The sequence below is a fragment of the Flintibacter sp. P01028 genome, from assembly GCF_041925235.1.
GTDB lineage: Bacteria > Bacillota > Clostridia > Oscillospirales > Oscillospiraceae > Lawsonibacter > Lawsonibacter aceti.
This window is the reverse complement of record NZ_JBHEVC010000003.1, coordinates 55,547-113,217: the sequence shown is the minus strand read 5'-3', so window position 1 is coordinate 113,217 and position 57,671 is coordinate 55,547. Positions and strand designations below refer to the sequence as shown.

At 56.4% G+C, this 57,671-nt stretch carries 52 protein-coding genes and 1 tRNA gene (1 of these 53 cut by a window edge); 34 read left to right on the top strand and 19 right to left on the bottom strand.

Translation table 11 applies throughout. The features are described from left to right. The 9 genes from ACEVJK_RS07350 to ftsZ form a co-directional block, all read left to right on the top strand. Positions 1–251, top strand: the final stretch of a protein-coding gene (locus ACEVJK_RS07350; protein WP_374740295.1) for a hypothetical protein. The gene continues 313 nt to the left of window position 1, outside the view; 251 of the gene's 564 nt are visible here — the last part of the coding sequence; its start codon lies beyond the left edge, outside the window; it ends in the stop codon at positions 249–251. A gap of 91 nt (positions 252–342) precedes the next feature. Next, a complete protein-coding gene (locus ACEVJK_RS07345) occupies positions 343–2,778 on the top strand; it encodes a penicillin-binding transpeptidase domain-containing protein (RefSeq protein WP_374740294.1) in 2,436 nt (811 codons plus the stop codon). An 83-nt stretch (positions 2,779–2,861) separates the two neighbouring features. Beyond that, complete coding sequence (locus ACEVJK_RS07340; RefSeq protein WP_374740293.1) at positions 2,862–4,376, top strand: UDP-N-acetylmuramoyl-L-alanyl-D-glutamate--2,6-diaminopimelate ligase; 1,515 nt, start codon at positions 2,862–2,864, stop codon at positions 4,374–4,376. 172 nt (positions 4,377–4,548) lie between these two features. Continuing rightward, positions 4,549–5,535, top strand: coding sequence for a phospho-N-acetylmuramoyl-pentapeptide-transferase (mraY, locus tag ACEVJK_RS07335; protein ID WP_147571541.1), 987 nt, complete (start codon positions 4,549–4,551; stop codon positions 5,533–5,535). Positions 5,536–5,604: 69 nt separating this feature from the next. Continuing rightward, complete coding sequence (locus ACEVJK_RS07330; RefSeq protein WP_374740292.1) at positions 5,605–6,837, top strand: FtsW/RodA/SpoVE family cell cycle protein; 1,233 nt, start codon at positions 5,605–5,607, stop codon at positions 6,835–6,837. 61 nt (positions 6,838–6,898) lie between these two features. After that, on the top strand, positions 6,899–8,026 hold the full coding sequence (locus ACEVJK_RS07325; RefSeq protein ID WP_147571539.1) for a glycosyltransferase: 1,128 nt from the start codon (positions 6,899–6,901) through the stop codon (positions 8,024–8,026). An 82-nt stretch (positions 8,027–8,108) separates the two neighbouring features. Continuing rightward, positions 8,109–9,368, top strand: coding sequence for a UDP-N-acetylglucosamine 1-carboxyvinyltransferase (gene murA / locus ACEVJK_RS07320; protein WP_147571537.1), 1,260 nt, complete (start codon positions 8,109–8,111; stop codon positions 9,366–9,368). 99 nt (positions 9,369–9,467) lie between these two features. Next, entirely contained in the window at positions 9,468–10,334 is an 867-nt protein-coding gene (locus ACEVJK_RS07315; protein WP_262669690.1) for a cell division protein FtsQ/DivIB, read from the top strand. A gap of 169 nt (positions 10,335–10,503) precedes the next feature. Then, a complete protein-coding gene (gene ftsZ, locus ACEVJK_RS07310; protein ID WP_147571533.1) occupies positions 10,504–11,649 on the top strand; it encodes a cell division protein FtsZ in 1,146 nt (381 codons plus the stop codon). 56 nt (positions 11,650–11,705) lie between these two features. On the opposite strand, the gene ACEVJK_RS07305 is transcribed toward ftsZ, so the two are convergent. From ACEVJK_RS07305 to ACEVJK_RS07295, 3 genes are read right to left on the bottom strand one after another with little or no spacing between them, the layout of a single operon-like run. Beyond that, positions 11,706–12,386, bottom strand: a complete 681-nt coding sequence (locus ACEVJK_RS07305; RefSeq protein WP_186851930.1) for an LrgB family protein — start codon at positions 12,384–12,386, stop codon at positions 11,706–11,708. Then, entirely contained in the window at positions 12,383–12,733 is a 351-nt protein-coding gene (locus tag ACEVJK_RS07300) for a CidA/LrgA family protein (RefSeq protein ID WP_240288919.1), read from the bottom strand. Before ACEVJK_RS07300 ends, ACEVJK_RS07305 begins: the two co-directional genes overlap by 4 nt. 13 nt (positions 12,734–12,746) lie before the next feature. Then, complete coding sequence (locus ACEVJK_RS07295) at positions 12,747–12,959, bottom strand: helix-turn-helix domain-containing protein (RefSeq protein ID WP_186851932.1); 213 nt, start codon at positions 12,957–12,959, stop codon at positions 12,747–12,749. Between the two features lie 85 nt (positions 12,960–13,044). Between ACEVJK_RS07295 and ACEVJK_RS07290 the strand changes: the two genes are divergently transcribed. Continuing rightward, a complete protein-coding gene (locus ACEVJK_RS07290) occupies positions 13,045–13,341 on the top strand; it encodes a DUF6809 family protein (protein ID WP_186851933.1) in 297 nt (98 codons plus the stop codon). Here the strand turns inward: ACEVJK_RS07290 and ACEVJK_RS07285 are convergent. Then, positions 13,314–14,573, bottom strand: coding sequence for a diaminopimelate decarboxylase (locus tag ACEVJK_RS07285; protein ID WP_374740290.1), 1,260 nt, complete (start codon positions 14,571–14,573; stop codon positions 13,314–13,316). The genes ACEVJK_RS07290 and ACEVJK_RS07285 overlap by 28 nt on opposite strands. Here ACEVJK_RS07285 and ACEVJK_RS07280 point away from each other — a divergent pair. The 8 genes from ACEVJK_RS07280 (at position 14,572) to ACEVJK_RS07245 (ending at position 20,381) form a co-directional block, all read left to right on the top strand. Next, on the top strand, positions 14,572–14,772 hold the full coding sequence (locus ACEVJK_RS07280; protein ID WP_147571512.1) for a hypothetical protein: 201 nt from the start codon (positions 14,572–14,574) through the stop codon (positions 14,770–14,772). The genes ACEVJK_RS07285 and ACEVJK_RS07280 overlap by 2 nt on opposite strands. 188 nt (positions 14,773–14,960) lie before the next feature. Beyond that, positions 14,961–16,307 (top strand): uracil-xanthine permease family protein, encoded by a 1,347-nt coding sequence (locus tag ACEVJK_RS07275; RefSeq protein ID WP_147571510.1) that lies wholly within the window; start codon positions 14,961–14,963, stop codon positions 16,305–16,307. Between the two features lie 195 nt (positions 16,308–16,502). After that, entirely contained in the window at positions 16,503–16,901 is a 399-nt protein-coding gene (locus ACEVJK_RS07270) for a serine proteinase (RefSeq protein ID WP_147571508.1), read from the top strand. A gap of 98 nt (positions 16,902–16,999) precedes the next feature. Then, a complete protein-coding gene (locus tag ACEVJK_RS07265) occupies positions 17,000–17,194 on the top strand; it encodes a hypothetical protein (RefSeq protein ID WP_147571506.1) in 195 nt (64 codons plus the stop codon). A gap of 118 nt (positions 17,195–17,312) precedes the next feature. Beyond that, a complete protein-coding gene (locus ACEVJK_RS07260; protein WP_147571504.1) occupies positions 17,313–17,660 on the top strand; it encodes an arsenate reductase family protein in 348 nt (115 codons plus the stop codon). A 274-nt stretch (positions 17,661–17,934) separates the two neighbouring features. After that, positions 17,935–19,071, top strand: a complete 1,137-nt coding sequence (gene spoIVB / locus ACEVJK_RS07255; RefSeq protein WP_240288252.1) for a SpoIVB peptidase — start codon at positions 17,935–17,937, stop codon at positions 19,069–19,071. Between the two features lie 232 nt (positions 19,072–19,303). Further along, positions 19,304–20,065, top strand: coding sequence for a sporulation transcription factor Spo0A (spo0A, locus tag ACEVJK_RS07250; RefSeq protein ID WP_147571502.1), 762 nt, complete (start codon positions 19,304–19,306; stop codon positions 20,063–20,065). Positions 20,066–20,138: 73 nt separating this feature from the next. Then, positions 20,139–20,381 carry a TIGR03905 family TSCPD domain-containing protein gene (locus tag ACEVJK_RS07245; RefSeq protein WP_147571500.1) on the top strand — a complete coding sequence of 81 codons (243 nt, stop codon included), beginning with the start codon at positions 20,139–20,141 and terminating at the stop codon, positions 20,379–20,381. A gap of 200 nt (positions 20,382–20,581) precedes the next feature. On the opposite strand, the gene ACEVJK_RS07240 is transcribed toward ACEVJK_RS07245, so the two are convergent. Beyond that, entirely contained in the window at positions 20,582–21,949 is a 1,368-nt protein-coding gene (locus tag ACEVJK_RS07240) for a D-alanyl-D-alanine carboxypeptidase family protein (protein ID WP_374740289.1), read from the bottom strand. 114 nt (positions 21,950–22,063) lie between these two features. Between ACEVJK_RS07240 and ACEVJK_RS07235 the strand changes: the two genes are divergently transcribed. The 8 genes from ACEVJK_RS07235 to ACEVJK_RS07200 all read left to right on the top strand — a co-directional run bounded on the left by ACEVJK_RS07235 (position 22,064) and on the right by ACEVJK_RS07200 (position 28,537). Continuing rightward, the gene (locus tag ACEVJK_RS07235) at positions 22,064–22,462 is read left to right on the top strand and encodes a ComEA family DNA-binding protein (RefSeq protein ID WP_186851935.1); all 399 of its coding nucleotides are present in this window, start codon (positions 22,064–22,066) and stop codon (positions 22,460–22,462) included. Between the two features lie 25 nt (positions 22,463–22,487). Next, positions 22,488–23,192, top strand: coding sequence for a response regulator transcription factor (locus ACEVJK_RS07230; protein WP_147571494.1), 705 nt, complete (start codon positions 22,488–22,490; stop codon positions 23,190–23,192). Positions 23,193–23,245: 53 nt separating this feature from the next. Further along, positions 23,246–24,745, top strand: coding sequence for a cell wall metabolism sensor histidine kinase WalK (locus ACEVJK_RS07225; RefSeq protein ID WP_147571492.1), 1,500 nt, complete (start codon positions 23,246–23,248; stop codon positions 24,743–24,745). Continuing rightward, a complete protein-coding gene (locus ACEVJK_RS07220) occupies positions 24,742–25,257 on the top strand; it encodes a GerMN domain-containing protein (protein ID WP_374740288.1) in 516 nt (171 codons plus the stop codon). Before ACEVJK_RS07225 ends, ACEVJK_RS07220 begins: the two co-directional genes overlap by 4 nt. Positions 25,258–25,346: 89 nt before the next feature. Continuing rightward, positions 25,347–26,630 carry an O-acetylhomoserine aminocarboxypropyltransferase/cysteine synthase family protein gene (locus ACEVJK_RS07215; RefSeq protein WP_147571487.1) on the top strand — a complete coding sequence of 428 codons (1,284 nt, stop codon included), beginning with the start codon at positions 25,347–25,349 and terminating at the stop codon, positions 26,628–26,630. 55 nt (positions 26,631–26,685) lie between these two features. After that, positions 26,686–27,078 carry a DUF3783 domain-containing protein gene (locus tag ACEVJK_RS07210; protein WP_186851937.1) on the top strand — a complete coding sequence of 131 codons (393 nt, stop codon included), beginning with the start codon at positions 26,686–26,688 and terminating at the stop codon, positions 27,076–27,078. 72 nt (positions 27,079–27,150) lie between these two features. Next, positions 27,151–27,237 (top strand) — tRNA-Leu (locus tag ACEVJK_RS07205). A gap of 502 nt (positions 27,238–27,739) precedes the next feature. Further along, entirely contained in the window at positions 27,740–28,537 is a 798-nt protein-coding gene (locus tag ACEVJK_RS07200) for a PepSY domain-containing protein (protein WP_240288243.1), read from the top strand. A gap of 99 nt (positions 28,538–28,636) precedes the next feature. Here ACEVJK_RS07200 and ACEVJK_RS07195 read toward each other — a convergent pair whose 3' ends face one another. Further along, positions 28,637–29,278: a TetR/AcrR family transcriptional regulator gene (locus ACEVJK_RS07195; protein ID WP_147571480.1), complete on the bottom strand. Its 642-nt coding sequence runs from the start codon at positions 29,276–29,278 to the stop codon at positions 28,637–28,639. Positions 29,279–29,460: 182 nt separating this feature from the next. Between ACEVJK_RS07195 and ACEVJK_RS07190 the strand changes: the two genes are divergently transcribed. From ACEVJK_RS07190 to ACEVJK_RS07165, 6 genes are all read left to right on the top strand, one after another. Further along, complete coding sequence (locus ACEVJK_RS07190; RefSeq protein ID WP_374740287.1) at positions 29,461–31,908, top strand: MMPL family transporter; 2,448 nt, start codon at positions 29,461–29,463, stop codon at positions 31,906–31,908. Then, positions 31,889–36,703, top strand: coding sequence for a hypothetical protein (locus ACEVJK_RS07185; RefSeq protein ID WP_374740286.1), 4,815 nt, complete (start codon positions 31,889–31,891; stop codon positions 36,701–36,703). The genes ACEVJK_RS07190 and ACEVJK_RS07185 overlap by 20 nt, the downstream gene beginning before the upstream one ends. Before the next feature lie 2 nt (positions 36,704–36,705). Continuing rightward, complete coding sequence (locus tag ACEVJK_RS07180; protein WP_186851941.1) at positions 36,706–37,302, top strand: AAA family ATPase; 597 nt, start codon at positions 36,706–36,708, stop codon at positions 37,300–37,302. 133 nt (positions 37,303–37,435) lie between these two features. Next, a complete protein-coding gene (locus tag ACEVJK_RS07175) occupies positions 37,436–37,981 on the top strand; it encodes an RNA polymerase sigma factor (protein WP_147571472.1) in 546 nt (181 codons plus the stop codon). Then, the gene (locus ACEVJK_RS07170; RefSeq protein WP_374740285.1) at positions 37,974–39,449 is read left to right on the top strand and encodes a DUF3488 domain-containing protein; all 1,476 of its coding nucleotides are present in this window, start codon (positions 37,974–37,976) and stop codon (positions 39,447–39,449) included. The genes ACEVJK_RS07175 and ACEVJK_RS07170 overlap by 8 nt, the downstream gene beginning before the upstream one ends. A gap of 279 nt (positions 39,450–39,728) precedes the next feature. Continuing rightward, positions 39,729–39,950 carry an HPr family phosphocarrier protein gene (locus ACEVJK_RS07165; protein ID WP_147571468.1) on the top strand — a complete coding sequence of 74 codons (222 nt, stop codon included), beginning with the start codon at positions 39,729–39,731 and terminating at the stop codon, positions 39,948–39,950. An 894-nt stretch (positions 39,951–40,844) separates the two neighbouring features. Here the strand turns inward: ACEVJK_RS07165 and ACEVJK_RS07160 are convergent. From ACEVJK_RS07160 to ACEVJK_RS07110, 11 genes are all read right to left on the bottom strand, one after another. Then, a complete protein-coding gene (locus tag ACEVJK_RS07160) occupies positions 40,845–41,702 on the bottom strand; it encodes a MurR/RpiR family transcriptional regulator (protein WP_374740284.1) in 858 nt (285 codons plus the stop codon). A 133-nt stretch (positions 41,703–41,835) separates the two neighbouring features. Next, positions 41,836–43,032, bottom strand: a complete 1,197-nt coding sequence (locus tag ACEVJK_RS07155) for a pyridoxal phosphate-dependent aminotransferase (RefSeq protein ID WP_240288231.1) — start codon at positions 43,030–43,032, stop codon at positions 41,836–41,838. 48 nt (positions 43,033–43,080) lie between these two features. After that, a complete protein-coding gene (locus ACEVJK_RS07150; RefSeq protein ID WP_374740283.1) occupies positions 43,081–44,319 on the bottom strand; it encodes a dicarboxylate/amino acid:cation symporter in 1,239 nt (412 codons plus the stop codon). A 24-nt stretch (positions 44,320–44,343) separates the two neighbouring features. Beyond that, positions 44,344–44,889, bottom strand: coding sequence for an HD domain-containing protein (locus tag ACEVJK_RS07145; RefSeq protein WP_374740282.1), 546 nt, complete (start codon positions 44,887–44,889; stop codon positions 44,344–44,346). A gap of 30 nt (positions 44,890–44,919) precedes the next feature. Then, the gene (locus ACEVJK_RS07140; protein WP_240288225.1) at positions 44,920–45,618 is read right to left on the bottom strand and encodes an RraA family protein; all 699 of its coding nucleotides are present in this window, start codon (positions 45,616–45,618) and stop codon (positions 44,920–44,922) included. A gap of 646 nt (positions 45,619–46,264) precedes the next feature. Beyond that, positions 46,265–46,384 carry a TnpV protein gene (locus ACEVJK_RS07135; protein ID WP_374740281.1) on the bottom strand — a complete coding sequence of 40 codons (120 nt, stop codon included), beginning with the start codon at positions 46,382–46,384 and terminating at the stop codon, positions 46,265–46,267. A 362-nt stretch (positions 46,385–46,746) separates the two neighbouring features. After that, on the bottom strand, positions 46,747–48,849 hold the full coding sequence (locus tag ACEVJK_RS07130) for a sodium-translocating pyrophosphatase (RefSeq protein ID WP_186851944.1): 2,103 nt from the start codon (positions 48,847–48,849) through the stop codon (positions 46,747–46,749). A gap of 210 nt (positions 48,850–49,059) precedes the next feature. Further along, positions 49,060–50,496 carry a TrkH family potassium uptake protein gene (locus ACEVJK_RS07125; protein ID WP_374740280.1) on the bottom strand — a complete coding sequence of 479 codons (1,437 nt, stop codon included), beginning with the start codon at positions 50,494–50,496 and terminating at the stop codon, positions 49,060–49,062. A 36-nt stretch (positions 50,497–50,532) separates the two neighbouring features. Further along, positions 50,533–50,859 carry a potassium transporter TrkG gene (locus tag ACEVJK_RS07120; protein WP_240288221.1) on the bottom strand — a complete coding sequence of 109 codons (327 nt, stop codon included), beginning with the start codon at positions 50,857–50,859 and terminating at the stop codon, positions 50,533–50,535. A 7-nt stretch (positions 50,860–50,866) separates the two neighbouring features. Next, on the bottom strand, positions 50,867–52,258 hold the full coding sequence (gene trkA / locus ACEVJK_RS07115; RefSeq protein WP_374740279.1) for a Trk system potassium transporter TrkA: 1,392 nt from the start codon (positions 52,256–52,258) through the stop codon (positions 50,867–50,869). Between the two features lie 93 nt (positions 52,259–52,351). After that, positions 52,352–53,059, bottom strand: coding sequence for a hypothetical protein (locus ACEVJK_RS07110; protein WP_374740278.1), 708 nt, complete (start codon positions 53,057–53,059; stop codon positions 52,352–52,354). A 228-nt stretch (positions 53,060–53,287) separates the two neighbouring features. Here ACEVJK_RS07110 and udp point away from each other — a divergent pair, with 228 nt between their 5' ends. Beyond that, the gene (gene udp / locus ACEVJK_RS07105) at positions 53,288–54,061 is read left to right on the top strand and encodes a uridine phosphorylase (protein WP_147571458.1); all 774 of its coding nucleotides are present in this window, start codon (positions 53,288–53,290) and stop codon (positions 54,059–54,061) included. Positions 54,062–54,108: 47 nt separating this feature from the next. Here udp and ACEVJK_RS07100 read toward each other — a convergent pair whose 3' ends face one another. Next, a complete protein-coding gene (locus ACEVJK_RS07100) occupies positions 54,109–55,881 on the bottom strand; it encodes a Na/Pi cotransporter family protein (RefSeq protein ID WP_240288217.1) in 1,773 nt (590 codons plus the stop codon). A 303-nt stretch (positions 55,882–56,184) separates the two neighbouring features. Here ACEVJK_RS07100 and ACEVJK_RS07095 point away from each other — a divergent pair, with 303 nt between their 5' ends. Further along, positions 56,185–56,820: a sigma-70 family RNA polymerase sigma factor gene (locus tag ACEVJK_RS07095; RefSeq protein ID WP_147571456.1), complete on the top strand. Its 636-nt coding sequence runs from the start codon at positions 56,185–56,187 to the stop codon at positions 56,818–56,820. A gap of 262 nt (positions 56,821–57,082) precedes the next feature. Here ACEVJK_RS07095 and ACEVJK_RS07090 read toward each other — a convergent pair whose 3' ends face one another. Continuing rightward, positions 57,083–57,580, bottom strand: coding sequence for a hypothetical protein (locus tag ACEVJK_RS07090; protein WP_374740277.1), 498 nt, complete (start codon positions 57,578–57,580; stop codon positions 57,083–57,085). Positions 57,581–57,671 lie beyond the last annotated feature (91 nt).

Here is a 57,671-nt window from a genome sequence, read left to right as displayed (position 1 = left end):
AGCTGACCACACTCCAGACAGAGAACGCTACCTTGTCCGCCCAGTACGAAAAGGTCTTTGATATGGAGACAATCCAGGCCGCGGTGGGAGAGAGCATGGTGCGGCCCACCAGCGACCAGGTAGAGTACATCGATTTGTCCGAGCCGGATACCGTGGTGGTCTACGGTGAGCAGGAGGCTTCCGGAGGCATCGTCGGCGCCCTGAAGGCAGCGGGCACAGTGTTGGGAGAAATGATTGAATATTTCCGCTGAACCGGCCATATAGATGAAAGACGAAAGATAGAGCAAGGGGCGCAAGAAAGGATATTTCTTGCGCCCTTCTACCGCAAAGGAGGGAAGCGTTATGCGGGAGGAATACGGGAGAAAAAGCCGCCAGAGCGCGGGCGGCGGGACCCGGGGCAGCCACTCCAAACGGTCTATATTCCGGCGCACGGTCTTCCTGATGGCGGTGTGCGGTGTGCTTATGTTCATCCCTCTGTTTTGGAAGCTGTGGAACATCGCCATTGTCAACCATGACTACTACCAGCAGCTGGCCACCAAGCAGCAGACGCTGGACCTGTCCGTGTCCTCCAGCCGGGGGAACATTTACGACCGAAACGGCAACGTGCTGGCCATGTCAGCCACAGTATACAACCTGATCTTATCCCCCAACGACCTGGAAAAGAGCGTGTCCAAAAAGGACTTTACCGATGAGGAGGGCAATCTGGACCAGGCGGCTTACGAGGCGGCGGTGGCCGCCAAGCAGGACCAGATGGTCCGGGACCTGACGGCTCTCGTCCCCGGCCTGGACGAGGAGAGAGTAGATACCCAGGTGCACGCCACCAAGTATTCCTACCGTGAGATCAAGAAGAACATCGAGGAGGAGGAGGCCCAGGCCATCCGGGAATACATCACCGAGAACAAGACCTCCGCCTACCTATACCTTACTCCCGGGACCAAACGCTACTACCCCTACTCCGGCCTAGCTGCCCAGGCCCTGGGGTTTGTCAATGACGAGGGGGGCGCCTACGGTATCGAGGCGGCGTACAACGACGTGCTGGAGGGCACCGCCGGCCGGGTGGTCACCACCAAGACCGGAGCGGGCACCCAGATGTACAACGCATACTCTGATTTCGTGGACGCCATTGACGGCTATGACTTGACCCTGACTATCGACGCTACCATCCAGTCCTATCTGGAAAAAACCATTGAGGAGGGCATCCAGGACTATGACGTGCGCAACGGCGCCTTCGCCATTGCCATGGACCCCAACACTGGCGCTGTCCTGGGGATCGCCAGTTCCCCGGACTTTGATCCCAATAACTACTCAAAAATTCTGGATGATATGCTGAATGGAAAGATGGATGAGAACACTCAGGCCATCTACGAGCAGTTGAAGGCGGACAATCCGGAAAATCTGACCGACGCCGAGCTCATGGCACAGGCAGAGAGTCAGGCATACAGTCAGGCCGTGATGAGCCAGTGGCGGAGTAAGGCCATCGACGATACCTATGAGCCGGGCTCTACCTTCAAAGCCCTGGTGCTGGCCGCCGCCCTGGAGGAGGGGGTGGTGAGTGAGAGCGACACCTTTTACTGCTCCGGCAGCGTGAAGATCGCCGATCACACGATTCACTGTTCTAAGGTCACTGGCCACGGTTCCCAGACCCTGGCGGAGGCGGTGGGCAACTCCTGCAACCCCGCCTTCATCGCCATCGGTCAGCGGCTGGGCATCGATTTGTTCTACGACTATTTCGAGGCCTTCGGCATGAAGGAAAAAACAGGCATTGACCTGCCTGGAGAGGGCAAGGGCGTGGTCTGGGAGCGGGAAGACATGATTCCCACTGACCTGGCGGTAGCCTCCTTCGGCCAGCGATTCAACGTCACCCCCCTCCAGATGATTCGAGGCTTTGCGGCCGTCATCAATGGCGGTAACCTGGTAAAGCCCTATGTGGTCCAGTCTATCAGTACGAAGGATGGCACCGTGGTCCAGAACACGGAGACCGAGGTCGTCCGTCAAGTGGTCAGCCAGGAGACCAGCCAGCGGGCCACCGATATCCTGGAGCAGGTGGTGTCCAAGGGGACCGGCAGGAACGCCTATGTGGCGGGGTACCGCATCGGCGGTAAGACGGGCTCCTCGGAAACAGGGGAGACGGGGCGCACTATCGTGTCCTTTATGGGCTTCGCTCCGGCTGACGACCCTCAGGTCATCGTCCTGCTGGCCTACGACAAACCTCAGGAGAGCGCCACTAACCCCAAAGAATCCACCACAGGGGTGTACATCAGCGGCGGCAATATGGCCGCCCCAAAAGCTGGCCCCCTGATCGCCCAGATCTTGGACTATATGGGAGTGGAGAAGAAGTACAACGCCGACGAGTCCGCCGCCGTGGATGTAAATACCCCCAAAGTCACCGGTATGACAGTGGCCGATGCCAAAAAGGCGTTAGACAAGAAAAACCTGAAGTACCGCACAGTGGGCGAGGGAGAGAGCATTACCGCTCAACTCCCTGCCGCCGGGGCCAGCGTCCCAGGAGGTTCCACTGTGGTGCTATACCTAGGGGACGCGGTGCCCGAGGAGAGCGGTACTGTCCCAGATGTGGTGGGCATGAGCTATGAGGGCGCCAAGAAACGGCTGGAGGAGGCCGGGTTCTTTATGCGGGCCTCCGGCGTGTCTGTGTACTATAGTAATACCACGACTGCCAGTGACCAGAGCATCCTGGGCGGAGAAACAGCCGCCATGGGCACCGTGGTAGATGTTCAGTTCTCCAACATTGTGGAGGACGGCGCGGTAGACTCGAGATAGGGAGATCCCTCCGGCTCGCTAGACTGCTGCATCATTTTGGCAAAATTTATAGAGAATCAAACCCACCCTTGAGGGGTGACGACATGAAATTGCGCCAATTGTTGAACGGCGTCCCCCTCAAGGGGGGTAACATTGACCAGGAGATGGAAATAAATTCCATTTCTTATGACAGCCGGACCCTGGAGCCCGGCGCTCTCTTCGTGGCTCTGCCCGGAGATAAGACGGATGGTCACCGGTACATCGACACGGCTCTGGAGAGAGGCGCCGCGGCCGTCCTGTGCCAGCGGGCTCCGGATCGGCCGGGTCCCTGGCTGGTGACAGAGGATACCAGACTGGCTCTGGCCCTTCTCTCGGCCAACTGGTTTGGACATCCGGGGGACGCTATGACCCTGGTGGCGGTCACCGGGACCAACGGCAAGACCACCACCACCAGCCTCATCAAAGAATTGCTGGAGGGGACGCGCCGGGCCAAGGTGGGCCTGATTGGCACCAATCGGAACATGATAGGGCGGGAGGAGCTGCCTGCCCACCGCACCACCCCGGAGAGCTATGAGCTCCAAGCCCTTCTGCGCCAGATGCTGGACAATGGCTGTACCTATGTGGTAATGGAGGTATCCTCCCACGCCCTGGTCCAGCACCGGACGGCGGGATTGACCTTTGACCTGGGGCTGTTCACCAATCTGACCCAAGACCACCTGGATTATCACCACACCATGGAGGAATATCGAGCGGCCAAGGGACTGCTCTTTGACCAGTGCCGCCAGGCGGTGCTGAACCTGGACGACCCAGCGGGCCGCTGGTATCTGGAACGGGTCAGATGTCCGGTGTTTACCTATTCAGAAAACAGGACCCAGGCGAATTTGAGCGCCAAAAATATCCGCCTGTTCCCCAGCCACGTGGAGTTTGACGCGCTCTCCACCGGCAGGTTAGTCCGCGTCCACCTGCCCATCCCCGGAGGGTTTTCCATCTACAACGCCCTGGCGGCCCTGTCCGCCGGACTGTGCCTGGGCCTGGGTCTGAAGGAGATGGCTCGGGTCATGCCCGCAGTCCACGGGGTAAAGGGCAGGGTGGAGGTGGTCCCTGTTCCTCCAGCCTATACCGTCATCATCGATTACGCCCACAGCCCCAACGCCCTGGAGAACATCCTGACCACCGCGCGGGACTTTACCGCCGGGCGTCTCATCTGTCTGTTTGGCTGCGGGGGAGACCGGGATAAAACCAAACGGCCCATTATGGGGGCCATCGCCCAGGACCTGGCCGATGTGGTGGTGGTCACCTCGGATAATCCCCGGACGGAAGATCCCCAGTCCATTATCACCGATATCCTGTCCGGTATGGAGGGGGAGCTGGAGAAGGTCCATGTGGAGCCGGACCGGCCTGCGGCCATCGGCTGGGCCCTGTCCCAGGGACAGCTTGGCGATGTGATCGTGCTGGCGGGCAAGGGCCATGAGACCTATCAGGAGATCAACGGCGTGTTCCATCATCTGGACGAGCGGGAGATTGTAGCCGACTGGTTTGCCGCGCAAAGAACGCCTCCTAAGGCGGCCGCCCAAGCGCGGGCCGGCACGGCGCTGGCGGGGAGTGGGGCGGAGCCGTGAGAAAGGCGTGCCATTTCCGAGAAAAAGGACGGGAAAGTGTGTGCAAAGGCTTAAAACTCTGCCGGAACGACAAGAAAGGACTGGAAAAACTCCGGCGGGCATAGTATAATAATAGGCCGCATATGCGCGGTTTGACTTACTTGAGAGAAAGACGACCTGGAGGGGTTCCGACATGACATATATACTGAGCTTTATCGTGGCCTTTGGCGTGGCCGCTATCGCGGGCCAGATCCTGATCCCGCTGCTTCGCCGGCTGAAGGCGGGCCAGTCCATCCGGGAGGATGGACCCACCTGGCACATGGCCAAACAGGGGACCCCCACCATGGGCGGCATCATGTTTATCCTGGCCATCGGCGTGGCCGTGCTTACAGCCGGGTGGGAGGACCTGCTTCGGGGAAGCCGAAACCACCTGTATGTGTTTCTGTTTGCTCTGGTCTTTGGGATCATCGGCTTTATTGATGACTTTCAGAAGCTGCGCCACCACGCCAACGAGGGACTGACTGCCGGTCAGAAGTTCCTGCTCCAGCTTGCGGCGGCTATCGTCTTCACTGTGCTGCTGCGCGGAAGCGGCTATCTGACCCCCAATTTGTATATCCCCTTCCTGAATGTAGAGCTGGCCCTTCCCTGGGTGGTGTACATGGTGTTCGCCGCTTTTGTCATGGTGGGCACTGTCAACGCCGTCAACCTGACCGACGGCATCGACGGGCTGGCCACCGGCGTCACCATCCCTGTGGCCCTGTTCTATGTGGGCGTATCCGCCTGGTACGGCCGGGATGACCTGACGGTACTCTCTGCTGCCCTGGCCGGCGGTCTGTCCGCCTTCCTGCTCTATAACTTCCATCCCGCCAAGGTCTTTATGGGGGACACAGGCTCCCTCTTTCTGGGCGGTATGGTGTGCGGGCTGGCCTTCGCCCTGAATATCCCCCTGGTCATCCCCATCATCGGCCTGGTCTATGTGGCTGAGGTGCTGTCCGATATTATCCAGGTAGTCTATTTCAAGAAAACAGGCGGAAAGCGGTTCTTTCGCATGGCGCCCCTCCACCACCATCTGGAGATGGGCGGCTGGAGCGAAACCAAGCTCTTTTGTGTCTTTTCCGGACTGACGTTGGTGCTGTGCGTCGTGGCCTTTCTGGGAGTAATGAACCGCTATCCGGTCTGACGCCGGGAGAGAGCAGCCCCGCGCTTTTCCGGATCCCTGTCCGAGTACGTCCCCATTTGATCAAAGGAGGTGGACATTATCGCCAGAAAAGCAAAACGTGACCTGACCATGGAGGAGCAGCTGGCCCGCGGCCCCATGGACCTGCCCTTCCTGATGCTGGTGCTCATGCTGGTGGGGATCGGGCTCATCATGATGTTTTCCGCTTCCTTTGCCTCGGCCTACTATGACTCGTCCCAAAATGTGCAGAACAACCCCATGTTCTACATCCGAAGGCAGGCCGCCTATGCCGCGGCAGGTCTGCTGGTGATGTATGTGACATCCAAGATCAATTACCAGCGTTTTCGCTGGATGTCTGTCTTTGTGCTGGTGGGCGCGATTGCGCTGCTGGTGCTGGTATTGACGCCCATCGGCGTAGAGATCAACCAGGTGAAACGCTGGCTCTATCTTTTCCTGGTGGCCGGCCCCACCTTTCAGCCTTCCGAGATTGCTAAGGTGGCGGTGGTCCTGTTTTTCGCGGCCCGGCTGTCCAAGCGGGACACCGAGCGGAAAAAGAAGTTTACCAACCGGACGCTCACCGGGCGGACTCTGAACCGGCTGGAGCGCATCGGCTTTTTGGAACTGGTGCCTTACGGTGCGGTGCTTTCCCTGGTGCTGGTACTGGTGGTCATGGAGCCCCATATGTCAGGGACCATCCTCATCATGGTGGGGGCCGCCGCCGTCCTTTTCGCATCAGGCATCAATCTGGGATGGTTCGTAGGGCTGGGCTCCTTTGCTGTGGCCGCCCTTACCTTTGTGGTCTTTGCCACCGACTATATGACGCGGAAGATCAACCTGTGGCTGGACCCCTGGTCCGATCCCCAGGGCGCGGGCTATCAGCCCATCCAGTCCCTCTATGCCATCGGCTCTGGCGGCCTGCTGGGCCTGGGGCTGGGCAAGAGCCGCCAGAAGTTTCTCTACATCCCTGAGCCGGAAAATGACTTTATCTTTTCTATCGTAGTGGAGGAGCTGGGCTTCATTGGAGCGGCCATCGTCCTGATCCTGTTCGCCCTGCTTATCATGCGTGGTTATTGGCTGGCCCTCCACGCCAGAGACAAATTCGGCACCCTGACCATCGTGGGTATCATCACGCTGCTGGCCGCCCAGGTATTTCTAAACATCGGGGTGGTCACCAACTTGATCCCCAACACGGGCATCTCTCTGCCTTTCTTTAGCTACGGGGGTACCGCGCTGATGATACAACTGGCGGAGATGGGCATTATTTTGAGCATCTCCCGGCAGATTCCGGCGCCGAAAAAGGACTGATAGAAAGCGTGGAGAGCTAAGATAAGGCATCTGTTCTTCACGCTCACAGAAGAGGTGTTTTATGAACATTCTGTTTACCTGCGGCGGTACCGCCGGCCATGTGAATCCCGCGGTGGCTCTGGCCCATATCTTCCAGGAGCGGCACCCAGGCTGCCGGGTCCTCTTCGTGGGGGCCGATGGAGGGATGGAAAATAAGCTGGTGCCCAAGGAGGGCTACGAGATCCGCTCCGTCACCATCACCAATTTCCACCGCTCCTTTGCCCCTGCTGATATCGCCCACAACCTGGGCACCCTGATGAATATGCGGAAGTCCAAAAAGCAGGCTCAGGTTATTCTGGATGAGTTTAAGCCTGACCTGGTGGTGGGCACCGGCGGCTACGCCTCCTTCCCTGTGGTCAACGAGGCCGCCCGCCGGAAGATCCCCACCGCCGTCCATGAGTCAAACGCCGTCCCAGGCCTGACCACAAAGGCCCTGGCCAGAGTGGTGGACCGGGTGATGGTGGGCTTTGAGGAGAGCCGTTCCCACTACGACGACCCTTCCAAGGTGGTGGTCACCGGCACCCCGGTCCGGGGCGATTTTTTCAAGTATACCCGCCAGGAGGCGCGGGAGAAGTTGGGCCTCGCCGACGAGCGGCCCCTGCTGCTGTCCTACTGGGGCTCGCTGGGGGCAGAGGTCATGAACCAGAAGATGGTGGATTTCATCGCCAAGGAGTGCTATGAGGGCGCTCCCATCCGCCATATCCATGGCGCCGGCCGGGACTTCCCCTGGATGCGGGAGGAGCTTCTTCGCCGGGGGCTGAAGCTGGGGGACAACGGGGTGGAGGTCCGGGAGTATATCTATGATATGCCTCTGGTCATGGCCGCCGCCGACGTGGTCTTGTGCCGGGCGGGGGCCTCCACGATCTCGGAGATCACCGCCATCGCCAAGCCCTCGGTGCTGGTCCCATCCCCCAATGTCACTGCCAACCACCAGGAAAAGAACGCGCGGGTGCTGGCTGACCAGGGGGCGGCGATCCTCCTGCGGGAGCAGGACTGCGGGGAGCATACCCTCTACGATACTGTGGAGCTGCTGATGCAGGAGCGGGACCGGCGGGACGCCATGGTCCGGGCCCTCAACGCCATGGCTGTGCCCAACGCCGGGGAGAAGATATACCAGACCCTGCGGGAAATCATGCGAGACAAAGCATAAGAAGGGGCGGGACCGCCTCATAAACCAAATGGACTGTTTCCGCATAGGATAGCCTGAATCAAAGAAATTTGGAGGCTATCCCATGAGCTTTTATCGAATCGAGGGCGGACGGCCCCTATCGGGCAGCCTGTCCGTTCAGGGGGCCAAGAACAGTGTCTTGCCCATCCTGGCCGCCGCCGTGTTGGCCCCGGGTCAGAGTGTCATCCACAACTGTCCCGACCTGTCCGACGTATCTGCTACCCTGGACATCCTGCGCCTTCTGGGCTGCCGGACGGAGCGGGAGGGGGATACTGTCCTGGTGGATGCCTCTGCCCTGTGCCGTTCGGACATTCCGGACCGGCTGATGCGGGAGATGCGCTCCTCTGTGATCTTTCTGGGCGCGCTGCTAGCCCGGCTGGGGGAAGCGGAGCTGACCTATCCCGGCGGCTGTGAGCTGGGCCCCCGGCCCATCGACCTGCACTTGTCCGCTCTGCGCCGTCTGGGTGCGGAGATCCGGGAGGACCAGGGGTGCCTGCGTTGCCAGGGAGGCGGAGCCCTCCGGGGAAGGGAGCTTTGCCTGAACCTGCCCAGCGTGGGCGCGACGGAAAACGCCATGCTGGCCGCTTGCGGCTGTCCGGGGGTCACCTTGATCCAAGGCGCCGCCCGCGAGCCGGAAATTGTGGACCTGCAAGGGTTTCTGCGGGCTATGGGGGCGGAGGTGTCGGGGGCAGGGACCTCGGTTATCACCATCCGGGGCGGCGTGCCGCTCCATCCGGCGGAGCACTGCGTCATGGGGGACCGGATCGCGGCGGCTACATATCTATGCGCGGCGGCCGCCGCCGGAGGAGAGGTGGAGCTGACCCGGGCGGAGCCCCAGACGCTTACCGCGGTGCTCAGTGCGCTGGAGGAGGCGGGCTGCCGCCTGACTTCCGGACCGGACCACATTCTGCTGGAGAGCCGGGGGCCGCTTCAGAGCATCCCAACTGTGCGTACCGCGCCCTATCCCGGTTTCCCTACCGATGGGCAGGCCATCCTGATGGCCGCCCTGACTGGGGGGCAGGGGACCACCATGTTTGTGGAGAATATGTTTGATAGCCGGTACGGCCATGTAGACGAGCTGCGCCGCATGGGGGCGGATATCCGGGTAGACGGCCGGGTGGCGGTAGTCACCGGGGTAGGAAGGCTCCATGGAGCCGCCGTCCGAAGCACGGACCTGAGAGGCGGGGCCGCCTTGGTGGTAGCCGGACTAGGGGCGGAGGGGACCACGGAGGTGTCCGACCTGCACCATATTTGCCGGGGCTATGAGAAGCTGCCTCAGAACCTGCGGGCCCTGGGAGCGGATATTCAGGAGCTTCCGGATTGACCAGAGGGGGACCATTGGGAACACAGAGAACCAGCGGCGAAGCTGTGCAAACTTCCGGCAGGAACCGGATGGGAGCCCGGCGGAGCCAGGGAGGATCGTATGCCGAGAAAGAACCACAGCAGAACACGCAGGAAGAACAGAGGGCGCTTTGGCCCTCTGTTCAAGCTGCTCTGCGCCCTGGCTGTGGTCATCGCCCTGACCATAGGGGCCACAGTATTTTTCCAGGTGGAGACCATCGCTGTGACAGGAAACAGCCGCTATACACAGCAAGAGGTGATAGACGCCTCCGGCATCCAAATCGGCGACAATCTCTACCGAATGAATAAGTATCAGATCGGGGATCAGGTGCTGCGGCAGCTGCCCTATGTGGAGAAGATTCTGATCCGCCGCTCTCTGCCCAGCACCATCGTCATTACGGTGTCCGAGTGGGACGCTGTCGCCCAGATCCTGCCCCCGGAACCGGGTGCGGCGGTGACAGTGGAGGAACCGGAGCAGCCGGCGGAGGACCCAGAGGCCAGCTCCTCCGGCAGTCAGCCGGCCACCCTCCAGGCGGCTTCGGAGCCATGGCTCATCAGTGTGGGGGGCAAGCTGCTGGAGCCGGCGCCCGCCGACAGCGGAGCCATCGAGGTGACAGGGCTCACCGCCCTGTCACCAAAGGCGGGTACCATGCTGGAGATCCCAGAGGCGGAGCAGCCCAGACTGGATGCCCTGCTGGATCTGCTGGCCACTCTGGAGGAGATGGAGGCGGTGGACCGGGTGTCCTCCATCCAACTGAGTGACACCCAGGTCAAACTGCACTATCTGGAGCGGTTTGAGGTAAAAATGCCCCTTAACGCGGACTTTAGTTATAAGCTCCGAGTGCTGGAGCAGGCGGTGGCCAAGGCGGAGGAGGAGTTTGGCAGTCAGGCATCCGGCACCATGGACCTGACACAGCAGGACTACGCCGCGGTGTATTCTCCCGATTGATGGGAAGTATTGAAAAATGACGGAAAGTTTCGTCGGAAGCGAGATTTTCTCTTGACCGGCAAAGGAAAGAGCGATACAATATAACAAAATGTAGACTTCACAAGCGGAAGCTATCCACAACAGGTTGTTTTGCGGCGATAGCTTCCACATTTACATAGGAGGAACGACAATGGCCTTCGGATTGGATATGGGTCCTGAAAGCGTAGTAAACATCAAGGTAGTGGGCGTCGGCGGCGGCGGCAATAACGTGGTCAACCGTATGGTCCGTACCGGCACCAAGGGCGTGGATTTCATCGCGGTCAACACCGACAAGCAGGCGCTGTCGCTCTCTGGCGCAGGCCAGAAGATACAGATCGGCGAGAAGCTGACCAACGGCCAGGGGGCGGGCTCCGACCCTGAGGTGGGCCGCAAGTCTGCCGAGGAGAACCGTAGCCAGATCTCCAAGGTCCTGGAGGACGCTGACATGGTCTTTATTACCGCCGGCATGGGCGGTGGCACCGGCACTGGCGCGGCCCCCATCGTGGCCGATATTGCCAAGGAGCTGGGGATACTTACCGTGGGCGTGGTCACCAAGCCCTTCCGGTTCGAGGGAATGCGCCGTATGAAGCAGGCGGAGAACGGGATTGCTGAACTGCGCAACAAGGTGGATTCACTGGTTATCATCCCCAACGAGCGGCTGAAGCTGGCCACGGACCAGAAGATCACCATGCTCAACGCCTTTGAGATTGCGGACGATGTTCTGCAGCAGGCCGTCCAGTCCATCTCTGACCTGATCAATAACACCGGCTTTATCAATCTGGACTTTGCCGATGTGTCCGCCGTCATGAAGGACGCGGGGTGCGCCCACATGGGCGTTGGCCGCGCCGCGGGCAAGAATAAGGCTGAGGAGGCTGCCAAGATGGCTATTTCCAGCCCCCTGCTGGAGACTTCTATCAACGGCGCCAAGGGCGTGCTGATCAATGTGACCGGCTCTATGGATATCGGCCTGGAGGAGGTAGAGACAGCGGCCAACCTGGTCCAAGAGGCCGCTCACCCCGACGCCAATATCATCTTCGGCGCTGCCTTTGATGAGTCCCTGGAGGACGAGATTCGGGTCACTGTCATCGCTACCGGGTTTGACCAGGCGCCCAACAGTGTTCCAACTGCCCCCAGCGCTGCTGGGGAGCGTCCCGCGGTACAGGCTCCGTCCCAGGAGGCTGGGCAGCCAGCTGGAGAGGGGCAGTCGGCCGCTTCTCCTGTTGCCGAACCGGAGAAGCCCAAGGTCAGTGACGACGACTGGGATATTTTGGAGCGTATTTTCAGCAAGAAACGCTAATTTATGATAAAAGACAAAGCAGCCCGTGCCGATGGCACGGGCTGCTTTTATGCGGATTAGAAAAACATGATGATGATGGAGGTCATGATGCCGCATACACAAAGGGCGATAGAGCTCATAGCCCCCTGGAGAGCGCCAATCTCCATGGCCTTGGAGGTACCCAGAGCATGGCTGCACGCCCCGATGGCCACCCCTTCCGCCACCGGGTCTGTGACGCGGAACAGTTTGGCGAAAAGGGGGGCAAAGATAGCGCCTATTACTCCGGCCACTAGCACGGCGGTGACTGTGATGCCCTGAATACCACCGTTGCTGTCCGAGATGGCAACAGCGATAGCGGTTGTGACGCTTTTAGGCAGGAGGGAGGAGGCAATGACACTGTCCACAGACAGCAGTTTGCACAGCAGAAGGATGGACCCCAGACTAGTGAGACAGCCGGTGAAGCACCCCGCCAGGACAGGGAAAAAATACTCCTTTAGTAGCTGACGCTGGCGGTAGATATTCAGGGCCAGCACCGCGGTCACTGGGCCCAGGAGCAGGGAGAGGACATCGCCGCCCTGCTGGTAGTCCTCATACGGGACACGGAGGGCTGCCAATACCGACAGGATCAGAGCCACGGCCACGGCAAGGGGGTTGAGCAGGAAACAGCCGGTCCGTTTCTGGATCCACTGAGCCACGCTCCAGGCCGCGCAGGTCAGCACAATGCCAAAGAAGGGGGAGGAGAAAAGAATGTCTCTCACCGGCCTTTCCCCCCCTTCCGACGAATGAGTAGCTGGATGGTCCAGGCGGTGACCAGATAGACCAGGGGAGTGGTGACTACGGCAATAAAAAAGAAGGGGATCAGGTAGGGAAGAAGCTTCTCCCAATGCTCTATGATGGCTACACAGGGCGGGACGAAGAAGAAGGCCATATTGTCCACCAGGAAGCCGGAGACCCGGCCGATGTGCCGCTCCTTTACCACTCCAGAAAAGAGGAGCAGCAGGAGAAGCACCAGACTGATGACCCCGGCGGGAAAGGGGAAGGGCAGCAGAAAGGAGATGCCCTCGGAGATCAGACAAACGCCGAACACAACGGCGATCTCACCCATGATGTTCAAAATACTAGCTCCTTTTCTCAGACCGGCCCACCAGGTAATCCAGGGTGACCTGGTAGAAGTCGGCCATCCGGACCAGGGTGGAGGCGTCCGGCTCCCGCTCCCGCTTTTCATATCGCCGGTAAGTGCTGAACGGGACGCCCATTCCTTTTGCCGCATCTCCTTGGGTGAGATGCCGTTCTTTTCGGAGGAGGAAAAGACGGTCAGATAATTTTGTCATTTTTTCTTTACCCCCTTGACAGCCCCAAACGGAGTAATTATAATAGAATTAACCCGTTTGGAGTATAAAAGTGGGAGGACAAATCATGATAGAATCGGTAAGAATCCTGTATGACTATGTCTTGGAATGCCGAAATGAAATGATGAAAGACCCGGACTATCGGGCTAGTGGTGAAATCGTGGATAAAAATTACAATCAGTTGAAGGGGCGGCTGAATGAGGAGGGGTGCCAGCTTTTGGACCAGCTGATGGACAGTCTGACGCACCAGCTGTGCCTGGACATGGAGTACAAATTCCAAATCGCCCTGGAAATGGGCGCGGAGTTGTATACAGCCCTCAGTCCCCGGCAGACGCCTTACTCCCAAATAGCGGTGGCGAAATAGTCTTCCGGCGTTTCGGCCCGACGGATCAGGCGGGTAGAGCCGTCCTCGCACAGCAGGACCTCGGCGGAACGGAGCCGTCCATTGTACTGATAGCCCATAGCGTGGCCATGGGCGCCGGTGTCATGGATGACCAACAGATCACCAATGTCTATCTCAGGCAGCATCCGGTCGATGGCGAATTTGTCGCTGTTCTCACACAGGGCGCCGGTGACGTCGTACTTGTGGTCACAGGGCAGGTCCTCCTTGCCCATCACAGTGATGTGGTGATAGGCCCCATAGATGGCCGGCCGCATCAGATTGGAGGCACAGGCGTCCACCCCAATATAATCCTTATAGGTGTGCTTCTCGTGGAGAACTTGGGTGACCAGGTGGCCGTGGGGAGCCAGCATGAACCGGCCCAGCTCGGTGCAGAGGGACACATCACCCATCCCCGCGGGGACCAGGATCTCCTCGTAGGCCCTCCGTACCCCTTCGCCGATGACCGCGATGTCATTGGCAGGCTGATCCGGACGGTAGGGGACGCCCACTCCGCCGGACAGGTTGATAAAGGTGATATGACAGCCGGTTTCTTCCTTCAACTCCACAGCGGTGCGGAAGAGAATGGCGGCCAGCGCAGGGTAATACTCGTTGGAAATGGTGTTGGAGGCCAGGAAAGCGTGGATGCCGAACTCCTCGGCGCCCAGCTCTTTCAGCCGGCGGAATGCCTGGGTCATCTGGGGCCGGGTCAGACCGTATTTGGCCTCCCCGGGGTTATCCATCACCTGAAAGCCCTCTTTGCTCTCGCCCAGGGTAAAGGTGCCGCCAGGGTTATAGCGGCAGGAGATCTTTTTGGGGATATAGCCGATGGTGTTCCGCAAAAAGTCGATGTGACTGATATCGTCCAGATTGATGGTGGCCCCCAATTCGGCGGCCAGCTGAAATTCCTCGGCGGGCGTATCATTGGAAGAAAACATGATCTCGTCCCCGGCAAAGCCACACCGCTGGCTCATCATCAGCTCGGTGAGGGAGGAGCAGTCCACGCCACAGCCCTCCTCCCGCAGGAGCTTCAGAATTTGGGGATTGGGGGTGGCCTTGACGGCAAAATACTCCTTAAAGCCTGGATTCCAGGAGAAGGCCCGGTACAGGCCGCGGGCGGTTTCACGGATGCCCTTCTCATCGTAAAGGTGGAAGGGGGTGGGGTACTGTTTGACGATTTCCTGGAGCTGCTCCAGGGTGACGAAGGGCCGCTTCATGGCAGATCGCTCCTTTATCTTTGGTATGGGGCGGGACAGAGAAAAGCCTTCCCAGCGGGAAGGCAAAAAACTCCCCAAGAGGGAAAAATCAAAACTAGTTTATCCCCCCAAGGGAAAAAAGTCAATGCGCGGAACGACCAACAAGCCGGCAGAGAAGAAAAAATCTTTTATCTTTCGAGAAAAAATCCCGAAAACATAACATTTTCTCTTGCGTCCTGTCGGAAATTCTGTTATGATACTTCGGAACGAGAAAGGGGGAGCGCGTCATGACCATGTATGAGCCTTTTAGCTGGCCTAAGTTTGACGGGGCCCTCATTTCTATCTGCCGCTGACAATCACAATGTGGTTGTCTTTTTTTGTGTGCCAAACGTGAAGGGAGAAATGTAAATGAATCACCACGAGCCTATCCGCGACGCCCGTCAGTTGGGCCTGCCCAAAATGCTGATCCTCGGCCTTCAGCATATGTTCGCCATGTTCGGCGCTACCGTGCTGGTCCCCATCCTGGTCCAGGGCTACGGGCTGCCCCTTTCCATCCAGACCACCCTGTTTTTCGCCGGTGTGGGCACCCTGTTCTTCCACGTATGTACCAAGCTGAAGGTGCCAGCGTTCCTGGGTTCCTCCTTTGCCTATCTGGGCGGCTTCAGCGCGGTGGCCCAGCTGGATTCCGGCATCTATGCCAATATGACCGGAGAGGAAAAGCTGCCCTACGCCCTGGGCGGCATCGTGATAGCTGGCCTGATGTATCTGGTGCTGGCCGCTCTGATCCGGCTGCTGGGCGTGCGCAAGGTCATGCGCTACCTGCCCCCCGTAGTCACCGGGCCCATCATCATCCTCATTGGCTTGTCCCTGGCCCCCAGCGCGATCAATAACGCCTCCACGAACTGGTGGCTGGCCCTTCTGTCCATCGCTGTTGTTATCGCGGCAAACATTTGGGGCAAGGGCATGATCAAGATCATTCCTATTCTGCTGGGCGTTGTGATCCCCTATGTGGTAGCGTTGGCTACCAACCAGGTGGACTTCTCCGGCATGGCCGCCGCGGAACTGGTCGGACTGCAGCCCTTTGTCTTGGCCAAGTTCGACCTTACCTCCATCCTGGTCATGGCCCCCATCGCCGTGGCGGCCATGATGGAGCATATCGGGGATATGTCTGCCATCTCCGCCACGGTGGGGGAGAACTTTATTGAGAATCCGGGCCTCCACCGCACCCTCATTGGCGACGGCATCGCCACCTCCCTGGCCGGAATGTTTGGCGGTCCCGCCAATACCACCTATGGCGAGAACACCGGTGTGCTGGAGCTGTCCCAGGTCTTTGATCCCAAGGTGGTCCGGCTGGCCGCTGTCTATGCGGTGGTGCTGTCCTTCTCTCCCAAGTTTGCCGCCGTCATCAACTCCATCCCTACCGCCATTATCGGCGGCGTGTCCTTCATCCTCTATGGCATGATCTCCGCTATCGGCGTGCGCAACGTGGTGGAGAACCGGGTGGATTTCACCAACTCCCGCAATCTTATTATTGCGGCCGTCATCATGGTGTGCGGCCTGGGCTTCAAGATCTGGGGCAACAACAACGAGTTCTCCGGACTGACCTTCCATGTGGGCGGCGCCTCCGTGACGCTGACCTCCCTGGCCATTGCGGCCATCGCTGGCATCGCCCTCAACGCCATCCTGCCCGGCAAGGACTATGAATTCGGCGCCGATGTGACCAAGGGCCGCTCCGGTGACTTTGGACGGTATTGAGTGATACATGTAGTTGGAAACGGGGGCCTTCGGAATGTCCGGAGACTCCGTTTTTATTCCATTCCTGAAAGAAAGATATAGCAAAGATGAAAAAAACATTAAATCGGGGGCAAGGTCCTTGCGCTGGAAAACAAAATAGGATAAAATGAAGCCATCAAACGGGCGACCGTATGGAATGAAGGAGGCAACGATACCATGGGATTTTTTGATAATTTCAAGGAAAAGGCCACTGACTTGGCCCAGGCCGGTGTAGCCCAGTCCAAGCGGCTGGCGGAGATCGCCAAGCTAAAGACCGCCAACATGGGCGAGGAGGACACCATCAAAAAGGCGTACATCGAGCTGGGTAAGCTGTACTATGCGGAGAAGGGTGCCGCCCCTGAGGCAGCCTATGCCGCCTCCTGCGAGAAGATCACTGCGGCCAAGGCGGCGATCGAGGCCAACAACGACCGCATCGCCGAGCTGAAGAGTTCTGCCGACGATGAGGTGGAGGTGGTCGCGCGGGTGGAGCCTGTGGAGCGCGCAGCGGAGCCGTCTGCCCATCAGGAAGCGGAGGTTCAGGAAACAGAAGCCCAGGAGAATCCGCCCCAGGAATAACACCGCCGCTAGGGGCCTGCCATGATTTGACATGGCAGGCTCTTTTTCGTATGCCCTCCCCCTTTTTCGGGCAAACTGTGGGAGAAGGAGGAGAGCTTATGGAGCAATATTACCGTCTTCCACAGGATGTGGTGGGCCACGACCCGGTGCTGCTGTCCTACTGGGACAAGATGCCCCCACGGGCCCGGCTGCGTCTGCTGGAGAGCGATATCAGCGTGTCGACCCTGGGAGAGCTGCAAAAGCTGGGGGAGGAGCTGGGACGGGATACGACCGTACCGCCCGAAATGAGGTAAAAAAGATTTTCATTCCAAATATGATATTTTTCAGCAGAGAACTTCTGGCTGAAATGTTCTCTTTTGGTTGCGCCACCCTGAGAAACATGATACCATAGGAAAAAAGGAGGCGGCGACCATGCTGTTTGTATGTTACCCCAAATGCACCACCTGCCAGCGGGCCAAAAAATTCCTGGACGACCGGGGCGTGTCCTACACCGAGAGACACATTAAGGAGAATAATCCTACGGCGGAAGAGCTGCGCGGATGGTGGCAGGCCAGCGGCTTGCCATTAAAAAAATTTTTTAATACCTCCGGCCTATTGTACAAGTCTTTGGAACTGAAGGACAAGCTCCCCACCATGACGGAGGAGGATCAGCTGGCACTGCTGGCCACCGACGGAATGCTGGTCAAACGGCCCATCCTGGTGGCGGATGACTTTGTGCTGGTGGGCTTCCGAGAGGCGGAGTGGTCCGCGCGGCTGTAAAAAGCGCCCAGCTTCAGGGAAAGGAAATGGATCGGACAGACTGGAGGGATTCCATTGGGGGTCCTCCAGTCTGTCTTTGCTAAAAAATATTCCTTTGCTGACATTAGGGGCCAGGGTCCTTTTTCCATTGTCCGTCCCAGATAGGACGAAGCGCGGACAGCTGGAAAGGGTGGAAGGTCTACCCTTGATTGAATCTCCCCCGACACGGTCATAATGAGAGGGCGGACGGCTTGAACGTGCCGTCCGCCCTTTCGTTTTTAAGGGGGTGGAACAAATGGAGAAAGGACCAAAACAGAAGGGCGGCCCCGGTATGGCCGGCGCTTTGGCGGGTGTGCTGGGGCTGTGTCTTCTAGCGGCTATCCTGTTGACCGGAGATGGGGGAAGGGCCTCGGAAGCGGCAGCGCCCGCCATGCTGACAATGCCGAGACTGTCCGCCGCCGCTTCCGTGGATACCGAGATTGGCGAACAGGTGATCCCCTTGGGCCGGGCAGTGGGTATCAAGCTTTTTTCTGACGGTGTGCTGGTGGTGGGCCTCTCACCGGTGGAAACAGAGCGGGGCGCCCAATACCCCGGGCGGGATTGCGGCTTGAAGGCGGGAGACGTGATTACCCATATCAATGGGGAAGAGGTGGACACCATCGAAGAAATACAGGAGATGGTGGCACAGCAGCAGGGAGAGCAGCTGACCATTCAGGCGGTCCGGGGCCAGCGGCAGTTGCAGCTGACTACCGCCCCTGTAGCCAACAGTCAGGGGAATTACCAACTGGGCGTCTGGCTGAGAGACTCAATGGCGGGCATCGGAACAGTGACCTTCTATGACCCGGAGACCGGTGTGTTCGCCGCCCTGGGCCATGGCATCAACGACGTGGATACCGCCATGCTTATGCCGCTGGAATCGGGCGCTATCATGGAGGCGACGGTGTCTGATGTGAAAAAAGGGGTCAGCGGCCAGCCCGGTGAACTCCATGGGCAATTTGATTTGACCCGGGACTTGGGAACACTCTACGCCAACACCAATCTGGGTATCTTTGGCCAGTTGGACCAAAACGAGCTGACCCAGGGGCTGGAGCCGGTAGAAGTGGCTGACAGGGAGCAGATCCACACTGGGAAAGCCACGATCCTGTCCAATATCCGGGGGGACAAGGTGGAAGAGTTTGACATCGAGATTACCAAACTCTTTCTGGATGGGGATGGGACCCGTAACCTGATGGTCCAGGTGACCGATCAGGAGCTGCTGGAGACCACCGGCGGCATCGTCCAGGGAATGAGCGGCAGCCCGATCCTGCAGGACGGCAGGCTGGTGGGCGCTGTGACTCACGTCTTGGTCAGCGACCCCCAGCGGGGCTATGGCATCCTGGCGGAAAATATGATCCGACAGGCCGACAGCTGCCGCCAAGCCCAGATGTCTTGAGCCAGGGGCCTCAGGATACCACACCTGAGGCCCTTTTTCTTTCTAATACGACACAAACTTCCACAGATAACATCCAAAATATTCCAAAAATGTCGAAAATTAAAGAAAAGTTCATGGAAAAATATAGAAGAATTGGCTTGAATATGCTGTCTGATTATGCTAGATTATAGGTGGCCGGTCGAAACCCGTCCCAACTGTGGACGAGGACATATGAAGCAGTAGGAGTGATATCATGATGGAAGCAATCAAACGAATATTGATTGCAGACGCTGGAGAGGACTTCCGGCGGGGTCTGGTAGACAGCCTGTCCGGAGAGGCGGATATCCAAGTGGCCGGTCAGACAGGCGATGGGGCTGAGTTAGTCCGTATGGTGAGCGAGCTGATGCCGGACGCGGTGGTGATGGAGATTGTGCTGGCGGGCCTGGACGGCCTGGAGGTGCTGGAACAGCTGAACAAGATGGAGAAACGCCCCAAGATCCTGGTGCTGTCCAATTATACCAGAGGCGGGATCGCGGATGCCGCTGCGGCAAAGGGGGCTGACTATTTTATGGTGAAGCCCTGTCGAAGCAGTGCCCTGTGTGAGCGGATTCGGGACCTCACCGGTGGGACAGCCATAGAAACAGAGGGTGATCGGGGCGTCGATCTGGAGAAGCAGGTCACGGCCATCATCCACGAGGTGGGAGTGCCCGCCCACATCAAAGGCTATCAGTATTTGAGGGAGGCCATCCTGATCGCGGTCCGGGATATGGACGTGATCAATGCGGTGACCAAGGTCCTCTATCCCGAAGTGGCCAAGCGGTTCAATACTACTGCGAGCCGGGTAGAACGGGCGATCCGTCATGCCATCGAGGTGGCGTGGGACCGGGGCGATTTAGAGACGCTGCAGAAATACTTTGGCTATACCGTTTCCAACGCCAAGGGAAAGCCCACCAACAGTGAGTTCATCGCCATGATCGCCGACCGGCTTCAACTGCAGAGAAAACACCAGGCATAACGGATACAGGAGAGAAATACTTGCCTTTTTCCTCCGATTTTGCTATGATAGCGGAGGAAATGGGGTGAACCATATGACGATTAGATACAGACCTAAGGGTGTCTGTTCCCATCTGTTTGAAATAGAGGTAGAGGAGGGACGCATCCTCTCAGTCCGGGTAGAGGGCGGCTGCAGCGGAAATCTGCAGGGCTTGTCCTCACTGCTGCGGGGGATGGAAGTCAAAGAAGCCATAGGGCGGCTGGAGGGCATCCGCTGCGGAGCTAAGAGCACCTCCTGTCCTGACCAGATGGCCCAGGCACTGAAAACTCTCATTTGAGCTGGGTGAGCTCGACATGATGACCATAGATAACAGGCGCGGAAGGGAGCTGTCCTCAGCCCAGCCGTGCCTGTTTTTTTATGTTGGAGCACATGATGTCGCACGGGCGCGAGGTCTGCGGAAAGGGGCGCCCTGACGGGTGGACCGGGACCTGGTCAAACTAGCTGACAGGTCCCGCTCTATCCCACTGGAGGAGAAGGTTATTTTCGAATGCCCCGATAATTGCTCCGGGAGCGGGCGCCGGTGCCGGAGAGATACCGCCGCTTCTTGCGGAAGACCAGCAACCTTAGCAAAATAAAGGCGGCCAGCAGCAGGACGACAGCCAGGATGATCTGGACCCAGGTGTCCTGGAAGAAGGAGATGAACTGCTCCTTTTTATACAACAGCTCAGACCGTTCCACGGAATTGACCGCTACCAGGTCCAGCTTGCCGTATACCTCGCCCTCATAGGACAGAGTCATAACGCCGAGCACCTGTCCCTCTTCCACTGGGGCCTCCACCTCCTCGGAAAAGAGGGCAATCTTGGTTTCAATGGCGTCCAAATCCATGTCCTTGGGGAGTGTACGGGTGATGGAGCCCTGGGGCTTGACATTGACCTCGTCCGCCTGGCGGGACATGGTGACCGCCACCTTGTCCACGGGCTCGGTCCCCTTGGTGATGGTGACGCGTTCAAAATTGTTGAAGCCGTATTCCAGCAGCCGTTTGCTCTCTACCAACTGTCCCTGGCGCAAGTCCTCATAGCCCTCCTGCTCCATGGGGCCGGAGCCCAGCACCACCGAAATGAGCAGAGTGTCCCCGTCCTCGGCGGCGGCGATGAGGCAGCGGCCAGCCTCGTCCGTGTTGCCTGTCTTGCCGCCGATACACTTGTCATAGACATAGCCGGAGTACCAGAGGTTGGAGATAAGTCCGTTGGTGTTGTAGAAATACCGCTCCGCCGACAGATTGGTGGCGGGTACAGTGTAAGCGGCAGTCTTGATGATGGTGCGGAACAGGTCGTATTCCAAGGCCGCCTGGAAGATCAGGGCCAGGTCATAGGCTGTGGAGTAGTGGTCCTCGCTGTGCATGCCGGCTGTGTTGGTGAAATGGGTGTTCTGACAACCCAGTTCCCCGGCCTTTCGGTTCATATGGGCTACGAAATCCTCGATGGTGCCATCTACTTCTACCGCCAATACATTGGCGGTGTCGGCGGCGGAGGGGAGCATGACACAGTAGAGCAGGTCCTCCACCGACATGACTTCGCCCTCCTTCAAGCTGGCCACCACATAGCCGGCGCCGGAGGGGATATCCTGCATCCGGGTAGGGCCGGCGGTGACCATGGTAGAGGGAGAGAGCTGACCGTTCTCAATGGCTTCCAGCACCAGAAGGGCGGTCATGACCTTGGTAGTGCTGGCGGGATAGGCCTTCTCATAGGCCCCCTTGTCGTACAGTACCTCGTTGTAATTGGCATCCAGCAGTACCGCGTTGGTGCAAAACAGGTCAGGCTCCTCCAGGGCAGCGGCTGGGGCGGTGAACAAAGTCAGTACCATGGGGAACAGCAGAAGTAGAGAGAGAAAGCGATATTTTTTCATAGGAAATTCTCCGTATGTATGATATACTAATTTTATATCCGTTCATCTGGCAAAGTCGGATAGCAGTATTATAGCAAAAGCAGCGGCAGTCCGCAAGCGGCAGGGGGGAGAAAGATGAGAGATATATCCCGCTTCGATAAGGTGATACTGCTGCTAACCGCGGGGTTTGTGCTGTTCACTGGGGGCTGGTTCCTGGCCCAGAGGAGTGCGGCCCAGCCCTATCAGGTGACTGCCGCCCGGAACGACCGGGAGGAGCCCCAGGAGACGGAAAAGGGATCTTCCTCCTTCGGGGGGAGGCCGGACAGCCTTCTGCCCGGGGAGAAGATCGATCTCAATACCGCGGACCAGTATGATTTGCGGCGCCTGCCCGGCATTGGGGAGAAGCGGGCCCAGGACATTGTAGACTACCGAGAGGCGCACGGGCCCTTCCAGTCGGTGGACGAGCTGGACAATGTGTCCGGGATCGGACCAGGTATCCTGGATGGGCTGCGGGAGTATGCCTGTGTGGGCTAGGACAGGGAATAAGGAGTTTTTATCCATGGCGAAAATATTAGTAGTAGACGACGAGCAGGTACTGGTCAAGGGCATCAAATTCAACTTGGAGCACGAGGGCTACCAGGTGGAGGTGGGCTACGATGGGGAGCAGGCGGTTGAGCTGGCCCGGGAGGGGAGCTTTGACCTGATCCTGCTGGACCTGATGATGCCCAAGATTGATGGCCTTCAGGCTTGTATGCGTATCCGGGAGTTCTCCAATGTGCCCGTCATCATGCTGACGGCTAAGGGGGAGGACGCGGACAAGCTCATGGGATTTGAGAGCGGGGCGGACGACTACATCACCAAGCCCTTCAACATCCTGGAGCTGAAGGCGCGGGTGAGGGCGCTCCTCCGCCGTTCCGGCGCCGCCGGACAGAAGCAGTCGGGCGGCGTTCTGTCCATAGGCCACATTCGGCTGGATACCGGGGAGCGGGCAGCCTGGAAGGGGGACAAGATGGTGGAGCTCACCGCCAAGGAGTTCGACCTGATGGAGCTGCTCATGCGCAATCCAGGCCGGGTGTACAGTCGGGAAAATCTGCTCAATGTGGTCTGGGGCTATGAGTATATTGGAGATTACCGCACAGTGGATGTCCACGTCCGCCGGCTCCGGGAGAAGCTGGAGCTGGACCCGGCCAACCCGGAGTATATCCGTACCAAGTGGGGCGTGGGCTACTTTCTGTCTAACCGGCCGGAGGAGCGGGAGCGTTAAGCGCAGGCCTCGAGTGGGTGTGGGCGGACAGACTAAGGAAGGAGGGAGACAAAATGGCGGGGCCGCAGCAGAAGAAGCCGGGCAAGACTGTGCCGTTTTTTGCCTCTCTTCAGGTCAAGTATGCCATGAGCTACCTGGTCATTTTCGCCGTGGTGCTGGTGCTGCTGAATACCTATCCGGTCATCGCCTCCCAAGATCTCCTCTTTACCTCCAAACGGGACTCGCTGAAGAGCCAGACGGCGGTGATGGCCTCCGCTCTCATGGAGCTGGAGTCTCTCTCCGCCGACCAGGTGGCCAGGGTAATGAATATGCTGGACAACATGGGGCTGTCCCGTATCCTGGTTACTGATCCGGCAGGTCTGATCCTCTATGACAGCCTGGAGGCGGGGGAGAAGGACCAGGAGAACCAGGAGGAGCCAGAGGAACCACACTACCGGTATGCCCTCTACCAGGAGGTGGTGGGGGCGCTGCGGGGGAAGGATGTGTTCTACTCCCGCTATGAGAACGATGTGTTTACCTCAACCGCCGCCTCCCCCATCGTCTACCGAGGCATGATCATCGGTTCCATCTATATTCTGGAGGTAGACGCGGCCCAGGGGCAGCTTTTGAGCAGCCTACAGCAGAACCTGCGCACCATTTCACTGGTCATCGCCGCGGCCACCCTGGTCATGTCCACATTTTTCTCCAAGATGCTTACCGCCCGGATTGCCGCCCTCCTGCGGGCCATCCGCATTGTGGGCGAAGGGGAGTACGGCCACCGGCTTCAGATCGAGGGGCGGGACGAGATGGCCCAGATGGCTGAGGAGTTCAACCAGCTGACCGACCGGCTCCAGACCACGGAGGAGGTCCGCCGCCGTTTTGTGTCTGACGCCAGCCATGAATTGAAAACACCGCTGGCCTCCATCCGTCTACTGGCGGATTCCATCCTCCAGAACGACCAGATTGACCGTGACACAGCACGGGAGTTTGTCTCTGATATCGGCGCGGAGGCAGACCGACTGACCCGCATCACTGAGCATTTACTGGCATTGACCAGGCTGGACAGCCTGCCTGCTGGACAGACTGAGCCAGTGGACCTGTCCCAAGTGGCAGACCGGGCGGTGTCTATGCTCCTTCCTGTGGCTGACGCTGCCGGTGTGACCATCGAGAAGGACCTGAAGGCGGACTGTGTGGTCCGAAGCACAGGGGACGACCTGTATCAAATCTGTTTCAATCTGATCGAAAATGCCGTGAAATACAATTTCCCAGGCGGTAAGGTGTTTGTGTCAGTCTATCGGGACACAGATCAGGTCCTGCTTGAGGTGGGGGATACGGGGGTAGGGATCCCGGAGGAGGACCTGCCCAAGATATTCAACCGCTTCTACCGGGTGGATAAGGCCCGTTCCCGGGCGGCCGGCGGGACCGGACTGGGCCTGTCCATCGCGCGGGACACGGTCCGCCGTCACGGGGGCTGGATTACTGCCAGGCCCCGCCACCCAGAGGGGACCCTCTTTACCGTGGGATTCCCCCAGTATACCGCCCAGCCGGACCGGGACGAGGAGGGAGAAGGATGAGAAGGACCCTCGCTCTGGCTTTGGTACTCCTTCTTGCTTTGCGCCTGCTGCCGGGCTGCGGGAGCGGCGGGGAAGAGAAGGGAGAGTATGAGCTCTATTTCGCCGTGAGCAGTGGGGTAGGACACGGGCCGGCACTGGATACCCAGCCCCTGGACTGGCCGGAGGACCGTGGACGGCCCACCCCGGAAGACTTGCTTCTGGCTCTGCTGTCCGGTCCCTCACAGGAGGGACTGCGCTCCCCATTCCCCAGAGGAGTAGCTCTGCTCTCCTGGGAGCGGGAGGGTGAAACGGTCACTGTCTATCTGTCAGAGCAATACGGGGGACTGACCGATATGGCCCTGACGCTTGCCGACTACTGCATCGTCCTTACCCTGTCACAATTAGAGGGCGTAGAGTGGGTAGAGATACGTTCAGAGGGTCACACCTCCAGCTACCGTAGCCACCAGCTCCTTCAGGCTGGGGAGGCGGTACTGACCGAAGAACTGATGGAGGGGGCCGATTCGGCTACTTGACAAATCGCGGACGGGAGGGTAAGCTTAACTATCCCCCAGATGTTGGGGCGGTCCTGTCCGCCATGCCCCATAAGAAAGAAGGAAATTTTATGAGTGATTATCAAATCAATACCAAGTGTGTCCAGGGCGGCTATACCCCTGGAAACGGAGAGCCCCGGCAGATCCCCATTGTCCAGTCTACTACTTTTAAGTACGCCACCAGCGAGGACATGGGCAAGCTCTTTGACCTGGAGGCCAGTGGTTATTTTTATACTCGGCTGCAAAACCCGACCAACGACTATGTTGCTGCCAAGATCTGTGAGCTGGAGGGGGGAACTGCCGCCATGCTCACCTCCTCTGGTCAGGCGGCCAACTTCTACGCCATCTTCAATATCGCCAACTGCGGCGACCATATCGTTGCCTCCTCCACCATCTATGGCGGTACCTATAACCTGTTCCACGTAACTATGCGGAAGATGGGCATTGACTTTACCTTTGTAGAGCCAGACTGCTCTGACGAGGAGTTGGAGGCCGCCTTCCGGCCCAATACCAAAGCAGTGTTCGGCGAGACTATCGCCAATCCCGCCCTCACCGTGCTGGACATCCAGCGGTTCGCCAAGGCGGCCCATGCCCACGGTGTGCCCCTCATCATGGATAACACCTTCGCCACTCCAGTCAACTGCCGCCCCTTCGAGTGGGGGTGTGACATCGTCACCCACTCTACCACCAAGTATATGGACGGCCACGGAGCGGCTGTGGGCGGCGCCATTGTGGACAGCGGCAATTTTGACTGGATGGCCCACGCTGAGAAGTTCCCTGGCCTGACCACCCCGGACGACAGCTACCACGGCATCACCTACGCCGAGAAGTTCGGGCAGGCAGGCGCGTTTATTACCAAGTGTACCGCCCAGCTGATGCGGGACTTTGGCTCCATCCAGTCCCCCCAGAACGCCTTCCTGCTGAATCTGGGATTGGAGAGCCTCCACGTCCGTATGGCCCGCCACTGTGAGAACGGTCTGGCTGTGGCCAGGTTTTTGAAGGACCACCCCAAGGTCAGCTTTGTCACCTACCCCGGCCTAGAGGGGGACAAGTATTATGAGGTCGCCAAAAAGTACATGCCCAACGGGACCTGCGGTGTGGTATCCTTCGGAGTCAAGGGCGGACGCAAGGCGGCTGAAACCTTTATGAAGCACCTGAAGCTGGCTGCCATCGAGACCCATGTGGCTGACGCCCGGACCTGCTGCCTCCATCCCGCCTCCGCCACCCACCGGCAGATGAACGACCAGGAGCTGGCCGCCGCTGGGATTACCCCGGACCTGGTGCGGATGTCCTGCGGCATCGAGGACGCGGCCGACCTGATCGCTGACATCGAGCAGGCCCTGGAGGCAGTCTGAATCAGAAACGACCCGGCGCGGCGAACCCCGTGCCGGCATGGAAAGGATTTTTGATATGAAGCGTGTAGGAAACGCAGGTACTATCCTGATGTACAACCTCTCCGGACCGGAGTTTTCTAAGCTGCGGCAGATTTTCGCCATGCTGCGGCTGCGGATGCGGGTAGTAGAGCCGGACCGTTACCACATAGCTCTGTCTGATCTGGCTGCTGGTAGAGGAGAGGGCGGAGAAATGAGTGAGGCGCTTCCAGAAGCTATGCTGGTTTTTTGCGGACTGAACAACGCTCTGCTCAACCAGGTGCTGGAGGTTATCCGTCTGGCAAAGCTGCCTCCGATCCCTCTGAAGGCTGTTCTGACTGCTTCCAATCAGGAGTGGGATACCCACCAGCTCTATGAGGAACTGAAGAAGGAGCGGGAGGCCATTGCTGCCCAGAAGGCGGAAAAGGACTAAAGTGGGAAAAATCCCGTTGACAAATCTCCGCTGGGACAGTATAATAATCAAGCGGTCGTTGGACCGCTCTTTGCGGCTGTGCTGGAATTGGTAGACTGGCAAGCTTGAGGTGCTTGTGTCCGTATGGGCGTACGGGTTCGACTCCCGTCAGCCGCACCACGTCGGAGCAAAGTCCGCTTTGCTCCGACGTCTTTTTATGTCCACGGCACAAAAAGACGTCATCCGCCCGCTCCCTTGCTTCTCCTTTCCAAATCGAACCCACTGCGTTGGGCTTTGATTTGGGGCCGCCCTATGGGCGGCTATTTTCGTTTCTGAAAAAATATCGGCTTTAACCGTCTTTTGTACTCTTTACGCCCCGGAATCCTTGCGTTGAAAGGACTCCGGGGTTTTGTTATTCTTCTGAAAACCATTTTGGGTATTCTTGCGTATTTTGCTTTCGCTATGAAATCAGAGACTCCACCACCGTTTATTTATTCAGTTCCGAATTTGCGATATAATAGTGCCATCAGCTAGGGATCTGCGCAGACCTTCGGGCAAATGGAGCCGATAGAAAAAATTTTCTTTTGGTGCAATAAAATGGAAGGGCCGTGCGTTATATAGATGAACAGCAAATCAGCCCCCCAAAAATTGCTGAAATAACAACTTGACGGAGGACATAAAAATGAAAAAGACATTCTCAAAGACTTTGGTGGGTTGCGCCGCCGCAGTAATGGTGACTGGGGCCCTGCTTACCCCCGTAATGGGTGCCAATGCATCCAGCCCCTGGCAGACTGCTGACACAGACTTTATCGGGAGATCCAGGGCGGAAGAAATCGCCCTTGACCACGCCGGGATAGAGGCATCCCAGCTCTCCTGGATCCATGTCAAGCTGGACCATGACCATGGACGTGTAGAATATGACGTGGAATTCTTCTCTGGCAACAAGGAGTATGATTACGAGATCGACGCAACCAGTGGAGACATCCTGAGTTTTGACTATGATGTTGAATGGTACATGGGTGTTGGGACCCCGGCCCAGGCTAGCGGCGATATCGGCGCCGAAGAGGCCAAGGTGATCGCTCTGGACCATGCCGGTGTGAAGGCGAAGGACACGGTGTTCCTCTATGCGGAGCTGGACTATGACGACGGACTACGGGTCTATGATGTAGAGTTCTTCTCTGAAAATAAGGAGTACGACTACAAGATCGACGCGGCTACGGGGGAAATCCTGGGCTTTGACTATGATATTGAGTGGTACACCATCTCCACCACGGACAGCGATTACATCGGTGAGGCCAAGGCAAAGCAGATCGTGGAACAGGCTGCCGGTACCACAGGGGTTTACACTGACTTCAAGCTGGAGGTAGACGACGGGCGTGTGCTGTACGAAGGTGAGATGCGAAGCGGCTGGATGGAGTATGAGTTTGAAATTGATGCCGTAACCGGCGCGATCATTGACTGGGAAGCGGATTGGGACTGAAACACAAAGAGAATCCGCGCGAGGGGCAGCTGTCTGGTCAACCTGATATCGAAATAGGAAACGTCCCGGAACAATCACAGTTCCGGGACGTTTTTTGCATTATTCCTCTTCTAAGGAGCAGCCTCTTGGAAAAGAGGGATCGCCAGAAGGGATAGAGGAGATCTGCCCTCGGCGTAATGCGGCTCCCCGGAGGTGGTCTTCCAAAACAGTGCTGATAAAATTGATCAGCTCATCCGGAGTCTGATCGATCTCTCCCAATAGCCAGCTCTCCATGACGCTGGCCAAGGACACCACATAGAAGTGGGCCAGAAGAGCCACATGGTCTGAGGACGATGGGTCTTGCAGGTCGGGAAGAAAGCCTTCAATGGTCTGTGAGATGATGGTATGGAGCTGTTCCTCAAAAAAGCGGCGGATATGCCCACGGCCCAGAGAGCGCAGCGCGCAAAGGCAGACTGCACGATTGCTTTGTAAATAGTGAAAGAGCTCCAAAAGGCCCTCCCGCCACAGGAGAGCTCCTTCCCGTCGCTCCAGCAGAGATACGGCTTCATTCTGAAACATCCAGCGCATCAGGTCGTAGATGTCTTCAAAATGGTAGTAAAAATTTTGCCGCTTGATATGACATAGGTCGGTGAGCTCTGAGATCGTGATTTTCTCCAAAGGCTTCTGAGCCATCAATTTTTTTAACGCCGCAGCCAGAGCCCATTTTGTCTGCTGGGAAGCGACATAGCATTTTTTCTCCATAGAATGCCCTCCTGTGCCTGTTAGTATAGCACAAAGGGGCTGGAGGCTCAACTGATCTATGGGACAGAGGACCGATTTATGACACTGCCGCGGGATTGACCTTTGCTGGAGCCGCCTCTATTTGAATATAATAAAGTGTTATGATAATGGTGTATTGCGGGTAGTAAAGGAGCCGCCAAGAGATGAAAAAAGGAAACAAGGATCAGGAGAGCGTTATGGTGCGTCTTGCCACCTTTGTTGTGGACAAACGGAACCTGTTTTTCCTGCTGGTCATTATCGGTACCATATTCACGCTGTTTTCCAGGAACTGGGTGGAGGTAGAGAACGATCTCTCCTCCTATCTGCCCATCCACTCCACCACCCGCCAGGGACTGGATGTGATGGAGGAGCAGTTCACCACCTTCGGTACCGCGGATCTGATGGTGGCCAACATTTCTCTGGAGGAGGCCCGTCGGGTGAAGGCGGAGCTCCTGGAGCTGGACGGCGTGCAGAGCGTGGAATTCGATGACACAACAGACCACTATGCCCATGCCTCCGCCCTCTATTCGCTTACCTTTGACTATGACGAGGACGATGAGAGGTGCCTGGAGGCCCTGGACAGGGCCAGGGAGAGCCTCACTGGCTGGGATGTATTCGTATCCACGGAGCTGGGTAACACCAAGGGGGATATCATTGACGCTGAAGTCAATGTCATCATGGTCTATGTGGCGGTGATCGTGCTAGTGGTGCTCTTGCTGACCTCACAGACTTACGCCGAGGTCCCTGTGCTTATCCTGACCTTTGTTACGGCCATGATTTTGAACCTGGGCAGCAATTTCCTGCTGGGAAAAATCTCCTTCGTGTCCAATTCCGTGACCAGCATCCTCCAGCTTGCCCTGTCCCTGGACTACGCCGTGATCTTCTGTAACCGCTTCAAAGAGGAGCATCAGACACTGCCCATCCGGGAGGCGACCATCATAGCCCTCAGCAAAGCCATTCCGGAGATCAGCGCCAGCTCACTGACCACCATCGGTGGGCTGGTGGCCATGATGTTCATGCAGTTCAAGCTGGGACCTGATATGGCGGTCTGCCTGATTAAAGCCATCCTGTTTGCCCTACTGGCTGTATTTGTGGTGATGCCGGGCCTGCTGATCCTGTTCGGTCCGCTGATGGACAAGACACAGCACCGCAGCTTTATCCCAAAGATCCCCTTTGTAGGAAAATTTGCCTATCTGTCCCGATTCGTGATACCGCCTGTATTTCTGGTCCTGGTGGTTCTGGGTATCCATTTCTCCTCGGACTGTCCCTATGTCTATGGGTACGGGAGCATCGAAACGCCGAAACTGAATGAGGTGCAGATTGCCTCCCAGATGATCGAGGAGAATTTTACATCGAAAAACCTTGTGGCGCTTATGGTGCCCACCGGCGACTACGAGAAGGAACGGATGATCCTGGACGAGTTGGAACAATATACGGAAGTGGACTACACCATGGGGTTGTCCAATGTGGAGGCGATGGACGGCTATATGCTGGCCGACCGGCTAACGCCCAGACAGTTTGCCGAACTGGCGGATCTGGATTATGAGTTGGCCAAGCTGGTCTATACAGCATACGCGGTCAAGAATGAGGACTATGGACGGATCATTGGCGGCATTTCCGCCTACCGGGTCCCGCTGATGGATATGTTTCTGTTTATCTGTGACCAGCTGGACGAGGGCTATGTCACCTTAGACAAGGAGCAGACCGACGATCTGGACGAGGCGCGGGAGCAGATTGAACATGCCAAGCTGCAGCTCCAAGGAAGCGAATATGACCGGATGCTGGTCTATCTGACCCTGCCTGAGGGGGGAGAGGAGACCTACGCCTTTCTGGATACGATCCAGGAAACTGCCCAGAAATATTACCCAGGAGAGAGTATTTACCTGGCTGGAAACTCCACCACAGAGGCTGATTTTAAGGCCGCGTTTGCCACGGACAACACGGTGGTCAGCGTGGTGTCCATCCTCATCGTCCTGGTGGTGCTGCTGTTCACCTTTCGATCTGCGGGGATGCCGGTACTGTTGATCTTGGTCATCCAGGGCAGTATCTGGATCAATTTCTCCATTCCGGCCTTCACCGGGACCCCGCTGTTTTTCCTCAGCTATCTGGTAGTCAGTTCTATCCAGATGGGGGCTAACATCGACTATGCCATCGTGATCGCTAGCCGCTACATGGAGCTGAAAGACCAAATGGACCACAGACAGGCCATCATTGAAACAATGAATTTTGCCTTTCCAACCATTGTTACATCGGGCAGTATTTTGACCGTGGCCGGCCTGCTCATCGGGCAGATGACGTCAGAGGCGGCCATCGTGGGTATTGGGCAAAGCCTTGGGCGGGGAACGATTTTGTCCATTGTTCTGGTCATGTTTGTCCTGCCTCAGATTCTGTTGATTGGCGGCGCGGTGGTGGAAAAGACATCCTTTTCCGTGCCCAGCGCGGTGAAAAAACACAGGGCCAGCGGGCGGGTCCGAGTAGATGGGCTGGTGCGGGGAGAGATATCTGGCACCATCAGCGGCACCGTCCATGCCATCGTAGACGGAGATGTGGATCTGAACCTGATCTCAGGTTATGCGCAGGAGGAGGCAGAGCATGAAACGCAAGAGAACTGATTGGATCAGGAGAGCGGTCAGTGTCCTGCTCACCCTTATCCTGTGTGCCCAGGCAGCAGGCCCTATACTGGCGGTGGAAGACGGGGTGATCCGGATCACTTGCGCCGAGGACCTTCTGGAACTGTCCCGTAATTGTGCGCTGGACACCTGGTCCCAGGGCAAGCACGTGGCGCTGACAGCGGATATCTCTCTGGCGGGTACGGGATATACCCCGATCCCCACGTTCGGCGGTACCTTTGACGGTGGCGGCTATACTATCAGCGGGCTGGACCTGTCAAGCGGGCTGACCCCGGCGGGCGTGTTCGGCACCCTGCAGGAGGGCGCGGTGGTAAAGGACCTCCATGTGACCGGCAGTATTGAGCCGTCTGGCCATGGCTCGTCCATAGGGGGCATCGCGGGAGAGAACTATGGCGTGATCGCGGCCTGCTCCTTCTCCGGGACGATTACCGGGACAGACCGGGTGGGAGGCATTGCCGGACTGAACGGGCTGACAGGTAAGATCCAGGGTTGTTCTGCCGCCGGAGGTATCACTGGAAAGAGCATGACTGGCGGCATCGCTGGCGAAAACTGCGGTGTGCTGTCGGGATGCCGAAACAATAGCTATGTCAATATTACCAGCACAGACCCTGGGCTCGAGCTGACGAATTTGGATCTGGATGTGTCCAAGTCTCTGTTTACCCTGAGCGCGCTGGATACGGTGAATATCGCCACGGATACTGGAGGTATAGCAGGGTACTCATCTGGTATGGTTCTCAGCTGCATCAATGCCGGTGTTGTCGGATATCCCCACATCGGCTACAACGTAGGCGGCATTGCGGGGCGAAGCTGCGGCCATGTGGCCTACTGCGTCAACCGCGGACAGGTATTCGGCCGCAAGGATATCGGCGGTATCGTTGGCCAGGCAGAGCCCTACATTGTGCTGAATTTATCAGAGGATATGCTGGATACCATTCAGAAGGAGCTGGACCGCCTGGGAGGGCTGGTAGACCGGGCGGCGGACCACGCCGATGGAGCCGCCGGCCGGATCTCAGACAATCTGGATGCCATCGGAGCCTCCGTTGATGACGCCACCGGACACGCCAAGGACTTGACAGATCGTCTGTCAGACTACGGGGACGAGGTGATTACAGAAATCAACCGGGGCAGCGACATCCTGGCTGACGCCCTAGATCAGATGGCGGACATCTCCAGCGATGCTACCGGCTTTGCGGAAGAACTGACGGACAGTTTGGACCTGATGGAGGATGCCCTGCGGGATTTGGCCCGGATCGATGGCTCTCAGGCGGTAGATGAACTGGAGCGGGCGGCGGACAGCATCGAGAAGGCCGGCCGGCTGCTGAAAAGCGGCATAAGAAAGATCATCGACGGGTTGGAACAGCTGCGGAACTTCGTCCGCATTGAGGATGAGACTGGCAGCCGGGAGGCCCTGGAAAAGATTGAGGAGGGGGTTGGAGAGACCGCCCAGGCGGCAGAGGAGCTGGGAAGAGCCATGGATCTGGCGGCCCAGTCCGGCGTGGTGGAAGACGTGGCCGCCCAGAGCATGGAGGAGCTGGGGGGAGAGATGGGGCAGATTTCTGATGCCCTGACCCAGGTGGGCGGCGGCGCGGAAACCGTGCGTCTGAACATCTCTTTCGATTTGGAGGATATCCGGGAGGGCCTGCGGCAGATCCGGAGTGGTGTGAAAAACGTGGTGGACTCCTCCGGCGCGGCCATGAAGGCGGTGGACAGCCTGGGGGATGCCCTGGATGAGTTGAAGGCCGTGGGGCAGGAACTGAGTGACGGCCTGGACGCCCTGGCGGATGCCGTGAGCTCGTTTGAACAGGCGGGAGAAACTGGGACAGAAGTGTTTGCTGGGCTGGAGGATCTGTTCGGCTACTTGGCTGGGGTGGACCCTATCCAGATCGCCCACCCTGGGGAGGAGGTCAGCGCCGCCTCTGACGCCCTCTATGACACGATGGAACGGCTGAACGACCAGATGGGCCTCCTGAATGACACGGCTGCCGCCTCGGTAGGCGACTTGACCGGCGACATCCGGGCCATTAGTGCCCAGGTCGGGGTGGTGACAGATACTCTGATTGACGCCATCCGGGAGATCGAAAATTACGACCTGGAAGACAGTATCTCGGATACCTCAGAGGAGAATATCGACCAGGTGACCAGCGGCAGGCTCCTGTCCTGCTCCAACACGGCGGCCATCTCCGGGGATCTCAATGTAGGCGGAGTGGCTGGCTCCATGGCAGTGGAGTATGAGCTGGACCCTGAGGATGACCTGATTTCCAACAGCGCGCCTATCTACCGGAGAGCCTATGAGCTGAAGGCCATCCTCCAGCGGTGTACCAACACCGGAGCCGTAGTTGGCCGGCGGGACCATGTAGGCAGTGTCTGCGGTCGGATGGATTTGGGGCTTATCCTGGAGTGTGAGGCCTACGGCAGCGCGGAGAGCGAGAACGGAGACTATGTGGGCGGTGTCGCCGGCTATGCGGTGGGGACGATACGGGAGAGTTTTGCCAAATGCGCCCTGTCCGGAAAGCGTTATGTGGGCGGTATCGTGGGGGCCGCCGGAGCCAGGGACTCCGGGGGATCAGTCACCGGGTGCTGTTCCTTCGTCCTTATCCCAGAGTATGAGGAGTATGCCGGTGCGATATCCGGCACAGATCAGGGCCTATTCCAGAATAACCGATTTGTGTCAGACGATTTGGCTGGCCTAAACCGCGTCAGTGCCGCCGGCCGAGCGGAACCTATTTCCTACGAACAACTGCTCCAGATGGAGGATATCCCCACCCCTATGAAGCGGCTGGAGCTGCGCTTCTGGGCGGATGGCCGAGTGATCCAGACGGTCCCCTTTGACTATGGCGCTTCCTTTGACGATTCGATTTTGCCGGAGATCCCCCACCAGGAGGGATGCTTTGCGGTGTGGGACCGGGAGGATCTGACGGATCTGCGGTTTGACACAGATGTGACCGCGGTCTACACCGCATACCGCTCCGCGCTGTCCTCTGCCCAACTGCGGGACGACGGCCGGCCGGTCCTCTTTGTAGAGGGGGAGTTCGACCAGGGGGACAGTCTGGAAGCCAGGCTGCTGGAAACGAGGGAGGATTATCCTAGACAGCTCCAGACCCTGGCGGACCGCCGTAGGGTCTTAGAGCGGTGGAAGGTGACCATACCGGCGGATGGACAGTCTATTCATACGGTACGCTACCTATCTCCCAACGGAAAGACGGAGCGGACGGAGTTCTATGCTGTTTCCGAGGATAGATGGACCCGTCTGGATACGGAAACGGCTGGCAGCTATCTGCTGGTCCGGCTGGAGGGGGATACCCCTGAGATTGCGGTAGTGACCCGGACTCCAATATGGTGGGTCTGGCCGATTGCGGCGGCCCTGGTGGCCGGACTCGTGTTTTGTGCGGTGGGCTGGGCGAAACACCGCAGGCTGCTCCAAAGGGCTGTAGCACAGGACAGGGAAACGCCGGCTGGATCAGCAGGCGGCGGAAAAAAGACCCGAAGGACTCGGCTGGCCGCCGCAGTGCTGGTGCTGGCCTGTTTGATAGGGGGAGCGACGTGGTTCCTTGTTTCTGGAGGCTGGAATACCGTCGCCGCTGTCCGTCTGCTGCACCGGTATGCCCAACAGCCCGATCTGACGATAGAGATGGATGCCCAGGCGGAGGCAGGCGGTCGGCGCTACCGCATCGATGCCCTGATCGACATCGTTCAGGTGGGGGAGCATCTTACCACGAGGCTAGAACGTGATGGAGCGGCGGTATATTACAGTGATGGGATGCTCTATTTAGGAGATGGAACCTCCGTCCGTGTGGATATGGGCTTCCCGGACTACGCGGCCCTTCTGGACACAGTGGCAGGGCTATACCGGGATGGGGATATTTCCGCCTTTTCCAACAGTGGAGAGAACATATACAGCGTTACAGTAAGCGGTGAGCGGGTCTCCTCCATTCTGAAAGCGCTCTTTCCTGATTCCGCATCGTATCTGGCCTCCCTGGAGAGCCTAAACTTAGACTTGGTCGCGAAGGGGAATGAGCTTTCTGCCCTCCGACTTTGGACGAAGGGAACAGCAGATACGACGGATCACGACTGTATATCCCTGGCCGTTGAGCTGAGAATACACACCGCGGAGGGGAAGGTGGACCTGCCCCAGCCTGTACGGGCCCGTATCCTGGCCGGGGACCAGAAGGAAACGGCCCCAGACCTGCTCCGGCTGCTCCTGGCTTGGCGGAGATTGAACGCGGAGGACCCACTGGTATCCAGACTGTCCTACCAGGCGGACTGTGGCCCACTGGTAGTGGACAGCGAACTGGAGCTGTTCCGGACCTATGTGGACGGCAGAGAGGTGGTCGGGCTGAGAAAAAGCGGCCAGACCCTGTATATGGTGGATGGAGGGGTCCTGGATGAGCAGGGAGGCTCCGTGTCTGGACAGGAGGAGCTGGTCAGCCTGCCGGGCGTGCTGCTCCATCTCTGGCTGGAGGGCGGCCTGGAATATGAGGAGCGGAACGGGACCGGTCTGTACACCCTTTCCCTCCGGCAGGAGGAAATCGAAGAGGTGATCCAGGCGCTCCTGCCGGAGGCGGAAGGGCTGGACACCAGCCTGACTGCCGGGAAGCTCCAGATCGAACTGACAGACCAGGGAATCGAACGTATCTCATTCCAGGTTCGTGGCAGTGTCCATGTCCTATCTATCAACGCCCCTGTGTCTATATCCGGAAGCTTTACCTTCCCTGAGGAAACGGAGGAGATTTCAATACCGGCGCCAGTGGAGGAGGCGGTCAAGAGAGAGGAGGGATGACCATGGTACATAAGATCATCTGCATTGGGCGCCAGTTTGGCAGCGGAGGCCATGAGATTGCGGTCAGAACGGGAGCGAAGCTGGGGATCAGGGTCTATGAGAGGGACATTCTGCATCTGGCCTGCAAATATGGGGAGCTGGCGGTCAAGACGCTGGAAAAGGCGGACGAAACAGCGACCAACCCATTCCTGTTTCAAGGGGTATATGAGGGAAACCAGCACATTGTCCGGGGACTGCCCACCTCAGAGGTGCTCTTTGCCCTTCAGAGCCATGAAATACGCCGCCTGGCAAGTGAGGAGGACTGTATCTTCGTAGGCCGCTGCGCCGGTTACGTTTTGCGGGACGCGGAGGTACGGCTGCTGAAGGTTTTTGTCCGTGCCCCTTTTGAATACCGGGTGCGGAGGAAGATGGCCCAAGAGGGGCTCTCTCCAGGCAAGGCGGTCCGGATGGTAAAACGGATGGATAAGCGGCGCCGCGCCTACTATGAGCACTATACAGGGCAGGAATGGGGAAGCGGCTGTGATCTTGAGCTGGACATGGGCGCACAGACTGCTGACGAAGCGGTGGAGAAAATTGAAAAACTCTATCTCGCGCTCTAAAGAGCGAAATAGCAAATGGGGAGAGGACGCATACCGGCGTCCTCTCTCCATTTATTAAAAAGAATAATTTTTCGTGGGATATCTCCTCCAATGGGTGTATAGTAAGGTAGAGAGAACAGAGAGGGGGGAACCCATGGACGACCTGGAGCTGCTCCGGCTGCTGCGGAGCCGGGATCAGCGGGGGCTGGATCAGCTGCTGGTCCGGCATGGCCCGCTGCTGCGCTATATCCTGTGCCCAATCCTGGACGACCCGCGAGAACGGGAGGAGTGTCTGTCTGATGTGGCCCTCCAGATATGGGAGAGGGCAGACCAGTTCGACCCGGAGCGGGGTTCTCTGACCGCCTGGCTGTCGGCCATTGCTCGGAATACAGCCCTAAACCGGCGGCGGGCCGCCCGCCGCGGGACCGGGGACTGTCAGCCGCTGGACGACAGTATGCTGGACCCTGCCCCCGGACCGGAGGAGGAGCTGCTGCGCAAGGAGCGTACCCAGCGCCTGTTGCTGGCGGTGCGTCGGATGAGTGAAATCGATTGTAGTCTGTTCTACCGGAAATACTATTACCTTCAGTCTGCTGCCCAGATGGCCGCCGAATTAGGGCTGACTGAGCGCGGCGTAGAGGGGCGCCTGCGCCGAATCCGCCTACGCCTGCGTAAGGAATTGGGAGGTGAGTGGAATGTCTGACGACCGGAGCTTTGACCAGATGGTAGAGGAGGGGATGTCCGCTGTACCGCCTCCGGCGGAGGTGCTGGATGAGATCACGCCTTGGAAGCGGGCCCTTAGGCGTGTTGTCTGGGGCGTGGGGCTGACCACCATTTTAATCCATTTCCTGTGGCTGCAGTATCTGCTGCCCACCGCCGGCCTGATGCTGATGTGGCTGGGTTTCCGAACTTTGCGTCGAGAGAATGGGTGGTTTGCCCTGGGCTGGGCCATCAGTGTATACCGGGTTATGGGTCAATTTTTCCGGCTGCTGGCTAACGCCACCCTGTTGCGAATCGAGGGGACCCCCACCTGGATGTATCTGACCTTGCTTATTCCTCTGCTGCAGTATATCTGCCTGTGGCAGGGGATCAGGGCTGTCCAGCGGAAAGCCGGGCAGGAACAAAGAGCCGGCGCCGCCGGCGCGCTGGTCGTGTTTTATCTGCTCCTGACCGGACTGGCCTTCCTGGATGCGGAGGGCTGGCCGATGCTGCTGGTCCTGCTGGTCTGCTATATCGCCCTGCTCCGCAACCTGGCCAGGCTGGCCAATCTCCTGGACGGAGCCGGATATGAAGTGAATGCGGCCCCTGTCCGCCTGTCTGATAGGACGGTGTGCCTGTCCTGGCTTGGGGCTCTGCTGGTCTGTCTGCCTCTGGCCACCCTCCTTTTTGGCCGGTTCCCTATGGAGTGGGTCCCGCGGCCTGCCGGGGAGCAGACGGGATGGGAGGAAACCGCAGCCCACCTTCTGGACCTGGGGGTGCCGGAGGACGTGACATCCGACCTGGCTCCGGAGGATCTGGCTGACTGTGCCGAAAGTATCCGGGCGGTGGTGGAGCAAAGGGAATTTCCCATGAATAAGGGCCGTGAGGTGCGGGAAACTGTGGGGAACAGCACCCACATCAGCCGGGTCTATGATGTGTATGAGCTGCGCCTTACCAGTGTGGCGCTGGAACTTCCTGATGGGCGGTGGAAGGTGATCCAGCACTTCCTCTGGCAGGAGGAGCCCAAGGTCCGGGGGACGGAGAGCATCCGCCTTCAAATCGCCGCAATTACGGCGGAAAGTCAGTATGCGGCTTGGGAGGAGTACCCCACAGAGTTCTCCGGACGGCTGCTCTATGACCGGGAGGGACAGACCTTTACGGGAGAGTACACCAGCCTGGGGTGGGATGAGTATACCTCAAGAGGCTTTTCCTTTGGGCCGAACCTCCAGCGGGACATGTCCGCCCAGTTCTCCCTGCCCTTGTGGGGAGAGAATTGCCGGGGCTATGTGTCCTATGTGGGGGGCAAGGGGGAGGATAAGATATACTTCTTATCCCAGATGGACTACACCCACCAGAATAGCTGGCTGTGCTATCCCCTGCTGTCGGCCTGGGAGCACCGGCAGATCCATCTGTTTGACGATGAAACCTTTAAAACAGTGCAGATGGACCTCATGGCCGGACCGGAAGATTAGAGGTATCAGACCCTCGGCCATACTGTGGCTGAGGATTTGAATTGTGATTTATATACAAAAAATGAAGATATAAATTATGCGACTTCAACAAAAATCGTCCTTGACGTAGGCAAGTCCTTCCTGATACAATACGGGCGACCGCAGAAGGAGGCGGTCCGCTCGACGGCAAGAGCGACAGGAAACTGCCCCCTCCCTCCACGGGCCGACGGCATGGAGGTGAGGCACGACGGCCGCCCGCACCTTAAGAACGCGCGGGCGGATATCAAGGAGGTAATAGATATGATTTGTGAGATCGAGATCAAGAATGGTGCTCAGATCGAAAAAATAAACCGGCTGGCGGCCAAGGCCCCCTATGAGGTGTGGCTCAGTTCCGGCACTGTAATGCTGGATGCCCGCTCCCTGCTGGGGCTGTTCGCCCTGATCGGGAAGAAGGCCCATGTGGTAGCGGAGGACAACGTCGATCCCCGCGCCTTCAGCAAGCTGGTTTCCAAAATGGCCTGAAAAAACCGCCCCTTGGGGCAAATTCCGTTAGGAATTTGCCCCAAGGGGCGGGGTTGCAGATGACAAATTACCTATTCGAGCGGCATAGCTTCAGCTACGATGTCTTTTTTGGCTTGGTGATCATATATTTCTGTTCCAGCGGTTCCGGCTCCGGCGCTGCTCGTAGGCAAATGGTGTTGTAGTAAATGTCCACCTGGTGATACTGCTTGCTGTCTACCTTGTCGGGCTTAGACACCACGTTTTTTCAATAAATTGGATTATCTCAGACGTCAAGCCTGCCAACCGGGTCGCCTTTTTAGCCCGTTCAATTGGACCACTGCAGGTCAGCTGTCTTGTCCGTAGTGGCTTCCTAACTGACCTCCATCTCCAGGATACGATGTCGCTGATGCCATTTGCGATGTCGATATTATCCATGATAACAATATAGCGGATATTCAGCCGGACAAAATTTTCTTCCCCAAATTGACCTATCACAAAACAGAGCAGATGTTTGTCAACACTTTCTAAATATGGCCACCGTTCGGTCAAAAATCCTTGGAAAAACCAGAAGAGAAATGAAAGCCGGGCTTACATGTGCCTGCATGAATCTTAAAATTAAGGCAAAATGGGATCTTCTGGGGAAGAAGGCCCACTCAAAAATTCTATTTTATAATGCAATTCAGTTAATAAAAGCAAAGTGGCTCTGGAATATAAATCCCAGAGCCGCTTTGTCTACAGTCTGAGTATCAGCTTGACAAAACAGACTAGCAGTAGGTACTATTATTTGATGTTTATGCTTGGAGATTGCCAGCAAATTTGTAAATTATGCGCCAACTTTTGAATAGAAGTGTACAACTTCTCCGATAAAACCGAGTTCTGACAATTCTGGCTGACCAGTAAAAACATTTTTAAAAATTAATACAGGCGTTCCTTATCCATTACTGTGTCGATACGTTTGAAGCGCACTGTGCGCGTTACATCTCTGCGGTCGCTCATGGCCAGCAGGATTACCTCGGACAGACTCAGAGGAGCCACATAGGAGTTGGTGAATCCCAGACCTTCCACTTGGGCCAATACCACCACGTCCGCTTTGCTGGCTAAGGGGCTAGTGTGGCGGTCGGTCATCAGGATGATCTTGGCACCATTCTCTCTGGCAATGTCCATCAGTGCGCGGTTAATCTCGGAGTACTTGGGGAAGCTGTACAGGAACAGGCAGTCATGCTGGGTAATATCCAAAATATTTTCTACCGCGGTGGCATCCCCGTGGACCACAGGGACTACATGGGGGGTAAGGAACAGGAGCTTGCTGGCCATGTACTGGGCGCAGCAGGCGGTTCCTCGAAAGCCGGCAATGTACTTCCGGTCGCTTTTCAGTAGGATATCTACGATCCGCTCCACAGTGTCCTGATCCATCTGAGAGTAGGTGCGTTGCAGGTTTTCCAGAGTGTACCGGCTCACATCATTAATCAGGTTGCTAGGATTGAGTTTCTCCAGACTCTTGGCGTATTTCTCTCCCGGTGAAAGGTCTTTGTGGGCCTGAGCGATCTGCTTGGCCACTCGGGCGTTCATCTCACTGCGGAATTCCGAGTAGCCCTTAAAGCCTAGCTTCCGGATAAAGCGGATTACCGAGGTGTCACTCACCCCTATAGCCTCGGCCAGTGTAGTGGAGGTCTGGAACCCAATGGTGCTCAAATGCGCTAGAATATACTCCGCGATTTCCACGTCCGTCCGGGTCAGTGTCATGCTTTGAATTTTCTTTGCCAATTCTTCCATGATATCCCCACCCTTATTTAATAAATACAGGATACCACATAACCACCGTCCCGGTCAATCACTGGGGCTCCCTTTAAATACAGCGTGGGGTGGCGCAAATTGCGTCACCCCACAATTGAAACAGAATCTTTCCTTAAGTAAGTGCAGCTAGGGCACACTCCATCCGGTCCAGGGCCTCTTTCAAATTTTCCATAGAGTTGGAGTAGGAGATCCGAATCTTTCCGGGAACATTGTAGGCCTCTCCCGGCACCGTGGAGATCAGCGCCTCGTCCAACAGATATTGACATAGATCCACAGATGTCTCAATCTTTTTCACTCCGAAAAACTTGCCCAGATAAGACTGTATATCGGGATACACATAGAAGGCACCTTTCACGTTGGGACAGATGATCCCAGGGATGCTGTTCAGTCGCTTTGTCACATAGTCCTTGCGACGTTTGAACTCATTTACCATTTCCTCTAGGTCATGTTGGGGACCCTGGAGGGCGGCCACAGCGGCTTTTTGGGAGATGGAGCTGGTGGCGGAAGTGGTCTGGCTTTGTACCGCCATAATGCCCTTGATTACATCCGCCCGGGCAGCAGCGTAGCCGATACGCCAGCCGGTCATGGCATAAGCTTTGGAAAAGCCATTGACGGTGATGGTATGGTCCTTTACCTCCTTAGAGATGGAGGCGACACTGAAGTGCTTGGCGCCGTCATAGACCAGTTTCTCGTAGATCTCGTCGGCTACGATGAAGAAGTCGTGCTCCACCGCCAGCTGGGCTAGCTTGCGCAGGCTTTCCTCGCTGTACACCGCACCGGTGGGATTGTTGGGGGTGCAGATGATGATGGCCTTGGTTCTGGGGGTGATGGCCGACTGAATGGAGTCCAGATTTAGCTCATAGTTGTCCTCACGTACCGGGACGAGCACCGGATCAGCACCCGCCAGACGGATCATCTCCGTATAGCTTACCCAGCAGGGGATGGGCAGCAGAACCTCGTCCCCTGGCCCAGCAATGACCATCATGGTGCTAGCAATGGCCTGCTTGGCCCCCACCGCCGTGGTCACCTCATTCAGGGCATACTCTATGCCGTTTTCTTTCTTTAGCTTTTTTATGATCTCCTCTCGTAGTTCCAAGATACCGTTGCCCGGGGTGTATTTAGTAAAGCTGTCCGTAATAGCCTTTATCCCTGCCACCTTGATGTAGTCCGGGGTCCCAAAATCCGGTTCCCCTACGTTCAGGGAAATGATATCTTTCCCCTGCCGCTTCAGCTCTGCCACCTTGGCGATCAGCGCCGAGGTAGGCGAACCGCTGAATTTGCTCATGCGTTCAGCAAGTATAGTTGCCATAGTATCAGATTCTCCCTAATATATAAAATGCTAATCTTACACGCAGGATTACTTATCCATATTCTTCTGATCAAACACTTTTTTGTCTATCATACCCAAATTAGAGGCAATAACGCAGGTACCGATGTGGTCTCCGGTCACATTAACGGTAGTGGTACCGATGTTCACCAGTGGCCAGATGGCAGCGATTAGGGGCAGCATACCCATGGGCAGACCCAAAGCCTCAAACATTATGGCTGACATCACTACTGCAGTACCCTGGATACCCGGGGCTCCAATGGATAAAACTAGGCCCATGCCCACTGCCTGAATTACCAGAACGGGAGTCAGAGGAACATTATACAGCTCCAAAGCAGTGACCGCAATGATACCAAGAGAGGCCGCAAAACCGTTCATGTTGACCGTCGCGCCCAGTGGGAGAGAAAAACTGTAAATTTTCTCAGGTACGCCGCAGCGCTTCTCCTGGCAGGTGAAGCCCATAGGAAGAGCGGCATTGGAAGAACCGGTACTGAAGGCCATCATCAGAGCAGGACCGACGTTTTTATAAAACTGGATAGGAGAAAACCGCCCCATAAACTTACAAACGAGCGGATAAAATACCAACATAATGACCAGTAACGCCACATAGATTGCCACCACGAACTTAACAGCCACAGCTAACATCTCAGTTCCCAGGGTACCAGTCAACTGCATGGCTAGGAAGAAGATGCCGTAGGGGGCTAAGTCAGTGATCAAGTTGGTCATCTGGAGCATTACCTCGTTGCCTGCCTCAATAAAAGCAACAATGGGCTTCGCCTTTTCACCAACCATGATGATGCACACGCCAAAAAGTACCGCAAAGATAATGATGGGGATCATATCCATCTTGGCCATGGATGAAACAATGTTCTCAGGAATCCACGTCAGGATGGAGTCAGCAAAACTATACGCCTGGGAGGTGGTCTCCTCCACGGTACCCAGCATTCCCTCCGCTCCGATGCCAGGGTTCACGCCCAGGGAGATTACCACGCCTATAGCTGCAGCCACGATGGTAGTCACAATGTAAAATACAATCACACGTATGCCTACTTGGCCAAATTCCTTCGGACTGGCCAGTTTGGTTACGCCAGAGATAATCGAGAAAAATACCAGCGGCACAATCAGCATCTTCAGTAGCTTGATATAGGCATCGCCCACTGGAGCAAGCACAGCAACATTCTCGCCAAACACAAAACCGATCACACATCCGGCAATCAAGAGAATAAATATTTTCATATAAAGGGGAATATTTTTCCACGCTTTCATCATGTTTTCTCCTCTCTCATTTCAAATTTAATCGTCCAAAAATCGACAGGTCATTTCCCAGTCGCACAAGTCCGCGTAGTTGAACAAAACACCTTCTTTCCACATGGGCTTCATATTCTGGTCATGGGTATGGGTTAGGATCAGATGCTGCATATCCACATCGAACCCTGCTTCCCGCGCCAGCATCGCTGTTAACACACCATGCTGGATTTTTCGGCCAATTTCTGAAACCACCAGTTTACCGTCTTTGTCGTAGACATATTCCACCACCTTATCTACGTCGTGGAGCAAGCCCAGGATAATGATTCGCTGCTCATCAAAGTTGCAGCCGTGATACTTGTGGATGATGCGGGCCAGTGACAAGGCGCATTCTACCGAGGAGTTGACATGAGAGATCAAGGTTATGTCATCCATTCCCTCTTTGAATTTGGCCTGGTCAAAGGTTTCCCAAGGGCTCATATCCAGCGCTGTGTACCACACCTGCACAATACCCTGAACTGTAGCCGGATCCGCTACATCCCGAAGACTGGGCAGGTACTGTGCCAATTGTTCAACTTTTTCATCTATTGTCATATTACTTGCTTCCTCCTGCTTCGATTGCTTCTATTCCCCATAAGTTCCGTTGATAAACTCGGTCTTTTTTGTCTCCAGGCTTTTCATGACCCACGCCCGGTTGGAGGTCCCGTTTTTGGCGGCTTCCACTTTAGCTGCGTCCTGCTCATGGAACTTCTTTGCCGCCTCTAAGACCACTGGGGCATCCTTTAGGGGTACCACGATAATCCCGTCAGCGTCGGCTACAATAATATCGCCGGGGTTTATGCTGACGCCGCCACAGGCGATAGGGACGTTGATCTCACCAGGACCCTCCTTGTGTGGACCACCCGGAGTGGAGCCGGTAGCATACACCGGCAGGTCCATCTCTCGCAGGGCATCCAGATCCCGGACGGGTCCGTCCAGCACCAGTCCGCCCAGCTTCCGCTGGTACTTTGCATAGGTGAACATGATCTCACCCATGAGGGAACGGGTCTGGTCTTCATCGTTGGACACCACGATGATATCTCCCGGCTGAGACATGTCCAATGCCTGATGCAGGAACAGGTTGTCTCCTGCCCGTGCCTTTACTGTAAGAGCTGGCCCAACCATGATGCCCCGAAAGCCGCTCATCAGCTTGATCCGGGGATTCATGGCACAGGAGCGGCCCATGGTATCTGCGATGTTGGCGGCTGGCAGCCCGGCGAAACCGTCCAGTAGCTCCCGGCTAGGCATAGGACGTTTTAGGAACACTCGATTTCCAATGGACATTTTGCTACATCCTTTCTTCTTATATACTGGGTATGTTGTTGCTATAACTACATTTTATTTATATGTTGAATATTTGTCAACAAAACAATCGAATTATGTATGTTTTTCTGTGTATTGACCAACAAAAAAACCTTGTCATGTAGATATTTCAATATCTGCAGGTGGAATCTGTTATTTTTTTGGATTTTAGAGGTTTTTTCTACCTTTTGAAGTACCAGGTCATGATGACCACATCCCTTATTGGGGTGGGTGCAGTAGACTTTTACAGACTATTGTCTATATCCCTCCTAAAAGGATGTGTTGGTCAAGTGCATTAAGTTTGTGATCCCCAAGGATTTGGACATATCCGGCGAATCGTCCCAGGCGATGTGCACCCCAGCCCGTTTCATTGCCCACACTCACAACAGTGATTATCGCTGTTGTGAGTGTGTTTTGACCCTGTAAACCAGCCGAAGATTACAGCGGACTATTTTTAGACGGACATATCTGAAAAAATGTACTTGATCCATTTGAGCAACAAACGTATTTTTGGCGTTTCAAGCGGTCATTTGTCTTTCTATCCAAAAAAACAAAAGGCACGCCTCCGGCGTGCCTTTTGACAGACTGAGGAGTGCTGGCATTACACCAGCACTCCTATTTTCTGCCTTTAACGATAAATCAGTTCGTCATAGAATATTTCTTTTGTACAGATGTAGATGGAGTTCATCTTTCTCATCCATTCCATCTGATCTTCTGCTTTGAGTTTTTTCGTAATGCTCTCTTGCATAGCTATCTGATATTATTGGTCGAGAAAACATTTCCTTTATTTTCTGGCCTATTTCGGCCAAACAGCTGTTCAGCTTGCCGCCTAGCAGCAGATAGGTATAGATTTTCTTTGATGTACCACAGGTGTCGCCGGTCCCATATGCCGATAGAAGCGAATTCAGAAATGATGAGGTTAGAGAGAAGATAATCCAACTTTTGGCGGTAGGTTCCTTCCGTCTGCTCAAATACGGACCTTCCCATGATAATTCTGCCCATATCTGTTAAATATCTCTGCTATCTAATCACTCTCGGCTATCTGATAATAGCTAAGAGAGGTAACTTCCTTACGTTATCTCACCTTGTGCGGGGGCGGTTTTTATGTTTTTATAGCAGGTGGAAGTTGACGATCAGGCCGGAGAACACGATGGACACGGTAGATACCAACTTGATCAGGATGTTCAGGGAGGGACCGGAGGTGTCCTTGAAGGGATCGCCCACGGTGTCGCCGATGACAGCGGCCTTGTGCTGCTCCGAGCCCTTGCCGCCGTGGTGGCCAGACTCGATGTACTTCTTGGCGTTGTCCCAGGCGCCGCCGGCGTTGGACATGAATACTGCCACGGCAAAGCCGGAGACCGACACACCACCCAACAGGCCCACCACACCTTCCACAGACAGGATCAGACCGGTGAAGATGGGAACGATGATGGCCAGCAGGGAGGGCTTCACCATCTCACGCAGGGCCCCCTTGGTACAAAGGCCCACGCAGGAGGCGTAGTCAGGATCTGTGGTGCCCTCCATGATGCCGGCGATCTCCCGGAACTGGCGGCGGACCTCTACCACGATGGACTGGGCGGCCCGCTGGACAGCGCTCATGGTGAGAGCGGCAAAGACAAAGGTGAGCATAGCGCCGATGAACAGTCCCACCAGCACAGCTGGGTTGGTGAGGGAGAGGTCAGGGGCATAATCCATCTTGGCCTTCACGATATCTACATAGCTGACCAGCAGGGCCAGGGCGGTGAGGGCGGCGGAGCCGATGGCAAAGCCCTTTCCGGTGGCGGCGGTGGTGTTGCCCAGGGAGTCCAGGGCATCGGTGCGCTCACGGACCTCATCACCCAGGCCGGACATCTCGGCAATACCGCCGGCGTTGTCAGCCACAGGGCCGTAGGCGTCGGTCGCCAGGGTGATGCCCAGGGTGGACAGCATCCCAACGGCGGCAATGCCAATGCCGTAGAGGCCCTTGGAGAACAGCTCGGTATAGTTTTCAGCAGAGGTAGTGAGAGAGCCCCCGGCAGCCAGGAAGGAGATGATGACTGCCGCGCCCACGATGAGGATGGGGGCGATGGTGGACAGCATTCCCAGGGACAGGCCGCCGATGATGGTGGTGGCGGCGCCGGTTTCTGTGGAGTCGGCCAGCCCCTGGGTGGGCTTATAGGTGTCGGAGGTGTAGTATTCGGTGAAGTAGCCGATGGCACAGCCTCCAATCAGTCCGCAGAGGATGGCGATGTAAACGCCCCAACTGCCCAGGATGAAATAGGTTAAGGGGGCGGCGATAACAGCGGCCAGGACAGCGGCGGTATAGGTGCCTTTGCGCAGGGTGCCCAGCAGCTCACGCTGGCTGGCTCCCTCTTTGGTTCGGATCAGGAAGGAGCCAAAAATGGAGCACAGAATGCCCACCACAGCCAGAGCAATGGGGAGCAGCATAGCCTCCCAGCTGCTGCCGGGATAAGCGGCCACACCTAGAGCGAAGGTGGCCAGGATAGAACCCACATAGCTCTCATACAGGTCGGCGCCCATGCCGGCCACGTCACCCACATTGTCACCTACGTTGTCAGCGATGGTTGCGGGGTTGCGGGGATCGTCCTCCGGAATGCCAGCCTCTACCTTACCTACCAGGTCGGCGCCCACGTCGGCGGCTTTGGTGAAGATACCGCCTCCCACACGGGCGAACAGAGCCATGAAGGAGGCGCCCATGCCAAACATAACCATGGTCTGGGCAATTTTGGCGGCGTCATAGTGAGCCACATACTTCAAAATATGGAACCACACCGAGATATCCAGCAGACCTAATCCTACCACAGTGAAGCCCATGACTGCGCCGGAGGAAAAGGCTACATTCAACCCTTTGTTCAGGCTCTCGCTGGCCGCCTGGGCGGTGCGGGCGTTGGCAGAGGTGGCGATCTTCATCCCCACAAAGCCGGCTAGAGCGGAGTAGATGCCGCCGGTGAGGAAGGCAAAGGGAATAAACCAGTTATCCAGCATATGGAACCTTGCCAGAGCCAGCAGTATCAAAAACACCACGAAAAAGACCTTGGACACCGTGGCATACTGGTGCTTCAAATAGGCGTTTGCACCCTGCCGGATGGCGGCGGCGATCTTTTTCATGGTGTCGTTGCCCTCGGAGAAGGCCCGGACCCTGTTGCTTTGGAGCCAGGCGAACAACAGTGCCACCGCAGCTCCCACTAATCCGATCCAGAACAATCTATCCAAATCTTACACGCTCCTTTGATACGATAAGCAAATTCTAAATATAGAATCAAATTGCTTAATCGTAAGGTTATAAAAGTATTTTACCACATAACAAAAAAATTGCAAGTCAAAATAACGGGAGATTCAAAAAAGATAGCAGTGACAGAAAGGGCGGAAGGAGGCGAAAAAGCCCGGCCATTTCCAAGGAAATGGCCGGGCCGCTTGTAAAAATCAGGTGTGTCGCCAGGCTTGACGGCTGAAAAGGACCAGAATGGGGAAGATTTCCAGACGCCCGATAATCATACACAGTGACATGACTATCTTGGACAGATGGGAGAAGGCGGAAAAATTACCGGTGGGACCCACCAGCTCCAAACCAGGACCCACGTTGCTGATACAGGTAAGGGCGGAACTGAAAGATACGGAGAAGGGAAAATCGTCTAAAGAAATGATCAGGGTGGCAGCTAATATGATGAAAAGATAGCTGCCGACAAAAACGCTAATAGAACGTAGTGTGTCCTCTTCCACCACCTTGCCGTCCAGCTTAACTACCTCGACAGACCGGGGATGAATAACCCGGTGGATCTCCCGCCGAATGGAACGGAGCAGAATCAATACCCGAGAGCACTTGATGCCTCCTCCGGTAGAGCCAGCACAGGCGCCGCAGAACATAAGGAGCACTAGAATTGTCTGGGAGAAATGGGGCCAGAGTACAAAATCCGCGGTAGCGAAGCCAGTGGTAGAGATGATAGAGGCTACCTGGAACACGGAATATCGGAGGCTCTCCCAAATACTGGTATAGAGGGGAGCAATGTCTATGGCAATCAGGATGGTGGCGCCTGTCACCACTAGCAGGAAAAACCGGAGCTCGTCGCTGGAGAGGGCTTCCCGCCATTTCCGGGTGAGCAACAGGAAATAGACCGCGAAATTCAGTGAAAACAGAAGAATAAAGACGGTAATAATCAAGTCGATGGCCACACTGCCATAAGCGCCCACGCTGGCATTCCGGTTGGAAAAGCCCCCGGTACCGGCGGAGGAAAAAGCGTGAATAAAGGAATCATACAGCGGCATACCAGCCAGTTTCAGACACACAACCTCTGTCAGGGTGAGGACGCAATAGATACTGTACAGGATTTTAGAGGTCTGGGCCTGCTTGGGTACCAGCTTGGAGAAGACCGGACCGGGGCTCTCCGCCTGGGTCAGGTAGTGGGAGCGGATACCGAGAGAGGGTACGATAGCAGTGGCTAACACTAATACGCCCATACCGCCCAGCCAATGGGTGAGGGAGCGCCAGAAGAGGATGCCTTTGGAGCAGGCCTCAATATCAGCTAGGATTGTGGCACCAGTAGTGGTGAAGCCGGAGGCGGATTCAAACAGACAGTCTGTAAAGGAGGAAAACTCCCCAGAGAAGTAAAAGGGGAGCGCCCCGGCCACGCTGACCAGCAGCCAGATCAGGCCGACAGCAGCGAAGCCGTCCCGCAGAAAAAAGCCAGGTCCAGTCCGCATTAGAGAGAGGGGAAGGCAGGTGCACAGGAGAACGGCGATGCTGGTCAAAAAGGGGAGAGGACTTTCGCCATAGAGCAGAGACACCCCCAGAGGAAGCAGCATGGAGCCGGCAATTAGCAACTCTACGCGGCCAAGGAGTTTCAGGATGAGCTTGACATTCATATAGGGCCTCCGGGAAAATAATATCGGGAAAAAAGATCAGGTGTGCCGCCAAGCCTCACGGCTGAAAAGGACCAGGATGGGGAAGATTTCCAGACGGCCGATGACCATGCACAGCGACATGACCAGCTTGGACAGAGAGGACAGCAAGGAAAAATTACCGGTAGGTCCCACCAGATCCAGACCCGGCCCGACGTTGCTCAAACTGGCCAAAGCAGAGGTGAAGGAGACAGTGAAGGGGTACCCATCCAGAGAGATGATCAGGGAGGTCCCCAGTAGAAGGAGGGGAAAGCAACCGAAAGACGCCAGGGCAGGGGGAAGGACCGACTCCAACCCTTTTAGCTCCGCCTGCCCTAACAGTTTCAAAATAAGTTTAAGGCTCTCCGGAGTGGGGGAAGGGGCCATCGTCCTCGTAGATGTCGTTTAAGTCTAGGATGAGCCTGCCACGGGAAATCAGAATGACGGAATCTCCCTCCTGAATAGAGGAGGAGCCCTCCGGGATGATGATGTCCCGCCCACGCATGATGACGGCGATCAGAATGCCGCTTTTCAAACGGAGATCCTTCAGGGGAACATTCAGATAACGGGTAGTAGAACGCACGGTAAACTCCATGGCCTCAGCCGCGCCGTCAGCGATGCGGTGGAGTGAATTCATCACGCTGCCTTGAGAGTTCTGCATCCCGCGGACCCGGTGAAGGATCTGGGCGGCAGTGATGGCCTTGGGAGAGATAACACTTTCCAGACCGATGGCCCGGGCAATGCCGGCATAATTCTGGCGGTTGGCCTTGGCGACTACCTTGGGTATGCCCTGCTGCATGGCATATAGGGAGATGATCAGATTGTCCTCGTCCCGGTCCGTGAGGGCTACAAAGGCGTCAGAAGCGGAAAAACGCTCCGACTCCAGCAGCTCCTGATCGGAACCATCGCCATGGATTACCATGGACTTGGGGAATTTTTCACTGATGAGACGACACTGGGCCTCGTCCAATTCCACGATTTTCAGCTTCATCCCCATCTTCTCCAGAATGCGTGCTAAGTAGACAGAGATCTTGCCGCCGCCCAGAATAAAGACATGGTGGACCTTCTGAGCGTATCGGCCCAGCAGGCGGAAAAACTGATCCAGACTTTCCGGACGTCCTACCAGATACAGCTTGTCCCCAATTTGAGGAACAAAGGAGCCATTGGGAATGACCACCGATTTTCCCCGTTCTACAGCACAGAACAGCAGGGACAGTTCCTTGACCTGGGGAGGCAAAGAGTAGAAGGGGGTGCCAACGAGAAAATCTCCATCCTGTAGGCGAAAGCCCATCAGCTCCACACGGCCCCGAAAGAACGTTTCAATGTTGGCGGCGGGAGGGAAACGGAGCAGGCGGGAAATCTCAATGGCGGTGGCGTTCTCTGGATTGATGACCATGTCGATCTTCAGATTCCGGCGCAACTCTACCAGGCTATTGGAGTACTCCAGGTCACGGATACGGGCGATGGTGTAGCCAGTGCCCATGTTTTTTGCGGTCAGGCAGCAGACCATATTGACCTCATCTGAATTGGTGGCCGCGACCAGCAGGTCGGCGGTATCCGCCCCGGCCTCCCGCAGAGTGGAGGTGGAGACACCGTTCCCGTGGATAACCATGACGTCCAGCATATCGGAGGCCCGGCGCAGAGACTCCTCCCGCAGATCCACGATGGTGACGTCGTGCTGCTCCCGGACCAGCTGTTCTGCCAGCGTGAAGCCGACTTTTCCGCTGCCTACAATGATGATTTTCATGTAAAATATCCTTTCGCGTATGATATCATACTCTGCTTTCACCAGAGCAGGAGGGAATGTTTTTCAGAACATATAGAGACAGAGAAGCGGACTTTAGATCGTCCACTCACCGTGTACTACACCTACCAGCAGCCAGCCAGACTCTCCCAGCTCGAATACCAGCTTTAAGGAGCACCAGTCTAACCCCTCGTTCACTGGGTCAATACTGGGGATACAAAAGTCTACGAATCGGCAACCGGGGTAAGCCGTAGTAATATTCTCCAGGGCGTTGCCGCTAATCATAATCTGGTCGATGCCGATCTCACTGGCCTGGGTGTAGTCCTGGTTGAATACATACCGGTCCACATATTGGGATATCGTCATCTGGATAGGGTTGCCTCGGCCATCTTCAAAGCCCCAGGTGTAGACCCGGGGGTCCTCTTCCAGCCCCTGGATTTGGGCCGCGGAAAGGGTCAGGTCTTGCTCAAGATTTACGGTAGAGTACGGGGTAAAGGTCACGCCCTTTTCGGGGTGGACAAATGAGGCCACCTGACCGTAATCCTCCTCTTTCAGGGCATGGAGAACAGCACAGGCGGTGTTGAGCAGGGGAAAGTTGTCCGGGGGCAGGGGGGGAGATGATTCTGTCTGGGTGGAGCTGTCTGTGACAGAAGAAGAGCCAGGGGCGGGAGCGTTGGACAGGGCGCTGGGGGTAGGAGGAAGAATCACAGTTTCCCGAAGGGACCAAGGAAAGGGAAAGATGCCACCTAATAAAAAACCAATCAGTAGACAGATTGCGGCCGCAGGGAATATAGAACGCTTCAAAATAGGACCTCCTTCATGGCGGTGTAAATAGAATGACAGGCCCATCCCTCCCTGAATGAATCAAGGAAGAGGTAAAATAGCACAATTATAGTAAGGCCAATTATAGTATAGTTCCACAGAAAGGTCAAGATTGACAGATAGGCTTTTAGGTGCCCGCCACAAATATATTGTTTCGAGTGGAAAGTCATGCTAAAATAAACCAGATATCAGGAAAAGGAGGTCATTCCCATGAATGAGCAGGAGCGGGACATACAGTTCCATATCCAGTGCAGGCCGGGAGACGTGGGGGGATACTGTATTCTTCCGGGTGACCCGGGGCGGTGTGAGTCCATCGCCCGCTGTTTTGACCAGCCTGTCCATATAAGGACCAACCGGGAATATGTGGTCTATACCGGTACCCTGTTGGGAGAAAAAGTGTCGGTGTGTTCTACCGGCATTGGTGGACCCTCCGCGGCCATTGCGATGGAGGAGCTGGCGAACATCGGTGCCCATACCTTTGTCCGAGTGGGGACCTGTGGGGGAATCGATTTGGCTGTCCGAAGCAACGATGTGGTGGTGGCCACCGGTGCTGTCCGGATGGAGGGGACAAGCCGGGAGTACGCCCCCATCGAGTGGCCCGCGGTCCCTAACTTTGCGGTCACCTGTGCCTTGGTTCAGGCGTGCCGGACCTTGGGCTACCCCTGGCATGCCGGGGTGGTCCAGTGTAAGGACTCCTTCTATGGTCAGCATTCTCCAGGCAGGATGCCGGTGTCCTATGAGTTGGAGCAGAAATGGGAGGCATGGAAGCGCCTGGGGGTGCTGGCCTCTGAAATGGAGTCCGCGGCTCTCTTTGCTGTGGCGGCCAGCCGCCGGGTGCGGTGTGGATCTGTGTTCCATGTGATCTGGAACCAGGAGCGGGAGCAGGCGGGCTTGGATCAGGAGGAGTCCCACGACACCTCCTCCGCCATCCAAGTTGGGGTGGAGGCTGTTCGGCTGCTGATTGCCCAGGACCTCGCGAAATAGAAGCAAGAGCCGCCCTCACGGGCGGCTCTTGCCATGTAGAAAACAGGTCAGGAGATGGGCTGGTAGTACTTTTCAGTGGCCTGGGCGAACAGCTGGTCAAATTGGGGTGATCCGCCCTGGTGGAGCTGGTGGAGATAGGCGTGGATGTCCGAACGGACTAGGGAGCCTTTCTCGGCCGCTTGGTGGATGACGCGGACGGCGGCATTGGAGCAATGGTCAGAGATGCGCTCCAGGTTAGTTAGCAGCTCCAGGAACTGGGTGCCCACCTCTACCGTACACTCTCCGGTTTTCAGCCGCTCCACATGGCGCTCCCGCAGAGCGGCGGTGATTAGGTCCACCACTTCCTCCAAAGGCTCTACCTGGAAGGCGGCGTAGGCGTCGTGGGCACGGTAGGCCTCCAGCACCTGGTTCAGGGCCTCTCCTACGGCGGCGCACAGGGAGTCAAGCTCGGCCTGTGCCTTGGGGGAGAAGGAGAGAGCGGCGTCGTTCAGCGCGGTAGCCGACTCGGACAGGTTGACTACATAATCACCGATGCGCTCGAAATCAGACAGGGCGTGAAGCAGATCGGATACTAGGTCGCTGCCTTTGTCATCTAAGGAGTGGCGGGAGAGCTGGACCAGATATTGGTCCAAAGAGCTCTCCATATGGTCCAGCGCCTCCTCCTGCTCGTTAAGCAGATCCAACTGCTTTTGATCGTAATGGGACAGAAGCTCCACCGCCAGATGGTAGTTGTTCTTGGCCAGTTCACCCATTTGGAGGACCACGGTGCGTGCCCGTTCCAGAGCTACTGACGGAGTGGACAAGAAGCGGGGGTCTAACACCGTGGCTACCGGATCAGCGGCACCGGAGTCTGGGATCGTCCATTCCACCAGGCTGACCAACTGCCGGTTAAAAGGCAGTAGAAGGGCAGTACAAGCGATATTGAAGAAGGAATGCAGGTTCGCGATGGAGCCATAGTCCATGACATCCTGCCAGAAAGGCAGTCCTATCAGGGCGTTGAGACCGTACAACACCACCAGGAAGAACACGGTGCCGATCACATTGAAGTATAGGTGGACGGCAGCGGTCCGTTTAGCGTTCCGGCTGGCGCCGATGCTGGACAAGATGGCAGTGACGCAGGTGCCGATGTTCTGGCCCATGATGATTGGCAGGGCGGTGGAAAATGTGACCACGCCGGAGGCGGAAAGGGCCTGTAGAATAGCCACAGAGGCGGTGGAGCTCTGGATCAAAGCCGTGATAGCCGCACCCACAGCGATGCCCAGTACCGGGTTGGAGAAGCGGATGAACAGCTGCTGGAAGGCCTCCAGCTCAGTCAAGGGGGCTAGGGCGCTCTCCATGGATTTGATACCGATGAACAGCAGCCCAAGGCCGATCAGGATCTGACCTACTGTTTTTTTGCGGCCGCTGTTGAAGAAGGAGAAAAACAGAATCCCCACAAAGGCGGTCAGTGGTCCTAGCATCTCAGGCTTCAGGAGAGCCAAAAACAAATTTTCATCGGATAGGCCGCCCAGCCGCAGGATCTGGGCTGTAATGGTGGTGCCGATGTTGGCCCCCATGATGACGCCGACAGCCTGCCGCAGCTTAAGAATGCCAGCGTTGACAAACCCGATGCACATAACGGTAGTAGCCGCGGAGGAGTGGACCATACCAGCCACCACTGCGCCTAGCAGGACACCTTTAAAAATATTATCAGTCAGCTTCTCCAAAAGGGAAGCAAGTTTTCCACTAGTCAGTTTTTCCAGGCCGGAAGTCATGGTTGACATACCGAACAGGAAGATGGCCAGGGCGCCCAGCAGGGCAATGACATCACGAATCCCCAATTTTCTTTCCTCCCATGAGGACACCCTGTCCTCATCTCCAAAATTTTACACAAACTTAACATTATAAATTATATAAGAAGAAGTGGGGCAGGTAAAGGAGTTCTTGAAATTTTTCAAAAATTTTGAAGAAAACGGAGAAAAAGGAGAGGAAATCTCCAGGAATTTGTAGGGTATGAAGGGAGGAGAACTGAGATGGAGGCGGGATCCTCGGAGAGATTTGGCCTGTCCGACAGAACAGGAGAGATATTTGGGGAATGGGGACGGGCAGAGCGGGAATAGAGTGGGGCGGAGGTGTTATCGATTATGCTGTCGCCTGTGATCTATCTGATGATGAACGGACTTTTTTTTACCCTTCGGCTGTCCGGAGGTGGAGGTTCGTTTCCCCGTCCACTAAAAGCGGCGGAGGAGAGGGAATATCTGGAACGGTGCGCCCAGGGTGACCTGGAGGCCCGAAATCTGCTGGTGGAACACAACCTTCGCCTGGTAGCTCACATCGTGAAAAAATACTATGCCCAAACCGGGGACCAGGACGATCTGATCTCCATTGGGACTATCGGGCTTATCAAAGGGATATCTACATTTAAGGCGGACAAAAACGTAAAGTTGGCGACCTATGCCAGCCGATGTATAGAAAACGAGATACTGATGCACTTCCGCTCCCAACGCAAGCTCCAGGGCGAGGTCTCTCTGGCGGATACTCTGGAGTCTGCGGGAGAGGGCGGTTCCCTGTCCCTAATGGATGTAATCGCCGTAGACGATAATATGCTGGAGGAGTTGGATACCAGGGATGCCTGCGTAAGGGTCCGCCGCTGTGTTGATACCTGCCTGACACCCAGAGAGCGCACTGTCATTACCTTGAGATATGGACTGGATGACCGCCCGCCTCGCACCCAACGGGAAATCGCGTCTCTGTGCGGCATCAGCCGCTCCTATGTATAGCGACGCCGCTAATGTAAACGAAGCCCGGAAAGCCTGATGTAGACAGGCTTTCCGGGCTTCGTATGTAACTGGGGTAGCTTCGCGCTTATTATAAACGGCAAAAATTTTAGGAAGATAAGCGGCTGTTCATCAGTATTCTGCTCCATTGACTTCGAACGATACTTCGAAGAATTTTTCATTTGTGTTTTCTTGAGTATTTAAGAGCAATTCGACTTTAATTGAGTGAGAATATTCTAGACCAATTAAATCTTGATAATTTATTTCAAAACAAAATGATATTAGGAGCGGAAATTCCTTGATTTGCAATTCCTAACAGGAGGATTGATAACCCATCTGAAATTTCTACATACGATGGAGTGGATTGATTTAAAACGGGGAATATATATGGAATGTGAATATCATCGCACATTAAGTCAATTTCTGCAAATTCATAATCATATCCAAGCCAGTCATTTGAAGAAAAGTATTTACGACACCTAACGGTGGTATATTCCTGGTTTAGCATTGAAAAAATAAAATCTTGAGATGCCCAGTACATACCAGATTCATTATCGACTTCAGACTGATCATACTCATGAACAGCAATAGTAGACGACAAAAGATTTACTATATTAGCACATTCATCATTTATACTTTTTTTGTCCCAAACAATACTGCAATTCTGAGCAAATCCAACACCAACGTTATAAACAGGAATTTTTATGGGGTATACATCATTTGAAATACAAGAAAAGTCTATATAATTTCCATTAACATTCACAATCTCCACGGGCAATTTGTAATTTAAAGCTACAATGCGGGGGAGCCGCTCTTGTTCAAGTTGGTATTCGAGTAACTGTCTGGACGTTTTC

What these genes read in the sequence shown, in the direction of transcription:
- ACEVJK_RS07345 (WP_374740294.1), top strand. Translation starts at nt 343, where the DNA reads ATGCGGGAGGAATACGGGAGAAAAAGCCGCCAGAGCGCGGGCGGCGGG.
- ACEVJK_RS07340 (WP_374740293.1), top strand. Translation starts at nt 2,862, where the DNA reads ATGAAATTGCGCCAATTGTTGAACGGCGTCCCCCTCAAGGGGGGTAAC.
- mraY (WP_147571541.1), top strand. Translation starts at nt 4,549, where the DNA reads ATGACATATATACTGAGCTTTATCGTGGCCTTTGGCGTGGCCGCTATC.
- ACEVJK_RS07325 (WP_147571539.1), top strand. Translation starts at nt 6,899, where the DNA reads ATGAACATTCTGTTTACCTGCGGCGGTACCGCCGGCCATGTGAATCCC.
- murA (WP_147571537.1), top strand. Translation starts at nt 8,109, where the DNA reads ATGAGCTTTTATCGAATCGAGGGCGGACGGCCCCTATCGGGCAGCCTG.
- ACEVJK_RS07315 (WP_262669690.1), top strand. Translation starts at nt 9,468, where the DNA reads ATGCCGAGAAAGAACCACAGCAGAACACGCAGGAAGAACAGAGGGCGC.
- ftsZ (WP_147571533.1), top strand. Translation starts at nt 10,504, where the DNA reads ATGGCCTTCGGATTGGATATGGGTCCTGAAAGCGTAGTAAACATCAAG.
- ACEVJK_RS07300 (WP_240288919.1), bottom strand. Translation starts at nt 12,733, where the DNA reads ATGGGTGAGATCGCCGTTGTGTTCGGCGTTTGTCTGATCTCCGAGGGC.
- ACEVJK_RS07295 (WP_186851932.1), bottom strand. Translation starts at nt 12,959, where the DNA reads ATGACAAAATTATCTGACCGTCTTTTCCTCCTCCGAAAAGAACGGCAT.
- ACEVJK_RS07290 (WP_186851933.1), top strand. Translation starts at nt 13,045, where the DNA reads ATGATAGAATCGGTAAGAATCCTGTATGACTATGTCTTGGAATGCCGA.
- ACEVJK_RS07280 (WP_147571512.1), top strand. Translation starts at nt 14,572, where the DNA reads ATGGCAGATCGCTCCTTTATCTTTGGTATGGGGCGGGACAGAGAAAAG.
- ACEVJK_RS07285 (WP_374740290.1), bottom strand. Translation starts at nt 14,573, where the DNA reads ATGAAGCGGCCCTTCGTCACCCTGGAGCAGCTCCAGGAAATCGTCAAA.
- ACEVJK_RS07275 (WP_147571510.1), top strand. Translation starts at nt 14,961, where the DNA reads ATGAATCACCACGAGCCTATCCGCGACGCCCGTCAGTTGGGCCTGCCC.
- ACEVJK_RS07270 (WP_147571508.1), top strand. Translation starts at nt 16,503, where the DNA reads ATGGGATTTTTTGATAATTTCAAGGAAAAGGCCACTGACTTGGCCCAG.
- ACEVJK_RS07265 (WP_147571506.1), top strand. Translation starts at nt 17,000, where the DNA reads ATGGAGCAATATTACCGTCTTCCACAGGATGTGGTGGGCCACGACCCG.
- ACEVJK_RS07260 (WP_147571504.1), top strand. Translation starts at nt 17,313, where the DNA reads ATGCTGTTTGTATGTTACCCCAAATGCACCACCTGCCAGCGGGCCAAA.
- spoIVB (WP_240288252.1), top strand. Translation starts at nt 17,935, where the DNA reads ATGGAGAAAGGACCAAAACAGAAGGGCGGCCCCGGTATGGCCGGCGCT.
- spo0A (WP_147571502.1), top strand. Translation starts at nt 19,304, where the DNA reads ATGATGGAAGCAATCAAACGAATATTGATTGCAGACGCTGGAGAGGAC.
- ACEVJK_RS07245 (WP_147571500.1), top strand. Translation starts at nt 20,139, where the DNA reads ATGACGATTAGATACAGACCTAAGGGTGTCTGTTCCCATCTGTTTGAA.
- ACEVJK_RS07240 (WP_374740289.1), bottom strand. Translation starts at nt 21,949, where the DNA reads ATGAAAAAATATCGCTTTCTCTCTCTACTTCTGCTGTTCCCCATGGTA.
- ACEVJK_RS07235 (WP_186851935.1), top strand. Translation starts at nt 22,064, where the DNA reads ATGAGAGATATATCCCGCTTCGATAAGGTGATACTGCTGCTAACCGCG.
- ACEVJK_RS07230 (WP_147571494.1), top strand. Translation starts at nt 22,488, where the DNA reads ATGGCGAAAATATTAGTAGTAGACGACGAGCAGGTACTGGTCAAGGGC.
- ACEVJK_RS07225 (WP_147571492.1), top strand. Translation starts at nt 23,246, where the DNA reads ATGGCGGGGCCGCAGCAGAAGAAGCCGGGCAAGACTGTGCCGTTTTTT.
- ACEVJK_RS07220 (WP_374740288.1), top strand. Translation starts at nt 24,742, where the DNA reads ATGAGAAGGACCCTCGCTCTGGCTTTGGTACTCCTTCTTGCTTTGCGC.
- ACEVJK_RS07215 (WP_147571487.1), top strand. Translation starts at nt 25,347, where the DNA reads ATGAGTGATTATCAAATCAATACCAAGTGTGTCCAGGGCGGCTATACC.
- ACEVJK_RS07210 (WP_186851937.1), top strand. Translation starts at nt 26,686, where the DNA reads ATGAAGCGTGTAGGAAACGCAGGTACTATCCTGATGTACAACCTCTCC.
- ACEVJK_RS07200 (WP_240288243.1), top strand. Translation starts at nt 27,740, where the DNA reads ATGAAAAAGACATTCTCAAAGACTTTGGTGGGTTGCGCCGCCGCAGTA.
- ACEVJK_RS07195 (WP_147571480.1), bottom strand. Translation starts at nt 29,278, where the DNA reads ATGGAGAAAAAATGCTATGTCGCTTCCCAGCAGACAAAATGGGCTCTG.
- ACEVJK_RS07190 (WP_374740287.1), top strand. Translation starts at nt 29,461, where the DNA reads ATGAAAAAAGGAAACAAGGATCAGGAGAGCGTTATGGTGCGTCTTGCC.
- ACEVJK_RS07185 (WP_374740286.1), top strand. Translation starts at nt 31,889, where the DNA reads ATGAAACGCAAGAGAACTGATTGGATCAGGAGAGCGGTCAGTGTCCTG.
- ACEVJK_RS07180 (WP_186851941.1), top strand. Translation starts at nt 36,706, where the DNA reads ATGGTACATAAGATCATCTGCATTGGGCGCCAGTTTGGCAGCGGAGGC.
- ACEVJK_RS07175 (WP_147571472.1), top strand. Translation starts at nt 37,436, where the DNA reads ATGGACGACCTGGAGCTGCTCCGGCTGCTGCGGAGCCGGGATCAGCGG.
- ACEVJK_RS07170 (WP_374740285.1), top strand. Translation starts at nt 37,974, where the DNA reads ATGTCTGACGACCGGAGCTTTGACCAGATGGTAGAGGAGGGGATGTCC.
- ACEVJK_RS07165 (WP_147571468.1), top strand. Translation starts at nt 39,729, where the DNA reads ATGATTTGTGAGATCGAGATCAAGAATGGTGCTCAGATCGAAAAAATA.
- ACEVJK_RS07160 (WP_374740284.1), bottom strand. Translation starts at nt 41,702, where the DNA reads ATGGAAGAATTGGCAAAGAAAATTCAAAGCATGACACTGACCCGGACG.
- ACEVJK_RS07155 (WP_240288231.1), bottom strand. Translation starts at nt 43,032, where the DNA reads ATGGCAACTATACTTGCTGAACGCATGAGCAAATTCAGCGGTTCGCCT.
- ACEVJK_RS07150 (WP_374740283.1), bottom strand. Translation starts at nt 44,319, where the DNA reads ATGATGAAAGCGTGGAAAAATATTCCCCTTTATATGAAAATATTTATT.
- ACEVJK_RS07145 (WP_374740282.1), bottom strand. Translation starts at nt 44,889, where the DNA reads ATGACAATAGATGAAAAAGTTGAACAATTGGCACAGTACCTGCCCAGT.
- ACEVJK_RS07140 (WP_240288225.1), bottom strand. Translation starts at nt 45,618, where the DNA reads ATGTCCATTGGAAATCGAGTGTTCCTAAAACGTCCTATGCCTAGCCGG.
- ACEVJK_RS07135 (WP_374740281.1), bottom strand. Translation starts at nt 46,384, where the DNA reads ATGCAAGAGAGCATTACGAAAAAACTCAAAGCAGAAGATCAGATGGAA.
- ACEVJK_RS07125 (WP_374740280.1), bottom strand. Translation starts at nt 50,496, where the DNA reads ATGAATGTCAAGCTCATCCTGAAACTCCTTGGCCGCGTAGAGTTGCTA.
- trkA (WP_374740279.1), bottom strand. Translation starts at nt 52,258, where the DNA reads ATGAAAATCATCATTGTAGGCAGCGGAAAAGTCGGCTTCACGCTGGCA.
- udp (WP_147571458.1), top strand. Translation starts at nt 53,288, where the DNA reads ATGAATGAGCAGGAGCGGGACATACAGTTCCATATCCAGTGCAGGCCG.
- ACEVJK_RS07095 (WP_147571456.1), top strand. Translation starts at nt 56,185, where the DNA reads ATGCTGTCGCCTGTGATCTATCTGATGATGAACGGACTTTTTTTTACC.